The 55,643-nt window shown below is 72.6% G+C and carries 53 protein-coding genes and 3 pseudogenes (2 of these 56 cut by a window edge); 27 read left to right on the forward strand and 29 right to left on the reverse strand.

Features of this window, described 5'->3' with window-relative positions; genetic code table 11:
* On the forward strand, positions 1-549 hold the 3' portion of the coding sequence (locus tag ABZ565_RS15850) for a condensation domain-containing protein (protein WP_361026046.1). 870 nt of this gene lie to the left of the window's left edge; 549 of the gene's 1,419 nt are visible here — the last part of the coding sequence; the start codon falls outside the window, past its left edge; it ends in the stop codon at positions 547-549.
* A gap of 15 nt (positions 550-564) precedes the next feature.
* Here the strand turns inward: ABZ565_RS15850 and ABZ565_RS15855 are convergent, their stop codons facing one another.
* On the reverse strand, positions 565-1,377 hold the full coding sequence (locus ABZ565_RS15855; protein ID WP_361026049.1) for a methyltransferase domain-containing protein: 813 nt from the start codon (positions 1,375-1,377) through the stop codon (positions 565-567).
* A 92-nt stretch (positions 1,378-1,469) separates the two neighbouring features.
* Between ABZ565_RS15855 and ABZ565_RS15860 the strand changes: the two genes are divergently transcribed.
* From ABZ565_RS15860 to ABZ565_RS15870, 3 genes are all read left to right on the forward strand, one after another.
* On the forward strand, positions 1,470-2,408 hold the full coding sequence (locus tag ABZ565_RS15860; RefSeq protein WP_361026052.1) for an aminoglycoside phosphotransferase family protein: 939 nt from the start codon (positions 1,470-1,472) through the stop codon (positions 2,406-2,408).
* A 77-nt stretch (positions 2,409-2,485) separates the two neighbouring features.
* Positions 2,486-3,811, forward strand: a complete 1,326-nt coding sequence (locus ABZ565_RS15865; RefSeq protein ID WP_361026054.1) for a VWA domain-containing protein — start codon at positions 2,486-2,488, stop codon at positions 3,809-3,811.
* A gap of 107 nt (positions 3,812-3,918) precedes the next feature.
* Complete coding sequence (locus ABZ565_RS15870; protein ID WP_361026056.1) at positions 3,919-4,659, forward strand: SDR family oxidoreductase; 741 nt, start codon at positions 3,919-3,921, stop codon at positions 4,657-4,659.
* Between the two features lie 70 nt (positions 4,660-4,729).
* Here ABZ565_RS15870 and ABZ565_RS15875 read toward each other — a convergent pair whose 3' ends face one another.
* The 4 genes from ABZ565_RS15875 to ABZ565_RS15890 all read right to left on the reverse strand — a co-directional run bounded on the left by ABZ565_RS15875 (position 4,730) and on the right by ABZ565_RS15890 (position 9,440).
* Positions 4,730-5,620, reverse strand: a complete 891-nt coding sequence (locus tag ABZ565_RS15875) for a GH25 family lysozyme (RefSeq protein ID WP_361026059.1) — start codon at positions 5,618-5,620, stop codon at positions 4,730-4,732.
* 380 nt (positions 5,621-6,000) lie between these two features.
* The gene (locus ABZ565_RS15880) at positions 6,001-6,771 is read right to left on the reverse strand and encodes a phosphatase PAP2 family protein (protein WP_361026062.1); all 771 of its coding nucleotides are present in this window, start codon (positions 6,769-6,771) and stop codon (positions 6,001-6,003) included.
* Entirely contained in the window at positions 6,772-7,725 is a 954-nt protein-coding gene (locus ABZ565_RS15885; RefSeq protein ID WP_361026065.1) for a YihY/virulence factor BrkB family protein, read from the reverse strand. It abuts the gene before it with no gap.
* Positions 7,725-9,440, reverse strand: a complete 1,716-nt coding sequence (locus tag ABZ565_RS15890) for a diacylglycerol kinase family protein (protein WP_361026068.1) — start codon at positions 9,438-9,440, stop codon at positions 7,725-7,727. The genes ABZ565_RS15885 and ABZ565_RS15890 overlap by 1 nt, the downstream gene beginning before the upstream one ends.
* Before the next feature lie 191 nt (positions 9,441-9,631).
* Between ABZ565_RS15890 and ABZ565_RS15895 the strand changes: the two genes are divergently transcribed.
* Both ABZ565_RS15895 and ABZ565_RS15900 read left to right on the forward strand, forming a co-directional pair.
* On the forward strand, positions 9,632-10,012 hold the full coding sequence (locus ABZ565_RS15895; protein WP_361026071.1) for a VOC family protein: 381 nt from the start codon (positions 9,632-9,634) through the stop codon (positions 10,010-10,012).
* Positions 10,013-10,060: 48 nt separating this feature from the next.
* Positions 10,061-10,492: an SRPBCC family protein gene (locus tag ABZ565_RS15900; RefSeq protein ID WP_361026073.1), complete on the forward strand. Its 432-nt coding sequence runs from the start codon at positions 10,061-10,063 to the stop codon at positions 10,490-10,492.
* Between the two features lie 11 nt (positions 10,493-10,503).
* Here ABZ565_RS15900 and ABZ565_RS15905 read toward each other — a convergent pair whose 3' ends face one another.
* From ABZ565_RS15905 to ABZ565_RS15915, 3 genes are all read right to left on the reverse strand, one after another.
* A complete protein-coding gene (locus ABZ565_RS15905) occupies positions 10,504-10,992 on the reverse strand; it encodes a flavin reductase family protein (RefSeq protein WP_361026076.1) in 489 nt (162 codons plus the stop codon).
* A 111-nt stretch (positions 10,993-11,103) separates the two neighbouring features.
* A complete protein-coding gene (locus ABZ565_RS15910) occupies positions 11,104-12,387 on the reverse strand; it encodes a DUF5933 domain-containing protein (RefSeq protein ID WP_361026470.1) in 1,284 nt (427 codons plus the stop codon).
* A gap of 312 nt (positions 12,388-12,699) precedes the next feature.
* Positions 12,700-14,496, reverse strand: coding sequence for a cellulase family glycosylhydrolase (locus tag ABZ565_RS15915; protein ID WP_361026079.1), 1,797 nt, complete (start codon positions 14,494-14,496; stop codon positions 12,700-12,702).
* Positions 14,497-15,218: 722 nt separating this feature from the next.
* Here ABZ565_RS15915 and argJ point away from each other — a divergent pair.
* A complete protein-coding gene (gene argJ / locus ABZ565_RS15920) occupies positions 15,219-16,388 on the forward strand; it encodes a bifunctional glutamate N-acetyltransferase/amino-acid acetyltransferase ArgJ (RefSeq protein ID WP_361026083.1) in 1,170 nt (389 codons plus the stop codon).
* 51 nt (positions 16,389-16,439) lie between these two features.
* Here the strand turns inward: argJ and ABZ565_RS15925 are convergent, their stop codons facing one another.
* The 3 genes from ABZ565_RS15925 to ABZ565_RS15935 all read right to left on the reverse strand — a co-directional run bounded on the left by ABZ565_RS15925 (position 16,440) and on the right by ABZ565_RS15935 (position 18,382).
* Positions 16,440-16,808 (reverse strand): DoxX family protein, encoded by a 369-nt coding sequence (locus tag ABZ565_RS15925; RefSeq protein ID WP_361026086.1) that lies wholly within the window; start codon positions 16,806-16,808, stop codon positions 16,440-16,442.
* 3 nt (positions 16,809-16,811) lie between these two features.
* On the reverse strand, positions 16,812-17,411 hold the full coding sequence (locus ABZ565_RS15930) for a TetR/AcrR family transcriptional regulator (RefSeq protein ID WP_361026089.1): 600 nt from the start codon (positions 17,409-17,411) through the stop codon (positions 16,812-16,814).
* A gap of 80 nt (positions 17,412-17,491) precedes the next feature.
* Positions 17,492-18,382, reverse strand: a complete 891-nt coding sequence (locus ABZ565_RS15935) for an LLM class F420-dependent oxidoreductase (protein ID WP_361026092.1) — start codon at positions 18,380-18,382, stop codon at positions 17,492-17,494.
* Between the two features lie 205 nt (positions 18,383-18,587).
* Here ABZ565_RS15935 and ABZ565_RS15940 point away from each other — a divergent pair, with 205 nt between their 5' ends.
* A complete protein-coding gene (locus tag ABZ565_RS15940) occupies positions 18,588-20,132 on the forward strand; it encodes an MFS transporter (protein WP_361026095.1) in 1,545 nt (514 codons plus the stop codon).
* 18 nt (positions 20,133-20,150) lie between these two features.
* Here ABZ565_RS15940 and ABZ565_RS15945 read toward each other — a convergent pair whose 3' ends face one another.
* Positions 20,151-20,294 carry a hypothetical protein gene (locus tag ABZ565_RS15945; protein ID WP_361026098.1) on the reverse strand — a complete coding sequence of 48 codons (144 nt, stop codon included), beginning with the start codon at positions 20,292-20,294 and terminating at the stop codon, positions 20,151-20,153.
* 75 nt (positions 20,295-20,369) lie between these two features.
* Here ABZ565_RS15945 and ABZ565_RS15950 point away from each other — a divergent pair, with 75 nt between their 5' ends.
* The 4 genes from ABZ565_RS15950 (at position 20,370) to ABZ565_RS15965 (ending at position 23,701) form a co-directional block, all read left to right on the forward strand.
* Positions 20,370-20,951: a hypothetical protein gene (locus ABZ565_RS15950; RefSeq protein ID WP_361026101.1), complete on the forward strand. Its 582-nt coding sequence runs from the start codon at positions 20,370-20,372 to the stop codon at positions 20,949-20,951.
* 62 nt (positions 20,952-21,013) lie between these two features.
* A complete protein-coding gene (locus ABZ565_RS15955) occupies positions 21,014-21,880 on the forward strand; it encodes a GNAT family N-acetyltransferase (RefSeq protein ID WP_361026104.1) in 867 nt (288 codons plus the stop codon).
* An 87-nt stretch (positions 21,881-21,967) separates the two neighbouring features.
* Complete coding sequence (locus tag ABZ565_RS15960; RefSeq protein WP_361026107.1) at positions 21,968-22,738, forward strand: restriction endonuclease; 771 nt, start codon at positions 21,968-21,970, stop codon at positions 22,736-22,738.
* Positions 22,739-22,882: 144 nt separating this feature from the next.
* Positions 22,883-23,701, forward strand: coding sequence for a class I SAM-dependent methyltransferase (locus ABZ565_RS15965; RefSeq protein ID WP_361026110.1), 819 nt, complete (start codon positions 22,883-22,885; stop codon positions 23,699-23,701).
* Between the two features lie 6 nt (positions 23,702-23,707).
* Here ABZ565_RS15965 and ABZ565_RS15970 read toward each other — a convergent pair whose 3' ends face one another.
* Together ABZ565_RS15970 and ABZ565_RS15975 are read right to left on the reverse strand one after the other, a co-directional pair.
* A complete protein-coding gene (locus ABZ565_RS15970) occupies positions 23,708-24,403 on the reverse strand; it encodes a response regulator transcription factor (RefSeq protein WP_361026113.1) in 696 nt (231 codons plus the stop codon).
* Entirely contained in the window at positions 24,400-25,635 is a 1,236-nt protein-coding gene (locus tag ABZ565_RS15975; RefSeq protein ID WP_361026473.1) for a histidine kinase, read from the reverse strand. Before ABZ565_RS15975 ends, ABZ565_RS15970 begins: the two co-directional genes overlap by 4 nt.
* A 245-nt stretch (positions 25,636-25,880) precedes the next feature.
* Between ABZ565_RS15975 and ABZ565_RS15980 the strand changes: the two genes are divergently transcribed.
* Together ABZ565_RS15980 and ABZ565_RS15985 are read left to right on the forward strand one after the other, a co-directional pair.
* On the forward strand, positions 25,881-26,588 hold the full coding sequence (locus tag ABZ565_RS15980) for an ABC transporter ATP-binding protein (RefSeq protein ID WP_361026116.1): 708 nt from the start codon (positions 25,881-25,883) through the stop codon (positions 26,586-26,588).
* On the forward strand, positions 26,585-28,936 hold the full coding sequence (locus ABZ565_RS15985; protein ID WP_361026119.1) for an FtsX-like permease family protein: 2,352 nt from the start codon (positions 26,585-26,587) through the stop codon (positions 28,934-28,936). Before ABZ565_RS15980 ends, ABZ565_RS15985 begins: the two co-directional genes overlap by 4 nt.
* Positions 28,937-29,120: 184 nt before the next feature.
* On the opposite strand, the gene ABZ565_RS15990 is transcribed toward ABZ565_RS15985, so the two are convergent.
* Positions 29,121-30,389, reverse strand: coding sequence for a cation:proton antiporter (locus ABZ565_RS15990; RefSeq protein WP_361026122.1), 1,269 nt, complete (start codon positions 30,387-30,389; stop codon positions 29,121-29,123).
* 140 nt (positions 30,390-30,529) lie between these two features.
* On the opposite strand from ABZ565_RS15990, the gene ABZ565_RS15995 reads away from it, so the two are divergent.
* A complete protein-coding gene (locus ABZ565_RS15995) occupies positions 30,530-30,904 on the forward strand; it encodes a VOC family protein (protein ID WP_361026125.1) in 375 nt (124 codons plus the stop codon).
* Between the two features lie 92 nt (positions 30,905-30,996).
* Here the strand turns inward: ABZ565_RS15995 and ABZ565_RS16000 are convergent, their stop codons facing one another.
* Positions 30,997-31,245 (reverse strand): DUF5133 domain-containing protein, encoded by a 249-nt coding sequence (locus ABZ565_RS16000; RefSeq protein WP_361026128.1) that lies wholly within the window; start codon positions 31,243-31,245, stop codon positions 30,997-30,999.
* 237 nt (positions 31,246-31,482) lie between these two features.
* Positions 31,483-32,385 carry a DUF3626 domain-containing protein gene (locus ABZ565_RS16005; protein ID WP_361026131.1) on the reverse strand — a complete coding sequence of 301 codons (903 nt, stop codon included), beginning with the start codon at positions 32,383-32,385 and terminating at the stop codon, positions 31,483-31,485.
* A 120-nt stretch (positions 32,386-32,505) separates the two neighbouring features.
* Here ABZ565_RS16005 and ABZ565_RS16010 point away from each other — a divergent pair, with 120 nt between their 5' ends.
* The 3 genes from ABZ565_RS16010 to ABZ565_RS16020 are packed head-to-tail and all read left to right on the forward strand — an operon-like array spanning position 32,506 to position 33,906.
* Entirely contained in the window at positions 32,506-33,054 is a 549-nt protein-coding gene (locus tag ABZ565_RS16010) for a hypothetical protein (protein WP_361026134.1), read from the forward strand.
* A 37-nt stretch (positions 33,055-33,091) separates the two neighbouring features.
* Complete coding sequence (locus tag ABZ565_RS16015; RefSeq protein WP_361026137.1) at positions 33,092-33,433, forward strand: hypothetical protein; 342 nt, start codon at positions 33,092-33,094, stop codon at positions 33,431-33,433.
* Positions 33,434-33,444: 11 nt separating this feature from the next.
* Positions 33,445-33,906, forward strand: coding sequence for a glutaredoxin domain-containing protein (locus ABZ565_RS16020; protein WP_361026140.1), 462 nt, complete (start codon positions 33,445-33,447; stop codon positions 33,904-33,906).
* Here ABZ565_RS16020 and ABZ565_RS16025 read toward each other — a convergent pair.
* From ABZ565_RS16025 to ABZ565_RS16045, 5 genes are all read right to left on the reverse strand, one after another.
* Entirely contained in the window at positions 33,903-34,790 is an 888-nt protein-coding gene (locus ABZ565_RS16025; RefSeq protein ID WP_361026143.1) for an NAD-dependent protein deacetylase, read from the reverse strand. The genes ABZ565_RS16020 and ABZ565_RS16025 overlap by 4 nt on opposite strands.
* Before the next feature lie 39 nt (positions 34,791-34,829).
* Positions 34,830-37,430 (reverse strand): rifamycin-inactivating phosphotransferase, encoded by a 2,601-nt coding sequence (rph, locus tag ABZ565_RS16030; RefSeq protein WP_361026145.1) that lies wholly within the window; start codon positions 37,428-37,430, stop codon positions 34,830-34,832.
* Between the two features lie 195 nt (positions 37,431-37,625).
* On the reverse strand, positions 37,626-38,633 hold the full coding sequence (locus ABZ565_RS16035; RefSeq protein ID WP_361026148.1) for an adenylate cyclase regulatory domain-containing protein: 1,008 nt from the start codon (positions 38,631-38,633) through the stop codon (positions 37,626-37,628).
* Positions 38,630-39,079, reverse strand: a complete 450-nt coding sequence (locus ABZ565_RS16040) for a universal stress protein (RefSeq protein ID WP_361026151.1) — start codon at positions 39,077-39,079, stop codon at positions 38,630-38,632. The genes ABZ565_RS16035 and ABZ565_RS16040 overlap by 4 nt, the downstream gene beginning before the upstream one ends.
* A gap of 122 nt (positions 39,080-39,201) precedes the next feature.
* Entirely contained in the window at positions 39,202-39,798 is a 597-nt protein-coding gene (locus ABZ565_RS16045; protein ID WP_361026154.1) for an SUKH-4 family immunity protein, read from the reverse strand.
* Positions 39,799-39,916: 118 nt separating this feature from the next.
* Here ABZ565_RS16045 and ABZ565_RS16050 point away from each other — a divergent pair, with 118 nt between their 5' ends.
* On the forward strand, positions 39,917-40,456 hold the full coding sequence (locus ABZ565_RS16050) for a GNAT family N-acetyltransferase (RefSeq protein ID WP_361026157.1): 540 nt from the start codon (positions 39,917-39,919) through the stop codon (positions 40,454-40,456).
* Positions 40,457-40,474: 18 nt separating this feature from the next.
* Here the strand turns inward: ABZ565_RS16050 and ABZ565_RS16055 are convergent, their stop codons facing one another.
* Positions 40,475-40,885: a Rid family hydrolase gene (locus ABZ565_RS16055; protein WP_361026160.1), complete on the reverse strand. Its 411-nt coding sequence runs from the start codon at positions 40,883-40,885 to the stop codon at positions 40,475-40,477.
* A gap of 120 nt (positions 40,886-41,005) precedes the next feature.
* Between ABZ565_RS16055 and ABZ565_RS16060 the strand changes: the two are divergent.
* Positions 41,006-41,749: pseudogene (locus ABZ565_RS16060) on the forward strand (DUF4253 domain-containing protein); the annotation flags it as partial.
* Positions 41,750-41,771: 22 nt separating this feature from the next.
* On the opposite strand, the gene ABZ565_RS16065 reads toward ABZ565_RS16060, so the two are convergent.
* On the reverse strand, positions 41,772-42,446 hold the full coding sequence (locus ABZ565_RS16065; RefSeq protein WP_361026163.1) for a ThuA domain-containing protein: 675 nt from the start codon (positions 42,444-42,446) through the stop codon (positions 41,772-41,774).
* Between the two features lie 150 nt (positions 42,447-42,596).
* Here ABZ565_RS16065 and ABZ565_RS16070 point away from each other — a divergent pair, with 150 nt between their 5' ends.
* From ABZ565_RS16070 to ABZ565_RS16090, 5 genes and pseudogenes are all read left to right on the forward strand, one after another.
* Positions 42,597-42,821, forward strand: a complete 225-nt coding sequence (locus ABZ565_RS16070) for a hypothetical protein (RefSeq protein WP_164404171.1) — start codon at positions 42,597-42,599, stop codon at positions 42,819-42,821.
* A 68-nt stretch (positions 42,822-42,889) separates the two neighbouring features.
* Complete coding sequence (locus tag ABZ565_RS16075) at positions 42,890-43,585, forward strand: response regulator transcription factor (protein WP_361026167.1); 696 nt, start codon at positions 42,890-42,892, stop codon at positions 43,583-43,585.
* The gene (locus tag ABZ565_RS16080; RefSeq protein WP_361026170.1) at positions 43,578-44,657 is read left to right on the forward strand and encodes a HAMP domain-containing sensor histidine kinase; all 1,080 of its coding nucleotides are present in this window, start codon (positions 43,578-43,580) and stop codon (positions 44,655-44,657) included. The genes ABZ565_RS16075 and ABZ565_RS16080 overlap by 8 nt, the downstream gene beginning before the upstream one ends.
* A gap of 70 nt (positions 44,658-44,727) precedes the next feature.
* Entirely contained in the window at positions 44,728-45,414 is a 687-nt protein-coding gene (locus ABZ565_RS16085; RefSeq protein WP_361026173.1) for a VanZ family protein, read from the forward strand.
* 95 nt (positions 45,415-45,509) lie between these two features.
* A pseudogene (locus ABZ565_RS16090) lies at positions 45,510-45,995 on the forward strand (DUF3152 domain-containing protein); the annotation flags it as partial.
* Positions 45,996-46,209: 214 nt separating this feature from the next.
* Here ABZ565_RS16090 and ABZ565_RS16095 read toward each other — a convergent pair.
* Entirely contained in the window at positions 46,210-46,836 is a 627-nt protein-coding gene (locus tag ABZ565_RS16095) for a TetR/AcrR family transcriptional regulator (RefSeq protein ID WP_361026176.1), read from the reverse strand.
* A gap of 131 nt (positions 46,837-46,967) precedes the next feature.
* Between ABZ565_RS16095 and ABZ565_RS16100 the strand changes: the two genes are divergently transcribed.
* The gene (locus ABZ565_RS16100) at positions 46,968-47,786 is read left to right on the forward strand and encodes an alpha/beta hydrolase (RefSeq protein WP_361026179.1); all 819 of its coding nucleotides are present in this window, start codon (positions 46,968-46,970) and stop codon (positions 47,784-47,786) included.
* A gap of 42 nt (positions 47,787-47,828) precedes the next feature.
* The gene (locus ABZ565_RS16105) at positions 47,829-48,038 is read left to right on the forward strand and encodes a DUF4287 domain-containing protein (protein ID WP_361026182.1); all 210 of its coding nucleotides are present in this window, start codon (positions 47,829-47,831) and stop codon (positions 48,036-48,038) included.
* A 58-nt stretch (positions 48,039-48,096) separates the two neighbouring features.
* Here ABZ565_RS16105 and ABZ565_RS16110 read toward each other — a convergent pair whose 3' ends face one another.
* From ABZ565_RS16110 to ABZ565_RS16125, 4 genes and pseudogenes are all read right to left on the reverse strand, one after another.
* Positions 48,097-49,368, reverse strand: coding sequence for an MFS transporter (locus ABZ565_RS16110; protein ID WP_361026185.1), 1,272 nt, complete (start codon positions 49,366-49,368; stop codon positions 48,097-48,099).
* Positions 49,365-49,904 carry a helix-turn-helix domain-containing protein gene (locus ABZ565_RS16115; RefSeq protein ID WP_361026188.1) on the reverse strand — a complete coding sequence of 180 codons (540 nt, stop codon included), beginning with the start codon at positions 49,902-49,904 and terminating at the stop codon, positions 49,365-49,367. Before ABZ565_RS16115 ends, ABZ565_RS16110 begins: the two co-directional genes overlap by 4 nt.
* 128 nt (positions 49,905-50,032) lie before the next feature.
* Positions 50,033-50,836, reverse strand: a pseudogene (locus tag ABZ565_RS16120) (NAD(P)H-binding protein).
* A 65-nt stretch (positions 50,837-50,901) separates the two neighbouring features.
* Positions 50,902-55,643, reverse strand: the 3' portion of a protein-coding gene (locus ABZ565_RS16125; RefSeq protein ID WP_361026191.1) for a beta-ketoacyl synthase N-terminal-like domain-containing protein. 1,825 nt of this gene lie beyond the right edge of the window; 4,742 of the gene's 6,567 nt are visible here — the last part of the coding sequence; its start codon lies beyond the right edge, outside the window — the gene reads right to left on this strand; the stop codon is at positions 50,902-50,904.

Here is a 55,643-nt window from a genome sequence, read left to right on the forward strand (position 1 = left end):
AACCGGGCCGCGGAGGACCGGCGGGACCTGGTCGCGATGCTCTCCCAGGACGCGCCGTTCCTGCTCGACACGACCGGAGCCGAGCGGTTCACGGACCTCCTCCCCGTGGCGTGGCGCGCGGCCCTGGCGGGCTACCGGGCCGCGTCCTACGACCCGGTCGCCTGGGAGGCCCTGCGCGAACGCGTCGGCCGGGAGCGCGGCACCGCCGTACACCCGTACTGCTGCTACAACGACCAGCGGTTCCACGTACGCCCACCGGACGAAGGGCCGCCGCCGAGTGCCGCGGATCTGCGCGCGGCGCGGTCCCGTACCGAGTTCGGCTTTCCGGCCACCGAGGAAAAACTGGGCTGCCGGTACTGCGTCCACGTCACCGAGGAGGAGGGCGTCCTCGCCGTCATGCTCACGGCCGACACCGCCTACCTGCCGCCGCCCAGGATCAGGGCGCACCTGTGGGCGCTGGAGGAGATCGTCGTCGCGTCGGCGTGCGGCGAGGCCCCGCTCCTCTCCGGCCTCCCGGCTCTCCTGGCGCGGGCGGAGGCGGCCGCCTGACGGGCCGCAGCCGGGTCACGGCCGGTGCGGGCGGCGCCCCCACGCGGAGATCATCGGCGCGGTCGCGAGGTCGAGGCGGCCGGTCCCGACGTTCGCCAGATGACGGTCGATCTCCTCGTCGGTGGCCAGCCCCGCAGCCACCAGACGGCCCCGGATCTGCCGCACCGTAGCCGCCTCCAGGACGGTGCACGCCGGCGAGGTGACCGGGAAGTACGCGTCGGCCCGGACGTCTTCGAGACCCGACTCGCGCAGCAGCCGGGGCAGGGTCCTGCCGTACTCCAGGTCCGCGCCGCGCCCGGCCATCAGCGACCGGAAGCCCGAGCGCAGCCGGTTGGCGAGCCGCTGCTCGGGCCCCGACTCGTCCGGGCACAACAGCGGCTGGAGCCCCGGGTCCGCGTCCTCCAGGAGCAGCACGCCACCCGGGCGCAGCGCCCGCACCATCCGGCGCAGCGCCTCCGCGCGGTCGGTCACGTGCACCAGGACCAGCCGCGCGTGCACCAGGTCGAAACCGCCCTCCGGCGGCGGGTCGGCGGCCACATCGTGCTCCCGCACCTCGATCACCCCGCCGGCGATCCCCTCGGTCCAGGACACATCGATGTCGGTAGCGACCACCGCCCCGTCCGGGCCGACCCGCTCGGCCAGACCCAGCGGCACCGACGGCCCGCCCGCACCGACCTCCCAGCACCGCATGCCGGGCCCGATCCCCAGCCGGTCGACATGGCGGAACGTCACCGGGTCGAAGAGTTCGGAGAGCGCGCCGAAGCGGATGCCCGCCTCCGACTGCTGGTTGTCCAGGAGATAGCCGTGATCCGATTCGTGCTGAGCCATGGCGTGATTCTTACATCTGGCCGGAAATGGCTGCTCAAGCCCGGGCCCCGGCCCGGAAAACGGCTCGACAGCCGGACGCGCAACGCCGTGTCATGGTCCGGACCGCCCGCCGCACGCAGTGGGCCGAGGACAGGGAACCGCCGTTGGCATCCACGAGTGACCGCCCCACGATCGACACCCCACTGGTCAGGCGGCTGGTCGACAGCCAGTTCCCGCAGTGGGCCGGACTGCCGCTGGAACGGCTCGCCCCGGCCGGCGCGGACCATGTCATCCACCGGCTCGGCCCCGAACTCTCCGTGCGGCTGCCGCGCTACTCCGGTGCGACCGGGCAGGCCCGCAAGGAGCTCACCTGGCTGCCCCGGCTCGCCCCGCACCTCCCGCTGGCCGTCCCCGCGCCGGTCGCGGTGGGGGAGCCGGGCCTCGGATACCCGTGGCCGTGGGCGGTGACCCGCTGGCTGGACGGCGAGCCCGCCACCGTCGAGGCCCTGGGCGACTCCCACGACGCCGCCGTGGCGCTCGCCGGATTCCTGACGGCCCTGCGCCGCTTCGAGTCCGGCGGCCTCCCGCTCACCCCCGACATCGACCGCACCACGGATTCCCTGCACGACCGGGACCCCGCCACGCGTGCGGCGATCACCGCGCTGGACGGCGTGTTCGACGCCGGGGCCATGACGAAGGTGTGGGACGCGGCACTGGACGCGCCCGCCTGGGACCGGCCCCCGGTCTGGGTGCACGGCGACTTCCACACCGGCAACCTGCTGATGCGCGGCGGCCGCCTCAGCGCGGTCATCGACTTCGGCGGGCTCGGCCTCGGCGACCCGGCCTGCGACATGATGATCGCCTACACCCTGCTGTCGAGGGGTAGCCGGGCCGCCTTCCGCGCCGCTCTCGGCCCGGACGACGCCACCTGGACGCGGGGGCGCGGCTGGGCCCTGGCCACCGGGCTCAACGCCTACACCTTCCACGCCGCCACCGACCCGCGCGTGGCCGCGCAGACGACCCGCCAGATCCGCGCGGCCCTCGCCGGCTGAACGCCCCGTACCCGCTCCGACGCGGCCGTCGCGGCCCCGGTCGACCGCGCGGCTCACCGGCAGGCAGACTGGGTGTCGTGACGACACTGAGCAAGGGCGCCAACATGCCGGTGGCTGCCTCCGCCGTCCGAGCCGTACTGAGCTGGACGGCCGGGCCCGGCGTGCCCGACGTCGACGCCTCCGCGCTGGTGCTGGGCGCGGACGGGCGGGTCCGCTCGGACGGCGACTTCGTCTTCTACAACCAGCCCCGGCACGCCTCCGGGACCGTCCGCCACCTCGGCAAGGGGGCCGGCTCCGACGCGCTGGAGGCGGATCTCGCCGCGGTGGGGATCGACGTGGAGCGGATCGCCCTGTGCGCCTCGGCGGACGGCGGCACATTCGGCCAGGTGCCCGGTCTCCATCTGCGGCTGCTGGACGCCGTGTCCGGTACGGAGCTGGCCCGCTTCGACATGGCGGCCGGCCCGGAGACCGCCTATGTGTGCGGGGAGCTCTACCGGCGGGCCGGCGGATGGAAGTTCCGGGCCGTGGGCCAGGGGTACGCGAGCGGGCTCGCCGGCCTGGCGACGGACTTCGGCATCAGCGTGGACGAACCCGGTACGCCACCGGCGCCCGCTGCTGCCGGCGGGGGAGCGCCGCGCCTCACCAAGGGCGAGGAGCACCTGCCGGTCGACATGCGCAAGCGGCTGTCGCTGCGCAAGCAGCAGGTGGCCGTCAGCCTCAGCAAGCACGGCCTGGACCGGCTGACCGCCCGGGTGATCCTCGTCCTCGACGCCTCCGGCTCGATGAGCGGCCTCTACACGCGGGGCACCGTCGCGGGTGTCACCGAACGCATGGCGGCGGTCGCCGCACAGCTGGACGACGACGGCGAGATGCAGGCGTGGACCTTCGCCTCGAACCCGGCCCGGCTGCCCGACCTGACCATCGGCGCACTGCCCGAGTGGCTGCGGCTGCACGTGCGGGTCGGCCAGGTCAGCCTCTTCGGGCGGAAGAAGCCCCAGAAGGGACTGGTGCCCGGGCAGGTCGACATGCGCGCCGTTGGCATCCAGAACGAGGAGCAGAAGGTCATCGCCGAGGTCCGGGACTTCGTGCGCGCCCACCCGGTGCCCGCACCGACGCTCGTCCTGTTCTTCTCCGACGGCGGTGTGTACCGCAACGAAGAGATCGAGCGCGAACTGCGCGCGGCGGTCGAGGAACCCGTCTTCTGGCAGTTCATCGGCCTCGGCCAGGCGCAGTACGGCGTGCTGGAGCGGTTCGACACCATGCCCGGCCGCCGGGTGGACAACGTCGGTTTCTTCGCGGTGGACGACATCGAGCAGGTCTCCGACCAGGAGCTGTACGACCGCCTCTTGTCCGAGTTCCCGTCCTGGCTGCGGGCGGCCCGGCAGGCCGGCATCCTGCGCTGAGCCGTACGGGTCATGAGCTGCCGGACGGCCGGGTCACGGCACGTGCGGCCGGGATCCCGGGGCTTACGGTGGCGGCCGGCCGCACCCGGCGCACGGAAGGCTCGTCCATGAAGATCACGGTCATCGGCGGTACCGGACTGATCGGCTCCCAGCTCGTGTCGAAGCTGCGCGGGGCCGGACACAGGGCGGAACCCGCCTCCCTGTCGACCGGCGTCGACCTGCTCACCGGGAAGGGCCTCGGTGAGGCGCTCGCCGGCGCGGAGACGGTCGTCAACGTCACCAACTCGCCCACGTTCGACGCGGCGTCCCCCGACTTCTTCCGCACGACCATGGGGAACCTGCTGACGGCCGGTGAGCAGGCCGGTGTACGGCACCAGGTCGTGCTGTCGATCGTCGGTGTCGACCGGGTGCCCCAACTGGACTACTACCGGGCGAAGACGCTCCAGGAGGAGCTGCTGCGCAACGGGCCCACCGCGTACTCCATCGTGCGTGCCACGCAGTTCTTCGAGTTCATGGACGCCGTCATGTCGTGGACCTCCGACGAGGACACCGTCCGGCTCCCCGCCACGCGCGTCCAGCCCATCGCGACGGCCGACGTCGTCGCCGCCCTCGCGGACACCGCCACCGGCGCGCCGCTGAACGGGACGGCCGACGTGGCGGGGCCCGACGTCTACCCCCTCGACGAGCTCGGGCGCCTCACCCTGGCAGCCCGGGGCGACCGCCGCACCGTCGTCACGGACGACCGGGCGGGGATGTTCGCGGCCGTGGAGGGCGACGTGCTGATCGCGGGGCCCGGGGCGCACATCGCCCCCACCTCGTACGAGGACTGGCTCGCCGGGACCCGCTGAGACGGGAGGGCGGCCACACGGTGCGGGCCGGAAGCCCGCACCGTGTGGCCGCCCTCATTCGGCCGGTGCCTCAGGTGTTGTTGGCCAGAGCCAGCAGCCGGGTGGCGTCACCGTTGAACCGGTCGCGGTCCACGGCTCCCGAAATGCCGCCCACCGAACCGGAGTCGGTGTACTGCCAGAAAGTCCAGTACGGGAAGCCCTTCGGGATGGTCGGGCTCGCCGCGCTCGTCCAGTGCGCGGTGAACAGCGGGCTGCGCGCCGACATGCCGCTCCAGCCGCCCGTGCACGAGTTCCACCAGTTCGCGCTGGTGTAGATGACGACGTCGCGGCCCGTCTTGGCCTTGTACGTGTTGTAGAAGTCGAGGATCCACGACTGCATGGCGGAAGCCGACTTGCCGTAGCAGCCGCCTTCCAGGTCGAGCATCCCCGGAAGCGTCAGGTTGTCCCGCGACCACGCGCCACCGTGGCCGGCGAAGTAGGTGGCCTGGGCCGCTCCGCTGGACAGGTTGGGACGCGCGAAGTGGTACGCGCCCCGGATCACCTTCGCGTTGTAGGCGTTGAGGTAGTTGGTGTTGAAATTGGGGTCCTTGTACGTGGTGGACTCGGTGGCCTTGATGTAGGCGAACTTGATGCCCGCCGACTTCACCGATGACCAGTTGATCGAGCCCTGGTAGTGCGAGACGTCGATGCCGGGAAGCGTCGTCGCCTGGAGGGAGGCGCTGCTCTCCGGGGTGAGATCGACGTGCCGGTTGTCCGGGGCGAACGTGTCGCCGTCGGCGAGGTAGCCGGCACCCATGTACCCGTCACCGAGCGGGATGGACCCGCTGGACGAGGTGGGCGGCTGCGGCGACGCCGAGGCCGGCACGGCGGTCACGGTGGGCACCGCCACCATGCCGAGGCCGACGGCTCCGAGGGCCACCAGCTTGCGGAGTGCGGATCTGCGGCCGCGGATCGATAACACGGGAGCCTCCTGGGGGGAGCGGCGCGAAGGGGGGTCTACTCGCGTAGCATGTGAAGCGTTTCCGAGCGTAGCGGCGGGTCTGGGGGATGGCCTGTCACAGAGGGCGGGGAGACCACTCTCTTGATGAGGGCATGCCACGAGTGACGCATGAACACCGCTGTGCCGTAAAGGGTGTTGGTTCGGTCTCTGTGGTCCAGTCCAGTGAAGAGTCCACCGAGCTGGGGTGACACCGCCAACCGGGTGAGAACTTTCACTCCGCTGAAACCCCGGCGCGCGCCCGGCGGCCCGGGAGGCGGACACCGTGACGCCCGGCCGCCGGCGGCGGGACCGCGTGGACCGCCTGCTCCGGGCGCGCAGCCCGGAGCACTGAGGTCCGGCCCTCAGCGTTCCGGGGACGGGCCCGTCAGCTCGGGCTCCAGGCCCTCCGCCATCTCACTGCGCCCCAGGCCGGATTCGGCCCGCCACGCCTCGAAGGCCCAGGCGGTCCACGCCACCACGGCGAGCCCGAGCAGCCAGCCGCCGACCACATCGCTGAACCAGTGGACACCCAGCGCGACCCTGGTGAAGCCGACACCGAGCACCGACAGCACCGCCACCGCCCAGCACACCACCCGGCCGCGCCGGGGCACCAGCGGCAGCAGGACCAGCAGCAGCACCGCGAACGTCGTCGTAGCAGTCATCGCGTGCCCCGACGGGAACGAGAAGCCGGGCGCCCGCGCCACCGGATCCTCCAGCGAGGGCCTGGCCCGCTCGACCACCACCTTGACCAGAAGGCCCGTCAGACCTCCGGCCACCGCCGTGACGGCGGACCAGGCCGCCAGCCGCCAGGCCCGCCGGTACAGCAGCCAGCCGGTCAGCAACGCGACCACGCAGCGCAGGGTCAGCGGGTCCCAGACCCAGTCCGACAGGAACCGCAGCGCACTCGTCCAAGCCGGGTGGTCGATGGCCGTGCGGTGCAGCCGGCCGGCCGCGTCCGAGTCCAACGCCCGCAACGGCCGCCAGTGCCCCTCCACGAGGACCAGTACCAGTGCGAACGGCACCGCGGACACCGCGGCCACGGCAGCGGCCCCGAGCAGGCGCACGCCGAACGCGCGGTCAGCGGCCCGCCGGCGGTGCTCCCGCAGCAGACGTGTGGTGGCTCGTACAACCATTCATGCTCCCGGATCGGCTTGTATCGGACCGGGCCGGCGGGCGCGGGCAGCCTCCAGCTGCGCCGCGAAGGACAGCCCGAGGAACAGGGCTATGGAGGTCAGATAGGCCCACAGCAGCAACGACATGAAAGCGCTCAGCGGGCCGTAGACCGTGTCGAAGGAGCCGCTGAGGGAGAGGTACTGGCTCAGGAGATAGGTCAGCGCCGTCCACAGCACCAGGTACAGGGCCGCGCCGAACGCGAGCCAGGTGTATCCGGGCTGATTGCGGCGCGGGGAGCGCCGGAAGATCGCGCTCGCCGACAGGAGCGCGAGGAGCAGCCCGCACGGCCAGCGCAGCAGGTCCCAGGCGGTCCGCGCCGTGTCACTGAGGTGGTACACCGTCGCGGCGGCCGTGACGAGGTCGCCGCCGACGACCATCAGGATGAACCCGAGCCCCAGCGGGATGCCGGCGGTCAGCGACATCACCAGGCCCCGGAAGTACTTCTGGTGGAAGGGGCGGTCGCGCTCGACCCCGTAGATGCGATTGGCCCCTCGCTCTATCTGGCACATCGCCGTCGTCACGTTGACCAGCGAGAACAGCAGCCCGAACCAGAGCGTGAGCTGAGACCCCTCACCGGCACGCCGGCGGCTGCGGTCGAGCGCGTCGTCCACCACATCGGCGCTCGGCCCCGCCGCGATCCGATGGATCGTCAACTCCGCCAGACGGCCCACGTTCTCGGTGTGCAGAGAGGCCGAGAGCCCGACAAACGCGATCACCAGCGGTATGACCGCGAGCACCGTCTGGAGCGCCAGCGCCCGCGAGTGGCTGAACCCGTCCGCGTAACGGAAGCGGACGAACGAGTCACGCACCAGCGGCCAGCGCCCGTAGCGGCGCAGTGAGGCGAGCGCCTCGTCGGCGGTCAGCTCGTCGCCCGCCATGTCACGGGTCTGCGGGACCCGGGTCGCGGTACCCATCACTGACCGCCCGACGGCAGCAGGACGGTGAGCGCCCCCGGACGCACCTCGGCCACGAGCCGGCGGCCCTTGCCCACCGGGTCGCCGTCCAGCTCCCTCGACTGCGGTGAGGCGAACCGGAGTTCGGCGCGGCGGAAGGTGAAGTACTCCACCGGCGTGTCGGCCCGGCCGCCCGGCTCCGGACGCCCGCGCAGCACCGTCCCGACGGCGCGCAGCCAGCCGCCGGGCCCGTGCGGGTCGAACACCGCCAGGTCCAGGAGCCCGTCGTCGGGCTCGGCGGACGGGACGAGCGTGGCCCCGCCCTGTACGTCCCCGATGTTGGCGAGCAGCACCATCCGCGCCGTACGACGCAGCACCGGCCCGTCGTCCAGCCGGACGGACACCGACATGCGCGGCGCCCGGAGCCCGCGCAGCCCGGCGACCACGTACGCGGGCCAGCCGATCGCGGCCTTCGCCGCACTGCCGGTGTTCTCCAGCATGGCGGCGTCCAGGCCCGCCCCGGACATCGCGGTGAAGTGGGTGACGGGCAGGCCGTCGCCCTCGATCCGGCCGAGGTCGATCCGGCGCTCGGTGCCCGACAGCGCGGCGGCCAGCGCTTCGGCGGGCGCTACCGGCAGGCCCAGGTTCCGGGCGAGGAGGTTGCCCGTGCCGCACGGGACCACGGCCAGCGGAACCCCCGTACCGGCCAGCCGGTCGGCCGCCGCCCGGATCGTCCCGTCGCCGCCGCACACCACGACGAGCGACGCGCCCGCGCGTACCGCTGCCGCCGCCTGCCCGCCGCCCGGATCGTCGGCGGTCGTGTCGACGAACTCCGCCGCATGATGCCCGTGCTGCTCCAGGACCAGCCGCAGCGTCTCGCGCTGCACCTCGTCGGTCACCGTCGGATTGACCACGACCACCGTGCGGCCCGCGATCTGCTCGGCACGCTCGGCGGCCGCTTCCTGGGCGATCTCCATCGCGTTCTTCGGGACCGGCGCCGGGCTCGTGCCCTCGGCCAGCAGCGCCCGGCCCGCCACCAGGAGGGACAGGGCTCCGTTCAGCATGCCGCCGAGCACGTCGGTGGGGTGGTGCATCCCCCGGTAGAGCCTGGCAAGGCCCACGAGCAGCGGGATGAGCAACAGCAGCCCGGCGAGCACCTTGCGGCGTCGGCCGCGCCCGCCGGGAAGGAGGGCCAGCACGGCGAGGCCCGCGTAGAGGGCCGTCGCGGCCCCGGTGTGTCCGGAGGTGTAGCTCGCCGTCGGCGGTGACGCGTCGAGCCGGTCCACATCGGGCCGGTCGCGGTCCACGCAGATGGTGATGACCAGGAACACCAGGGACTGGAGCGAGACGCCGACGGCGAGGAAGACGGCCTGCCGCCACCTCGGGAGCCGGGGGAGCACCACCAGCCCCAGGCAGACCAGGACGGTGATCACGATGATCGTGAGGGTGTTGCCGGCCTCCGACGCGACGAACGACATATCGGTCAGGGGGCCGGTCCGCAGGTGCTCGAACCCCTCGTTGACCTCGTCCTCGACGCTCAGCGGCCAGATCGTTTGCGCGGGCCCGGTGATCAGGAGTCCGAGCCCCACCATCAGCGCCGCCTGCCCGACGGTGAGAGCGGCGAGGCGCAGGGCCGCCGTGCGGAGGCCGGTCGTCAGGGCGGGGGAGCGGCCCGGGCCGACGGGAGCGCGGGATCCCGCCGGCTGGACGGGTCTCTCGGGCTGAGTGGCAGACATGGGTTCCCCCTGTTCGGTGGTGGGGAAGGTCGAGGCCCTTCCGGTGCACCGCCGTCTGCCCCGTAATCCGTCCGGCAGGCATGCCATCGGCATCGGCCGTGGATCCGCCGGTGACCGGGTGTGACCGGGAACAGTGCGGGTACGCGGAGCTGCGTCCGGAGGAACGAGGAGCCGCGAACAGGAGGACGGTCATGGCGGTGCCGAAAACGGGTCTGCTGGTGCTGGACTGCGCCGAACCGCAGGAACTGGCGGACTTCTACGCCGCCTTGCTGGGCGCCGAGGTCCGCCCCGGGTACGACCTCGACGTCATCGAGGTGGCCGGCGCGGCCGGAGTCCACCTCGCCATACGCATGGACCACGGCTACGCACCGCCGAGCTGGCCGAGGCCCGACGACTCGCAACAGGCCCACCTGCGCATCCTGGTGGCCCGGGAGGACATGGACGAGGCCGAACGGGAGGCGGTCGGCCTCGGCGCACGTCCCCTGGACACGAAGAACAACGGCGGCGCACGCGACGCCCGCCTCTACTCCGACCCCGCCGGACACCCCTTCACGCTGGCCACACGCCCCTGAGACGTGCCCGGCAGCGCTACTCACCCCTGTCTACGACTAGGAGTTCCCATGTCTTCCTCGATCGTCGAAACCGTCGATATCAAGGCCCCGATCGCCGTGAGCTGGGCCCTGTGGAGCGATGTCGCCCGCTGGCCCGCCTTCCTGAGCCACGTCCGTCGCGTGGACCCGCTGGACGCGCGCCGGTTCGCCTGGCAGCTCTCCCTCCCCGGTGCGGAGAAGGAGTTCGTCGCCGAACTCACCGAGGTGATCCCGGAGAACCGGATCGCCTGGAAGACCATCGAAGGGGTCCAGCACGCGGGGGTCGTCACCTTCCACCGGCTGGACGACGAGACGAGCCGGGTGGCCCTCCAGATCGAGTACGACCCGCAAGGGTTCGTGGAGTATCTGGGCGCCCTCACCAACCTGGACTCGGTGCTCGCCAATTACGACCTCGGCGAGTTCCAGAAGCTGGCCGAGCGGACCGCGCGCGGCGACTTCTGACCGCCCGGCGCTCAGTCCACGGGGTGGCCCGGCGGGATGTCGATGGCCCCGGTGACCGACAGGAACGGGAAATTCCTGTCCGCCGGGTGGTGCACCTCCTCCGGGGCCAGCAGATGCCCGATGTGGTCCCCGCCGTCGACGCGCTGCACGACACGGCCGACGAACCACGCGGGCGCCTCGTCCAGCACCGGCACCCCGGCCGGTCCGGGGTGCCAGGCGGCCCGCGCGAACTTGTCCGTGTGGTCTCCCGTCTCACCGCCGAAGAGCCGGGCCAGGGCCATCTGGTCGCGGCGGAGCAGATGGACGGCGAGCCGGTCGGCGCGGGCGGCGACCCGGCAGGTCCGGTTCAGCTCCGACAGCCACACCATGAACCGGGGTGGCCGCATCGAGCACTGCGATCCGAAGCCGACCAGACAGCCGGCCCGCTCACCGTCCGCCTCGGCGGTCACGACATACATCGGATAGTCCAGCGCGTCGGTGAACCGGTCGAATGCGTTCACGGCGGGTCGCTCCTTGCCGGGGCCTCGGGTCTCTGACGGCACCACCCCGCCGGTTCGCGAACCGGCGGGGTGGTGCGGCGTCATACGTTACCCAGGGACGCGGACGGCGGCTCAGGCCATCTCTGGCTGCGGCTCCAGCGTCGGAACGGCCGCCGCCTTCGGCTCCCAGTGCCGGATGGTCCGTACGTAGCCGTAGATCACCGAACCCATGGCCAGGATGAGCAGCGGTCCGAACAGCCACGGGTGGTGGGCCATCTCCAGCGACAGATAGCGGTACGACACCAGGAGCGCGGCGAAGACGACGGTGCCGTAGGCGACCAGGCCGACGGCCGGCCGGTCCCAGCCGCGTTCCAGCGCGCGCATACCCGTCTCGATCGTCAGCGTGAACACCACACCGGCGACGAGGTCCGCGCCGTAGTGGTAGCCGAAGCCCAGGGTCGCGGCGAGCGTGGCGACGAGCCAGAAGGCGCCGGCGTACCGGAGGAACTTCGGTCCCTTGCGGGAGTGGATGAAGATCGCGGTGGCCCACGCGGTGTGCAGGCTGGGCATGCAGTTGCGCGGGGTGATCTCGTCGAACGGCATGTGGTGCGGGGTGCCGATCGGCACGGTGGTGTCGGGCCACAGGTCGCCCACGGCCCAGTGGCCGCCGTCGGAGCCGAACGCGAAGATCGGGCCGACCACCGGGAAGATCATGTAGATGGCCGGGCCGAGCAGGCCGATCACCAGGAAGGTGCGCACCAGGTGGTGTCCGGGGAAGCGGCGGTCCGTCGCCACGTTGCGCAGCTGGTACAGAGCGACGCACACCGCGGCGACCGCGAGCTGTGTGTAGACGGCGTCGAGGAAGTGGGCACCGGCCGAGCCGGTCGCCTCGATGAGCCGGCCCACCACCCAGGACGGGTTGCCGAGCGCGTGGTCGGCGTTGGCCATGTACTGGTCGAGCACCTCGGGGCGGGTCTTGGACGTGATGACCAGCCAGGTGTCACCGGTCTTCCGCCCGGCCACCAGCAGCAGACCCAGACCGACACCCTTGAGGAGCAGCATGCGCTCCTGCCCCGTGCGACGGGTGAGGGCGATGACCGTGACCCCCACGATCACCCACAGCGCACCGTTTCCGAACGGGTGCCCCTCCTTGACCGGGGCGTCGGCCACCCACCTGATCAACGCGATGACGATGTCGATACCCGCCGCCACACCGACCGCGATGAACCGCTGCCGCCAGGTGAGGACCACCATCATCAGCCCCATGCTGGCGTACAGCAGGAAGCCCGATTTGGGAGCGACCACCACTTCTTGCACCTGAGTGGTGACCGGCCCCGGCAGACTGTAGTGGCGCGCGGCGATCTCCAGCGCGACAAGGAACGCGAGTGTCACCACCGCCGCCGCAGTCCATAGGATCGCTCGTGGCCGGCGCCACGCGGCGAAGGGTATTCGGCGGTTTATTCGCGAAAACACCCGCGATGCTATAGATATCAATTCTCTGGCCGATGTCCTGGGTTTTGGTCAAATAGGTCGCTTTTCATGCCACATGGCATGGTGTGCGGGCGATGAGGGTGGTCGCCGGGGTGGGATCATGCTAGCCGAGGGGTTTCGGCGGTTATTTCGGTGGTCGTGCCCGCGTTCGATAGAGGTGTCCCGAATGCGGTGTAGCCCGCCACGAGGGGCGGGCTACAGTGCTCCCTTCCGGAGCGGATGGGTCGGACGGGACGGTCAGGAGAGCGTGCAGCTCACGGTCGGCACGGCTCCGGCGGCCGGTGTGCCCTGGAAGCCGAAGCCGGTGTGCGCACCGGCCGCGAGCGCGCCGTTGTAGCCGGTGCTGGTGACGGTGACGGCGGCGCCGGTCTGCGTGTAGGCGGCGTTCCACATGTTGGTGATCTTCTGGTTGCCGCCGTAGGTCCAGGTCAGCTTCCACGAGGTGGCCGGCGCCGTACCCGTGTTGGTCACGGTGACGTCCACCCCGAAGCCGCTGCCCCAGTCCCCGTTCACCGTGTAGACCGCCTTGCAGCCGGTGTTGCCGCCGGAGCCCGCGGTGGTGGCGGTGACGGACGCGGAGGGGGCGGAGATGTTGCCCGCTGCGTCGCGGGCCCGGACGGTGTACGTGTGCGAGGTGCCGGACGTCACACCGGTGTCGGTGAACGTGGTGCCGGTGGCGGTGCCGGCCTTGGTGGAGCCCCGGTAGACGTCGTAGCCGGTGACTCCGGTGTCGTCGGACGCGGCCTTCCACGACAGGGAGACGGAGGTGCCGGTGGTGCCGGTGACGGCGAGGCCCGTCGGGGCCGTGGGCGCCTGGGTGTCGTCATCGCCGCCGCTGCCACCGCCGCTGCCGAAGTCGGGCGCCTTGATGCTCGCGAGGTAGCCGTCCTTCACGGTGTCGACCGAGGTCCAGTCGTCCTTGAGGATGCCACCGGTGTCGCCGGAGTTCGGGTTCCAGGACCAGAAGGTCCAGGAGAAGCTGTCGGCCCCGTACTGGCTGGTGGGCCGCAGATAGTCGGCCAGGGCCTTCAGCCACTTCTGGTCGGTGGTGGACTGGAGCGTCGTACCGAACTCGCCGACCCACACCGGGGCGATGTTCTGCTTGAAGATGTAGCCCCAGTACTTGTCCCAGACGCCGGGCATGTTGTCCGGGAACGAGGAGTCGGTGAACCACGGCTGCTGGGCGACGCTGGTGGCGTAGTCGTGCGCCGAGTACACCACCTTGTGCGGCACGCTCAGCTCCACCGGATACTGCCCGACGCCCATGAGGTTGCCGCCCCACCAGCCGGACACCCCGTCGAAGGTCTGCACGCCCTCCACGAAGATCAGCAGATCCGGGTTGGCCGACAGCACCGCGTCTCCGCCGCGCTCCGCCGCGAGCCGCCAGTCCTTCGTGGTGTCGCCGCAGCCCCAGCAGGCGGGGTCGTGGGGTTCGTTGTGCAGGTCGATGCCGACCACCGCGTCGTTGCCCGCGTACCGGGCGGCCAGCGACTTGAGGTTGGCGAGCCACGTGGACTCGGGGACGGCCGAGGTGTACCAGAGCGGCGACTGGCCCGCCGAATCGGGGCGGTGCCGGTCCAGGATGACCTTCATGCCGATGCTGCCCGCGTGGTCCACGATGCGGTCCATCACCTGGAGCGAGTCGAGGCCCGCCAGGTCGGTGTTCATGCCGGCGGAGAAGTTGATGCTCGCCGGTTCGGTGCCGGCGAAGATGTCGTCGCTGTAGGGCAGCCGGATGGTGTTGTAACCCAGCGACTTCATCTGGTCGATCATGCTCTTGTAGTCGCGGGACCAGAGTCCGTGGGGCACGTAGTTGGCGGTCTCGAAGCCGAACCAGTTGATGCCGGCGATGCGGACCGGGTGGTTGCCCGCGTCCAGGATCTGCCGCCCGCTGGTGTGCCAGTAGCCGGAGCCGGCGGCGGTGGCCTCGCCGGCCGATGCCGTGTGGGCGCCGGCGAGGGGCAGGAGCAGAGCCGCCGCGGCGACGGCGACGGTCCTGGCGGCTCTTCGGAAGGTGCGGAGAGGGTGAAGCATGGTGCTGGTTCCTCTCTCGGGGGCGCGGGGCACGGCACGAGAGAGGAGTGGGAGCGCTCCCATCTCGCGCCGCGCGCCGCCCCGCCTGTGACATGGGGGACGAGGGTGCGGAGGTCGCCGCTCCCGCTCGCTCGCCCGAAGCCGGGCGGGGGCGCGACCCGGCGCAATAAAAGCGATAAAGCAATGAGCATGTCAATGGACGCGCGGCGTTCATGTCTTGAACGCGGGTGGCGGGCCGGTTCCAGCAGTTGCACCCCGTCGCGTAGAAGGCGAGGAAGAGGGTCACCCCGGAGGTGAGCACGAGGAAGCTCGTCGTGACGGCGGCGACGCCTTGCCGCGGGGCACCTTTCGGCCGGGTGCGAAGTGCCGCCCAGGCGCCGTGGGTGAGGGCGACGCCGGCGAGTGCCTCACCTGCCACGGTCAGGCGGGGGTTGGCCGCCCAGCTCAGGTGGGCCACCCAGAGGAGGGTGCCGAGCAGTATGCAGGCGAGGACGGTCAGCGCGGCTTCGCCGACCGCCTCCACGATGAACTCCCGCAGGTGCTCCCCGGCGGTGCTCATGACTCTTCTCGCGCCCATGACGGCTCCCTCTCCTGCGAGTTGTCCGGCCCGCATGGGAGGACTCGCGAGACGTCGCCAAGGTTGTCCGGCTGTGAAATGGGGTGGACGCACAGACCTCCGTGCTGCAAAGATATGTGACATGACGCATGATCATGCATTCCCAATGAATGACAAACTGGCCTGGCCCACCGGCTTTCGCGGGTACACCGGTCACGGCGGGTTGCGCGAGCACGGCGACGACATCTCGATCGTCGCCTCGGACCGGCCGGCGACCAGCGCCGCAGTGTTCACCCAGAGCCTCTTCGCGGGCCCGGCCGTGCTGCTCAGCCGCGGGCACGCCGCAGGGCGCAGTCTCCGCGCCGTGACCACTCTGGCGCAGAACGCCAACGTCGCGACCGGCCGCCAGGGCGAGGAGAACGCCGCCGAGGTCGTCCGGCGCGTCGCCGGAATCCTCGGCGTCCCCGAAGGCGAAGTGCTCATCGGCTCCACGGGTGTCATCGGCCGACCCCTGCCGATGTCCACCATCCTTCCGCACTTCGAGAGGACCGCGGAGCGGGGCATCGCCGCGTTCACGGCCGCTCCCCAGGACGTGGCCCGCGCGATGATGACCACCGACACCCGCCCCAAGACCGCCTCCCGCACCGTCGGGCAGGCGCGCATCGTGGCCGTGGCGAAGGGCGTCGGCATGCTGGAGCCCAACATGGCCACGATGCTGGCCTACGTGTTCACGGACGCCGAAGTGCCGGCGGCCGACCTGGACGCCGCGCTGCGCGGGGCCGTGGACCGTACGTTCAACTGTCTGAGCGTCGACACCGACACCTCCACATCCGACACCGTGGCCGTCATCGCCAACGGAGCCGCCGGGCCGGTCGACACCGTGCGCTTCGCCGACGCGCTGGCCGATCTCTGCCTGGACCTCACCCTGCAACTCGCGAGCGACGGCGAAGGGGCCACCAAGCTCCTGCGCGTCACCGTGAGCGGCGCCCGCGACCACGCGCAGGCCAAGCGCGTCGCCAAGAGTGTGGTCAACTCGCCCCTGGTCAAGACCGCCGTCCACGGGGCGGATCCCAACTGGGGGCGCGTGCTCATGGCCATCGGCAAGAACACCGACGACACCGACATCGTCCCGGCCCGCGTCACCGTGAAGTTCGGTGACGTCGAGGTGTATCCCGACGAGCCCGAGGCGGACACCTTGGGCAAGCTCGCGGACCTCATGCGGCGGGACGAGGTGGACATCGCCGTCACGCTCGGCATCGGTGAGGGTGAAGCGACCGTGTACGGCTGCGACCTGTCGGCCGACTACATCCGGGTCAACGCCGACTACACCACCTGACCGACGGCTCCGTCGCCGCGGTGCACGCGTACACCGCGGCGACCGGCCGGGTCACACCCGTACGAAGGACCCCACCAGCACCGCCAGTGAGACCACCAGCATGCCCAGGCAGTTCACCCAGAAGGTCACGTTCAGGGCCCGCGCGCGGAGGTGTGCGGCGGCGGCCGCGAGGAAGTAGACCACGATCGCCGCGGTCGTCGTCATGGCCACACCGGGCACCCGGAAGCCGACGACGAGACCCACGACCGAGGCGGTCTTGGCTGTGGTCAGCACCCACCACCACTCGCGCGGCAGCAGTACGCCCTCCAGGCAGTCCACGATGAACTTCGGCGGGCGCAGCATCATCGCCGCGTCACCGGCCTGGATGACGAGCAGAACCACCACCGGCCATACGGGGGAGGGGAGTTCGAGGAGTGACATGGGTCAGTTCCCTTCCTGCGCGGTGACGAAGGCGGCGATGGTCCTGAGCCTCGCCGCCGTCTGCCGGGGTTGGGTGGTTCCGCCGGCGAGCAGCATCAGTTCCCCCAGATAACCGGCGAACATCACCTGTGCGCCGAGCCGGGCGCGCGCCTCGTCCATCCCGTCGTCGACCATCGCGGCCGCCAGGTTGTCCTCGGAGAGCGCCCGGAGCGAGCCCAGGGCGGCGTTCTCCGGCCTGCCCCGGGCCAAGGTCCGGAAGTAGGCGCGGGCCAGGTCGTCGTTCTCGGCGAACAGGGCCAGGAACGGGTCGAAGTAGTGCGCCAGGTAGTCGACGGCGGGCGGTGCGGCCCCGGCCTTCGAGGGGCTGGGCGGGGCGGGAATCCGGTCCGCGATGGCCTGGTCGTACACCAGGCTCAGCAGGGACTCCTTGTCCCCGACCGCCATGACCGCGCCCACCGAAACCCCGGCCCGGCCAGCGATCTGACGCACCGTCGTGCTCTGGAATCCCCGCTCGCGGAAGAGCTGTGCGGCGGCCTGGACGACGCGGGCGGCGGTCCGCCGCTTCTGCTCCGCACGGGTTGAGTGAACGTGTTCACCGAACATGTTCACAATGTACGAGGGCGGCTCCGCCCATGCAAGAGCCCCGGCCCACGGGGTCGCGGACCGGGGCTCGGATGTTTCGGTTACAGCTCGTCGCCGAACGCGTCGGCGAGCTCGCGGTACTCGGCCAGCGGCAGCCCCGTCCTGCCCCCGTCCGCGGTGACCACCTGGAGCGCCACGTGGTCCGCGCCCGCGTCCACGTACTCGCGCGTCCGCGCCTTCACCCGCTCGGCGTCGCCCAGCGCGAAGAGGTCGTCCAGCAGGCGCGCGCTGCCGCCGCCGTCGAAGTCGTCCTCCGTGAAGCCGAGGCGCAGCAGGTTCCCGGTGTAGTTGGGCAGCTTGAGGTACATCGCCAGCATCCCGCGCGCCGTGTCGCGGGCCCGGTCGAGATCGGTGTCGAGCACGACGGACAGCTCGGGCGCCAGCAGCGCGTCCGGGCCGAGGGCCTGCCGCGCCTCCGCCGTGTGCGCGGCGCTGACCAAATAGGGGTGCGCGCCCAGTGCCCGGTCGGACGCCAGCTTCAGCATCTTCGGGCCGAGCGCCGCCAGCACCCGGTGCCGGGCGCCCACGGCCGGGTCTGCGGTGTCCAGGGCGTCGAGGTAGTCCACCATCGCGCTGTACGGCTTCGCGTACTGGGGGACCAGCGCGTCGTGGCTGACACCCAGCCCGAGGACGAAGCGTCCCCGGGCACTCGCGTCGATGGCGGCGATGCGGGCGGCCACCTCCTCGGCGGTGTGGCTCCAGATGCTCAGGATGCCGGTCGCGACAGTGACGGTCCGGGTGGCGTCGACGATCGCGGCCGCGTCGTCGGGCGAGGGGCTGCCGCCGAGCCACAGCGTCCCGTATCCCAGCGCCTCGATCTCGGCCACCGCCTCGGCGATCGCCTTCTTCCCGTCGGCGTCCACCCGCGAGCTGTGCAGGGCGCCGCTCCAGATGCCGATCCGGCCGAACGTCTCACGCTTCTCAGAAGTCATGCCGGGGACAACAGCGCCGGGCCCGCTCTATTCCCGTGGCTGCTGCGAACGGGTGGTCCGCAGTCCGGCGCACCGTCGGTGGACCGTGTGCGCGACCCATCTGGCGGAGTCGCCGCGTGTGCGGGGGCGGCGCCGGGGCAACTGGCGGATATTGGATGCTCTGCGGCTCCGCAGGACGCACCGGCCCGACGAGGAGGTAGCAGCCGTGACGACCCCCGCCGCATCGGAGACACCTGGTGACAGGGAACAACGCTCACCTGGGGGAGGGGGCCGGGGGCGCGATACGCGCGACCAGGCGGCGGCGCCCGGGGACTCCGGACGCGGTACCGTCACCACCGCCGTCCCGGCCAGACTCGACCGGCTGCCGTGGTCGCGCTGGCACTGGATGATCGTCATCGGCCTCGGCACGGTGTGGATTCTCGACGGCCTCGAAGTCACGACGGTCGGTAACATCGCGGGCCGGCTGTCGGAGGACGGTTCCGGCCTCGACATCACGTCCGCCCAGGTCACCGGGCTCGCCGCCGCGCTCTATGTGGCGGGTGCCTGTACGGGGGCGCTGTTCTTCGGCTGGCTCACCGACCGCTACGGCCGCAAGAAGCTGTTCATGGTGACGCTCGCGGTCTACCTCGCGGCGACCGCCATGACCGGTCTGTCCTTCAGCGCCTGGTGGTTCTTCCTCTTCCGCTTCCTCACCGGCTTCGGCATCGGCGGCGAGTACGCGGCGATCAACTCGGCCATCGACGAACTCATCCCCTCGAAGTACCGGGGCCGGGTCGACCTCATCATCAACGGCAGCTACTGGCTGGGCGCGGTCGGCGGCGCACTCCTGTCGATCGTCATGCTGAACACGGACATCTTCCCCAAGGACCTCGGCTGGCGCCTCACCTTCGCGCTCGGCGTCGTCCTGGGCCTGGTGATCCTCCTCGTACGCCGGCACGTCCCGGAGAGCCCGCGCTGGCAGTTCATCCACGGGCACGGCGAGCAGGCCGACAAGCTCGTCGATTCGGTCGAGCGGGAGGTCGAGGAGGAGAAGCACGAGAAGCTGCCGCCCCCGGCCGGCGAGATCACGATCCACCAGCGCAAGAGCATCGGATTCGGACTCATCGCCAAGACCGTCTTCCGCAGTTACCCGAAGCGCGCGGTGCTCGGCCTCTCCCTCTTCATCGGCCAGGCGTTCCTCTACAACGCGATCACCTTCGGCTTCGGTGCGATCCTCACCAAGTTCTACGACGTGCAGAGCGGCCACACCGGCTACTACTTCGCGGTGATCGCGGCGGGCAACTTCGTCGGCCCGCTCGTGCTGGGCAAGCTGTTCGACACCATTGGCCGGCGCGTCATGATCGCCACCACGTACATCCTGCCGGGCATCCTGCTCTTCGTCACGGCCTGGCTGTTCGACCGGGGCTCGCTGACCGCCAACACCCTCACCGCGTGCTGGTGTGTGGTGCTGTTCTTCGCCTCGGCCGGCGCGAGCAGCGCGTACCTCACGGTCTCCGAGGTCTTCCCCATGGAGACCAGGGCGATGGCCATCGCCTTCTTCTACGCGATCGGTACCGCGGCCGGCGGGATCAGCGGCCCCCTGATCTTCGCCGACCTCACCGAGTCGGGCGTCCCGGGCGACACCGCCCTCGCGTTCTCCATCGGCGCGGCCCTGATGTGCGCGGCGGGCCTGGTCGCCGCCTTCCTCGCGGTCGACGCGGAGCAGCGCTCCCTCGAGGACATCGCCAAGCCGCTGTCCCAGGCGACGTAACGCCCCCGGACGCACCCCTCAGGCCGGACCCGGCGTCGCGGACGCGGGTCCGGCCAGTCCGTGCAGCAGCAGCCGGGTCAGCGTGTCGATGATCTCCTCGTCGGAGACCTCCGGCCGTCCGGGCCCCGCCGTCGTCACCGCGAAAGCGAGCTGCGAGACCATCGCCCCCATGGCGGCGTACGCCGAACGGCGGGCCGGGTCGGCTCCTTCCTGAGCCTCGCGTCCAACGGGCTACGGGTGCTGCGTGCCCTCGGCGTCCTGGAACAGGTACGGCGCGCGGGTGTCGACGTACCGCGTCAGCGCATGTGGGCCGGGTCCGGCAAGCTGCTCGGAGACGTACCGCGGGGCCGGCTCGGCGGCGACGACCTCTACCGGCACGAACGGATGCCGTCCGCCGTTCTCGCCGCCACCACCGCACTGCACCGCCCCACCCTGACGCACACCCTCGACGCGGTGACGGTCCGGCACAACGACCGCATCGTCCTGCTCGGCGACGCCGACCACCCCGTGGGCGCCGGGCAGGGCGCGTCGATGGCGCTGGAGGACGCCCTCGTGCTCGCGCGATCCCTCGGCACGGAGACCTCCGTACCGGCTGCCCTCTCGGCGTACGACGCGGCGCGCTCGGACCGGCTCGCCCGGATGGCCAAAGCGGCGGCGGGCAACGGCGACTCCAAGACGGCGGGTCCGCTCGGCCGTTGGGCGCGGGACCTGATGATGCCGGCCGGCATCCGCCTCTTCTACGAGAAGGCCATGGCCTGGCTCTACACGTACGACTGCGGCGAACTCCCCGCCGCACCGGCCGGCATGCTCCGGGACTGACGTACGGGAACAGCCCCGGAAACCGGATGCGGCCCGGCCGCGCGGTGGTGTGGGATCGGGGCATGACGATCGCACTCGGCACAACGGACACCGGGGGACCGACCGCGGCGGCGGACGCGCTGCGGGGCTGGCAGACCGAGGGCGCCCCGATGCAACTGCACCCGGGCGACCTCGGCTGGTACGGGCGCAACGGCCCCCGGGCCGCCGCCGAAGCGGTCAGGACGTGGAGCCGGGCCGGGCGGATCCTCGCCGTCGGACTGCTCGACGGCCCCGGCCTGGTCCGGCTGACGACCGCGCCCGACGCCCGCCGGGACGAAGAGCTCGCGCGACGGCTGGCCGACGACCTGTCCCGCCCCGCGCACGGGGTGCTGCCGACGGGCAGGGCGGCCGTCGAGGCGCCGCAGGACGCGCTGGTCCGGGAGGTGCTGGGGGAGCGGGGCTGGGGCATCGACGAGCCGTGGACGCCGCTGCGCCGCGACCTGACGGGGCCGGTGCCCGCACCGGATCTGGCGGTCGAGGTCGCCGGTCCCGACCGGGCCCACCAGGTGGCGGCCGTCCACCGCTCCGCGTTCCCGGGCTCGCGGTTCACGGAGGCGCGGTGGCACGCCATGGCCGCGGGAGCGCTGTTCACCGACGCCCGCTGCCTGCTCGGGCGCGACGAGCGGGGCCACCCGGTGGCGACGGTGACGGTGTGGTCCGCCGGCCCGGGACGGCCGGGGTTCCTCGAACCGATGGGCGTGCACCGGGACCACCGCCGCCGGGGCCACGGCCGGGCGATCACCCTGGCCGCGGCGGCGGCGCTCCGGGAACTCGGCGCGTCGAGTGCGCTCGTGTGCACCCCCGGCTCCAACACCGGTGGCGTCGCTGCGTATGTGTCGGCGGGCTTCGAGCGGCGCCCCGAGATCCACGACCGGTACCGGGCCGCCTGAACGCGGACGCCGCTCGCTGATCATGGAAGGCGCGGCTCGGGGCACATGGCGGACGACGACATACGCGACCCGCCGAAGGAGACGCCGGTGCCGATACGCAGAACGAGAGGCGTCACGCCCCACCCCCGGGGCACGGACGCACTGCGGAGCCCCCTGCTCACCCTCGCCCTCGCCGGTGCCCTGATCGGCGCCGCGGCGCTGCTGTTCCTCCGCTTCGCGCACTGGGCCGGCGCCCACCCGGTCACCGCCGTGCTGCTGGCGCTGCTCGCCCTGCCCGTGCTCTACGTCCTGTTCCGGGCCATGCCCCGCGCCCGTGAGCTGCGCCGGGCGGCCCGCGCGGGCATGGTCCCGCCGGCCGGGGAGGAGGCCGTCCCCGAACCGGCTCCCGCCCCGGAGGTCCTGCCCGCCCCCGCCGGGGCCCACGACGGGCTCACCGCCGTACTCCCGCCCCCCGCACCCGACTTCACCGCCCTCGATCCGGACGGCTTCGAGGCGGCGGTGGCCGCGCTGTGCGAGCGGGACGGCTGCCAGGAGGTCGAAGTGGTCGGCGGAGCAGGCGACTTGGGTGCCGACGTCCTCGCCACCGCCCCGGACGGCCGCCGCGTCGTCGTGCAGTGCAAGCAGTACGGCCCCGAGCACAAGGTGGGCTCCCAGGACCTCCAGCGTTTCGGCGGCACCTGCTGGACGGTCCACGGCGCGCAACTGGCCGCCGTGGTCACGACCAGCGAGTTCACCGCACCCGCCCTGGAGTACGCGGAGGCGTGCGGCATCCGCTGCGTGGACGGCACCGCACTCGCGGCCTGGGCGGAGGGCTCGGGCGCGGCCCCCTGGGGCCCGGCGATGCTGGACACGGCCTGAGGGGCCGCACGGCGGGGCGGGTGGGTCGGCCCTGAGGGGAAGGACACGTCAACTGTCCTTTGCCAGAGCTTAGTTGTATGTGGAGGCGGTGTGAACTTCGATCGCGGGGGACAAGGCCCTCCGTGACCCCGGGAGTACACAGCCATGCACAGTGGAGTCGAGGCGACCGCCTACCTCGTCAACGAGTCCCGGGCCCGGCGGCCCGATCTCTCCCAGGACCCCTTCGCGGGTGCCTGGATACCCGACCAGGAGCGGCCCGCCGTACGCGGGCTGTGGAACAAGTACGCCGAAGTGACCTACGAACACGACGACCTGGTCGTCTCTCTGCGTGGCAGATACATCGCGGACACCCTGGCCGCCCAGGTGCGCAAGGACCCCGACACGGTCCTCGTGAACTGCGGCGCCGGATTCTCCTCGTACCCCTGGCTCCTCCCCTTCGCGGGGGCGCTGGAGGTCGACCTCCCCGGCATGGCCGAGGCCAAGCGGGAGCGTGTGGCGGAGCTGACGGCGGCGGGCGTGCTGCCGGAGCGCGACGTACGGCACCTGCCGATGGACCTCAACAACGCGGCGGCACGTGCGGAGCTCTCCTCCCTGGTACGCGAGTGGGCCGACGGGCGGCCTGTGGCCTACGTGGCCGAGGGTGTGGTCTTCTATCTGCCCGCGCACACCGCGCGTGCGGTGGCCGGCCTCGGTGCGAGTTTCGGTACGTGCGCCGTCAGCGCGGTCAGCTACTGGCCGGCCGCGTCCGCCGGCAGCCAGGTGCTGGCCGATCAGCGCGACTGGTTCCGCAGCCGGTCGGTCCCCGAAGAGGCGTCCTTCCTGACCCACGACGAGCTGGTCACGCTGTTCGGCATGGAGATCGAGGACCGCGGCCCCGAGGACCTGCAACGTCTCTACCTCGACCGCGTGATCGTGTCCGAAGCCGGACTGATCCCTGAGTACGTCGCCGTCGCCTGGACCTAGGGCCCGTCAGCCGTCTTCCTCTGCTCCGTCCCCGTCCTGTTCTCCGACGCTGATCAGCCCCGTCTCGTACGCGACGATGACGGCCTGAACCCGGTCGCGGAGGCCCAGCTTGGCCAGGATGCGGGCGACGTGCGTCTTCACGGTCGCCTCGGCCAGCTGCAGGCGCGCCGCGAGTTCCGCGTTGCTCAGTCCCCGGGCGAGCAGGCCCAGGACCTCCAGTTCGCGCGGGGTGAGCGCGGCGAGGTCGCGGTGCGGGGCGTCGGCGTCGCCGCCCCGCCGGGTGAACCGCTGCACGAGGCGTCGGGTGATGGCGGGTGCCAGGAGTGCGTCACCGGTGCGGACGGTGCGCACCGCGGCCGTCAGCTGCTCGGGTGTGACGTCCTTGAGCAGGAAGCCGCTGGCCCCGGCCGACAGGGCCGCGTACACATAACGGTCGAGGTCGAAGGTGGTCAGGATGATGACGCGGGGCTGCTCGGCGGCCCCGGTGAGGATGCGGCGGGTGGCCTCCAGACCGTCCATCTCGGGCATCCGGACATCCATCAGCACCACGTCCGGCCGGGTGCGGCGCACCGCGTCGACCGCCTCCGCCCCATTCGTGGCCTCGGCGACGACATCGATGCCGTCCGCGCCGAGGATCAGCCGGAAGCCCGTGCGTACCAGGGTCTGGTCGTCGGCGATGAGTACACGCGGCGGCTCGGTCACAGCGCCTCCAGGGGGATCAGGGCCTCCACACGGTAACCGCCGCCCGGCAGCGGCCCCGCGCTCAGGGTTCCGTCGTGCACGGCCAGCCGCTCACGCAGTCCGATCAGGCCCCGGCCGCTCCCGGCCCCGGCGCCCGGTCGCCCGCCGGTGTCGGTGACCTCCACCCGCAGCCTGCGGGACCCGTACGCGACGGACACCGCCGCCGACGCGCCGGAGGCGTGCTTCACCGTGTTCGTCAGGGCCTCCTGGACGACCCGGTACGCGGCGAGTTCGATGCCGGGTGGCAGCGGGCGGGCCCGTCCCGTCACCGCCAGCCCGACCGGAAGCCCCGCGTCCCGGACGCGCCCCACGAGCACATCCAGCTGGTCGAGCCCCGGCTGCGGAGCCGGCACCACCGCATCGGGACCCGTCTCTCCGTCCTCGGTGGTCGTGGTCAACAGGCCCACCACATGGCGCAGTTCGGTCATCGCCGCCCGGCCGCCCGCCTCCACCGCGAGCAGCGCCTCGCCGGCCAGTTCGGGTGAGGACTTCATGATCGTGCGGGCGGCACCCGCCTGGATGATCATCACGCTGACGTTGTGCGTGACGACGTCGTGCAACTCGCGGGCGATTCTGGCCCGTTCCTGCTCCACGGCGCGGCGCAGCGCCTCCTCCTGCTCCCGCTCCAGGACGGACAGCCGTGTCCGCCCCTCGTCGGACCGCAGCTTCCACGTCCGCAGGCCAACGGCGGCCACGGCCATCGGAATCAGGATCAGCAGCGCGATGTACTCGTTGGGGACGATCGGCGTCACCGAGTTCCCGGAGGTCCCGACCAGCGCCACCGACAGCGGCAGCGCCGCGAGCGTCACCACCCGGTGCGGGCTGTACACGGCGGCGCCGTACACCGCGATCACGAATGCGTAGAACGTCAGGCGCATCACGCTCTGCGGGGTCGCCAGCGTCGCGGCCGTCACCACGCACAGTACGGCCAGGGGGTAGCGGCGGCGCAGCACCAAGGCCCCCGAAGCGACGGCCGCGAGCATCACCATGAAGGCCATCCCGCCGGTCCCGGACGGGCGCTCCAGGGCATAGGCGGTGCCGCCCACCACCCGCACCACCACGTTGTCCGCGTTGTCCACGCCGTAGTACACGGTGGCGGCGCCCAGGACCAGCGCCACCAGCGCGTCGAACCGCCAGGCGCGCGCGGTGGGACGGGGCGGCGGGCCGTCTGCCCGGACCGTGTCCTCCCACAGCCGGCCCAGCTTCGTACGTACGTCCGTCACCGTTGCATTGTCCCGGCGGCGCGGATGCCGGGGAATCCGCCCCCGTACCCATTCCGGCGACGGCGCGTACATCGCCCGCCTACATCGCAGGGACGACGAGCGCGCCGCTCATCCCCGCGCCGGACCGGGAAGGGGGCCGGGCGGCCGACGCGCCCGGGCCCGGTTCGCTCCTAGCGTTCACGACACCGGACCGCACATCACCGAGGAGCCCCGCCATGACCACCCCGCTGATCGAACTGCGCGAGGTGAGCCGTCGCTACGACGACGGCCCGCCCGCCCTGCACGAGGCATCGCTGACCGTGCTGCCGGGGGAGGCCGTCGCGATCCTCGGCCCCTCCGGCAGCGGCAAGTCGACGCTTCTCAACCTCCTCGCCGGTCTCGACCGCCCCGACACCGGCACGGTCACCGTCGACGGCGTGCGCGTCGACCGGCTCGGCGAGGCCGCGTCTGCGCTGTACCGGCGCGCCCGGATCGGCATGGTCTTCCAGTTCTTCAACCTGCTGGACGACCTGACCGTCGCCGAGAACGTCGCCCTGCCCGCCCGCCTCGCGGGGATGTCGCGGGGCGAGGCGGCTCGCCGGGCGGCCGAACTCCTCCAACGGCTGGGCATCGACCGGCACGCCCGCGCCCACCCCGGCCGGCTCTCCGGCGGCCAGCGCCAGCGCGTCGCCGTGGCCCGGGCGCTGATGAACCGCCCGGCGCTGCTCCTGGCCGACGAGCCGACCGGGGCTCTCGACTCCGCCGCCGGACAGGACGTCAGCCGGCTGCTCACCGAACTCAACGCCGAGGGTCAGACCGTCGTCCTCGTGACCCACGACCTCGCGCTCGCCCGCTCCTGCACCCACCGCACGATCGGCCTCGCCGACGGCCGCATCACCCACGACCTGCCCTCGGGATCCGTCGCCCCGGAGGCCGTCCGATGAGCGCGCTCGGCCGGGTGGTTCGCTCCGGAGCGGGGCGGCGCCGCGTGCAGACGCTGGTCATCGGACTCGCCGCGATGATGGCCGTGGCCGCGTCCGTACTCGCCGGATCGCTGCTGGTGGTCTCCGGCGCCCCCTTCGACGACGCGTTCGCCCGGCAGCACGGCGCCCACCTGTCCGTGCGGTTCGACGCGGACAAGGCGAGCGCCGCGCGGTTGGCGGGGAGCGCGCACGCCGGCGGTGTACGCGCGGCGGCGGGCCCCTTCCGCACCGCGACGGTCACCCCGCGCGCCGACGCGACCGGTCCCGGCTGGCCCATGACCGTGACGGGCCGGGCGGACCCGGGCGGCGACGTGGACCGGGTGACCCTGACGGAGGGCCGCTGGGCCGCGCGCCCCGGCGAGATCGTCCTCTCCGCCGGCTCCTCCCTCTTCCCCGTCCTGGGCAAGGAGGTCCGTTTCACCGGACCGACCGGCGACCGCGCGCTGACCGTCGTCGGCGTCGCCCGCTCGGTCACCGGGACCTCCGACGCCTGGGTGGTCCCCGCCCAGATGCCGGCCCTGACGCCGCACGGCGACGGTGGGTACCAGATGCTCTACAGGTTCACCGAGGCGGACACCGCCGCGCGGATCTCCGCCGGCGGCAGGAGCGTCAAGGCATCCCTGCCCACCACAGCCGCCACCGGTGAGCAGTCCTGGCTGACCGTCAGGAAGAACGCCGAGCAGGACACCGCCCTGTATGTTCCCTTCCTCTTCGCGTTCGGCGCCCTGGGCCTGGTGATGTCGGTCCTCACCGTCGGAAACGTCGTCGCCTCCGCCGTCGGTACGGGGACGCGTCGCATCGGCATCCTCAAGGCCGTCGGCTTCGCCCCCGCCCAGGTCGTACGGGCGTACGTCGGCCAGGCGCTGATCCCCGCGTCCGCCGGCACCGTCCTCGGTATCGTCGTGGGACACCTGCTCGCCGTCCCCGTGATGGCCGAGACCGAAGAGGCGTACGGCACCGCGTCCCTGGCCGTCGCCCCCTGGGTTGACGCGGTGGTGATCGCCGGGGCGCTCGGCCTCGTGTCGGCGACCGCGTGGGCCGCCGCCTGGAGGGCGGGCCGGCTGCGTACGGTCGACGCGCTCGCCGTGGGGCGCACGGCGTCGGTGGCGCGCGGCCGGTGGGCGGCCCGCCTCGCCGGACGCCTGCCGCTGCCGCAGCCCGTCGCGCTCGGCCTGGTCCGGCCTTTCGCCCGGCCCGCCCGCGCGCTGGCCATGGGCACCGCGATCCTGTTCGGCACCGTCGCCGTCACGTTCACCGTGGGGATGGCCGCCTCCCTCGGCGAGGTGATGCACGCCAAGGCGCACGACGCCGCCGACGTCGTCGTGCCCGCGCCCCTGCCGGACTTCGGGCCCCCGGGCGCCGAACGGCCCGCGCGGCGCGAAGCGGCCGACGCGGTGGCCGTGACGGCGGCCATCGAGGCGGCGCCGGGCACGGGGAAGTACTACAGCGCCTCCACGGTCCGCGCCACGGTGGACGGGCTCACCGGCACCACGGACGTCGTAGCCTTCACCGGCGACGCGTCCTGGGGCGGCTACACCATGGTCGCCGGCCGCTGGATCGCCCGGCCCGGTGAGGCCGCCGTCCCGTCCCCGTTCCTCACCGCCACAGGCACCCGCATCGGCGACACCCTCACCCTGGGCGGCCTGGGCGCGCCCGTCACCGTACGGATCGTCGGCGAGGTCCTGGACCCGCGCAACGACGGCATGCAGGTCTTTACCGACGCCGTGACCCTGGAGGCGGCCCACCCGGATCTGACGGAGACCAGCCACCACATCGCGGTCGCACCGGGTACCGACGTGCGCGCCTACGCCGACGCGCTCGACCAGACCCTCCGACCCCTGGGTGCCACGGCCAGGGCCGGCGGGCGGGGCGCAGGGGGCGACATGGTCGCGACGCTCAACGCCCTGTCCGCGATCCTCACGCTGATGCTCGTCGCCGTCGCCGCGCTCGGCGTGCTCAACGGAGTGCTCCTCGACACCCGCGAGCGCGTCCGGGAGATCGGCATCCACAAGGCCCTCGGTATGACGCCCCGCCAGACCGTCACCATGGTCCTCACCTCGGTGGCCGTCACGGGCCTTGCCGCAGGCGGTCTGGGCGTCCCGCTCGGCATCGCCCTGCACCGCCGCGTACTCCCCGCGATGGGGGAGAGCGTGGGGCTGCGCCTCCCCGACTCCGTCCTCGCGGTCTATCCACCGGCCGGGCTGCTCCCGCTCGTACTCGGCGGCCTCGTCATCGCCACCCTGGGCGCGCTGCTCCCCGCGGGCTGGGCCGCCAGGGCCCGCACCGCGGTGGCCCTGCGGACCGAGTAGACGGCATGCCGGTCCCTACGGAAGGCCCGGGGGTGATCGAGCGGGTAGCGGCGGTGCGCCGAAAATGAGGACCTGTCGCCCGCGGCGGCCATCGCGTACGTGCGCGCCCCGCTGGACGGCCGGCCGCCCGCGTACCTGGTGGCCGTCGCGACGGCGGAGCTGGTGGAGCCCCTGAACCCGGTGCTCAGTGTGGAGACCGTCCGCCCCGGGCGGCCTCCCGCCGGTCCAGGCGCCGGATGACCGGGGTCGCCGTCGCCCCGTGCAGGAGCACGGAGACCAGGACCGTGAACCCCGCGACCGCCCACAGCTCGTCCGCGTACGGCGTGAAGGGCCCCTCGCCGAGCGCGTACGCCAGGTAGAAGAGCGAGCCGATGCCCCGGATGCCGAACAGGGCCGTGACCGCCCGCTCGCGCCGCCCGGCCGGGAATCCCAGCTGGGCGGCGGCACCGGCGGCCGGGCGGATCACCAGGATGAGGGCGAGGCCGAGGAGCGCCCCCTGCCACGGGAGGTCCGCCAGCCCGCCGGCGACCAGATATCCGCCCAGCAGGAACAGCAGCACGGCGGTCAGCAGCCGCTCGATCTGTTCGCTGAAACCGTGCAGCACCTGGTGGTAGCCGTGACTGCGTTCGGCGGCCCGGATGGTGCACGCCGCGACGAACACCGCGAGGAATCCGTACCCGTGGAGCAGCTCGGTCAGCCCGTAGGCGGTGAACGTGGCACCGAGCGCGGTGAAGCCCTCCATCTGCTGCGAGAGGCGCACGTGCCGGGAGCGGAAGAACAGCCGGCCGAGCAGCCGCCCCACCGCCACCCCCGCGACCAGTCCGACCGCCGCCCGCACCAGCACGTCGGCCAGCAGCCAGTGGCCGATCCATCCCGCCGACCAGCCGTCGCCCGCCGTCGCCGCCAGCGCCACGGCGGCCAGCACGAACGGCATCGCGAGCCCGTCGTTGAGACCGGCCTCCGAGGTCAGCGTGAACCGCACCTCCTCCTCGTCCTCCTCGTCGTCCCCGCTGGTCGGCTCCCCGACCCGCACCTCCGCCGCCAGCACCGGATCGGTCGGCGCCAGCGCGCCTGCCAGCAGCAGGGCCACCGCCGGCGGCCAGCCCATGAGCCACACGCCGAGCAGCGCCACACCGGCGACGGTGAGCGGCAGGGCAAGTCCCAGGAAGCGCCAGGCCCCCGCCCAGGTACGCCATCCGAAGGGCCGGTCGATCGCGAGCCCGGCCCCCATCAGCGAGACGATCACGCAGACTTCCGTCACGTGCTCGACCCATGCCCGGTCCCGTACGGGGTCCACGACGGGCACATCGAGCGGCAGCAGGGCGATCGCCGCACCCGCTACGAGGAACACCATGGGTATCGAGAAGGGACGCCGCCGGACGAGCGGGGGAAGGACGGCGGCCATCAGGATGCCGATCCCCGCGGCCGCGTATATGCCGTGCACCAACGTCATCCGGTACCGAGTCCTCCATCGGGTCGGCCGCGGCCGGCCACACTGGCCTCGTACGCGGCGGGAGGAACCACGGGTACCCGGCGGCCCGGCTCCCATACCCCCGGATGCATGGGTGCGGGCACCGCGGCAACGTGAGGGACATGACGACGAACCTCGGTGCATTTGTTCTCGGCACGCCCGATCCCGCCGCCCTGGCTGATTTCTACCGCGCCCTGCTCGGCTGGGAGGAGGTCGAACGGGACCCCGAATGGGTCCGGCTGCGGGCTCCCGAACAAGAGCGCCCCAGCCTCAGCTTCCAGCTCGAAGCGGACCACACGCCTCCGGTGTGGCCGCAACTGCCGGGGACCCAGCAGATGCAGGCGCACCTGGACCTGGAGGTGGACGACCTGGAGGCGGAGACGCAGCGGGCCTGCGCCCTGGGGGCGAAGCTGGAGGAGCTCCAGCCCCAGAAGGACGTACGGGTCCTCCGCGATCCCCACGGCCACCCGTTCTGCCTTTTCCTCCCTGGGGCCTGACGCTCCGGCGGCCCCGTGCCGTCACACGTCCGGCCGTCGGCACCCCGGATCACCCGGGGCGCCGACGGCCGGATCCACGCGCTGCGCGTACCTCAGACGGGGACGGCCCCCGAGTGGTCGGGCCGGCCGGCCTCCACGGCGAGGGCGCCGCGGCTCAGAAGGGCGTCGGCGGTGCTCAGGGCCTCGCGCACGTCACTGACACCCGTCATGACACACAGGGTGTACGCGGTGTCCTCCCGTTGCCGGAGGCTCTCCGGGGTGGAACGGCGCTCGTCCTCGATCACCGCGTCGGCATAACGGGACAGCGCGGCACGCAGGTCTGCGGGCGTGGGAAGCAGCACAGCCAACTCCTCCTCAACTGAACTGACCCTCCCGGGCCGATGGGGCGGCCGGGGCAGGGGCGTCGCTCACGACGATCATCGGATTCCCCGTCACACGCAGACCATTCCCACCGTTTTCAGCCGAAGAAGAAATCCCGCGCCACCGTTGGCCGCGACCCCACGGGGTACACGTGCTCCATGGCCGGGGCGGCCGCCCTGCGGATGTGGACACCCAGCCCCGCACGGCAGGCCGCCCGGTCATCCGTCCTTCCCGGCCGGCACGGGCTCCGCCGACGACCCGGTGACGGCCGCGGCCGGGCCCTCGTGCGGGAAGCCGAAGCGTGCCAGGCAGTGCCACACCTTCTTGACCGCCTGCGGGTCGAAGCGCCCCGTGCGCGCCGCGTCCCCGACGATACGGGGGTCGAGGACGCCGCCCTCGGCGATGGCCGCGCCCAGGTCGACATACTCCTGCCCCCGGTAGCCCGGGTGCCGGCACAGCTCATCCACCGTGAGGCGGAACCCGGGGTGCCACTCCACCGGACAGCCCAGGAGCCCGGCGGCCGCCTCCACACCCGTGCCCCGGTAGCAGGGGTCCAGGACCAGCGCCTCCACATGGCGGTCCGGGCGGACCGGCCCGTGCACCTGCGCCTCGATGTAGTCGTCGAGGACATCCTGCTCATCGGCCAGGGCGAGGGCGATCAGGTTCATGCGCGCGACGACGCCGAAGTCCGTGGGTTCGACGGAGCTGTCCGGATAGCAGAAGGTCGTACGCTCCAGCGCCCCGATGCCCAGCCGGAAGTGCGCCGAGCCGAACCTCGGCGCCCCGCCGACCGCGTACCGGCGGAAGTTCAACGCCCCGTACACGGGCCGCTCCGCGGCCGGTGCGCCGTCGTACGCGCCGCCGAACATCCTGCTCTCCCAGCGCCACCGGTCACCGCCCGGACGGGCCGTCAGGCCGCCGTTGCTCGTGCCGGTGACGAACTGCGAGGCGTAGACACCGGTCGCTGCCATCGCCTCCAGCAGCGGCGTGCCGTCCAGCATCCGGTCCGGGTGGAAGTTGAGGGTCACGCGCAGGTCCGGATCCGCCGCCGGACCCGACGCCAGCTCCGCGACATGGGCGAGGGCACGCCGCTGGGGAGGGGAGAGGGAAGGTGCGCTCATCGGCACAGTGTTCCCGTAGGCGGCCGGAGACCGCAGGGAATTATCCACCGTACGGCGACCGGTGCCGCGCCGGCCCGTTATGGTCTTTCCGCCGTGCACAGGACCGATCGGGGGGCCTTCGTGAGTCTGACCGCACAGATACTGCCGCTCGCGGGTGTCGCCCTGGGGGCCGTCACCTCGTTCCTGGTGACCGGCGCCAACGAGCGTACGAGATGGCGCAGGCAGCAGTCCGTCCGGTGGGACGAACGCCGCCTCACCGCCTACGCCGACTACGCCCACGCGGTCAAGGAGCTGGCGGCGCGCTACCAGATGCTGGCCGCCGGGCGGGGACTCACGACCGGCCCCATCCCCGTGGAGGCGACGCCCGAGGTCCTGGCCGAGGTGGGCCAGCTGGAGTCGCGGCGCTCCGCGCTCTCGGAGACGCTCGGCCTGCTCGGCGACACGGAGGCGAACACCGCGTCCAAGTCCGTGGACCACTGTCTGTGGCGGCTGGAGTCCCTGGCCCGGGGCGTCGAGACCGCGGTCGAGCAGGACTGGGACCAGGCGTACCTGCAGTTCCGGCGGGCCCGCGACCGTTATGTCGACCGTGCACGGGCCAGTCTCGGCGTGCCGGGGGCCGCCGCCCGCGCCGTGCCCTGGCCGGACGACTGGCGGCCCGCCGCCGGCTGAGCGGTGCCGACGCGTCGTGCGCTACCTTCCTGGGGCTATGGACGACGACGCCGAGGCACCCTTCATCGACCCGGAGCCGGACTACCCGTGCTGCTGGTTCTGCCCCGCGCTGCGGCTGCCCCGCACCGGCTTCCTCGTCGCGGACCGGCCCAGCCGGGACTGGCCGTTCGACGCGGCTGACGGCTTCCGGTACACCGTGGAGACCCGCACCCCGGTCTGCGTGCACCCCGGCCGCGTCGGCCTGGCGGCGGAGCTCACCGCGCGGACCTATGCGGACCCGCCGCCGCCGGACCCCGAGGGGGAGGTCCCGCATGGGCGTCCGCGCCGGTGGTGGCGGCTGCGGCGGCCCGGGTTCCGGCCCGTACCGGCGCGTCGGTAGCCTGGGGCGCCATGATGCGTGCCTGGTTGCTGCCGATCGTCTTCCTCGCCGTCGGAGCGGCCGCCGGGGCCGGGTCGATCGTCCGGGGGAGCACCCCCGAAGGCGTCGTCTTCCTGGTGGCCTTCGCGCTGCTCGGGGGGCTGAACTCGCCCCTGGTCTTCCCCAGGTCGGTCAGCGCGGCGGAGGCCCGGCGCCGCAGCGCGGCCGACGGCCGGCCGGTCGTCTTCTGGCGGCCGGGCTGCACGTACTGCCTGCGGCTGCGGTTCCGGCTGCGCCGGCAGGCCCGTCGGCTGCACTGGGTCGACATCTGGCGCGACCCCGAGGCCGCCGCCGCGGTGCGGGCGGTCAACGACGGCAACGAGACCGTGCCGACCGTCTTCGTGGCCGGTCGGCCCCACACCAACCCGGACCCGGCGTGGGTACGCGCCCAGCTCGCCTCCACGGACCGGCCCGGACCGCATGGGAGGCCCTAGCCCTCGACCCGCAGCCCCAGCCGGTCCGCCACCGTGCCCAGGGCCGCCCCGAGCGGGAGCCCGATCCGTGTGACGGCCTGGCCGTCGCCCCGGGTCGGCTCGCGGTTGACGATGAGCACCGGCTTCCCGGCCTGCGCCGCCTGCCGGACGAAGCGCAGCCCGGACATCACCGTCAGCGAGGACCCCAGAACGAGCAGCGAGGTAGCCGTACGGACCAGCTCGCGGCAGTGCTCGACCCGCGCCGGGGGCACCGACTCGCCGAAGAACACCACGTCCGGCTTGAGGATGCCGCCGCAGACCTCGCACGGCACCACCCGGAAGTCCCCGACCTGCTCGTCGGTGAGGTCGGCGTCGCCGTCCGGATTGACCCCGGCCGCCACCGGCTGGAACCCGGGGTTCGCCTCCTCAAGGCGCCGGGCGACCTCGCGGCGGGCGACCAACGTCCCGCAGGTCAGGCAGACGACCCGGTCCAGGCCCCCGTGGAGCTCCACCACGTCCTCGCTGCCGGCGGCCTGGTGCAGGCCGTCGACGTTCTGGGTGATCACCCCGGCGAGCGAGCCACCGCGCCCGAACGCGGCGACCGCCCGGTGACCGGCGTTCGGGAGCGCGCGCCGGAACGTCTTCCAGCCGAGGTGGCTGCGCGCCCAGTACCGCCGCCGGGCCTGGGCGCCGGACGTGAAGTCCTGATACGTCATCGGCGTGTGCCGGCTCAGGCTTCCGCCCTCGCCCCGGTAGTCCGGGATGCCGGACTCCGTCGAGATACCGGCTCCGCTCAGCACCAGCACACCGCCCCGGCCGAGCGCATCGACAACGGGTTCCAGGTCGGTGGTGGCCGGGGGCAGCCCTGTGGTGGGAGTCCAGCTGAGAGTGGGACGCATGCGCATCCCTCCAGGGTACGGAACCGGCCCCCCACCGCCCCGCCGTCAGGACAGCAGCTCGATGTACCCGTCGGTGCCGTGGACGCGGATGCGCTGCCCGTCCCGGATGCGCCGCGTGGCGTGTTCCACGCCCACGACGGCCGGCAGCCCGTACTCCCGGGCGATCACCGCGCCATGGGTCATCAGCCCGCCCACCTCGGTCACGAGCCCCGCGATCCCGACGAACAGCGGTGACCAGCTGGGATCCGTGAAGGTGGTGACCAGGATGTCGCCCGCTTCGAGATCCGCCTCGCTCACGTCCAGAATGACCCGGGCCCTTCCCTCGACGGTTCCGGCGGAAACCGGCAGGCCGTTCAGCGCGCCCTCCGGCACGTCGTCCCGCCGGTACGCCCCGTTCACCGCCTCGCCGTCCGAGGTGAGCACCCGGGGCGGGGTGAGCGCGCTGTACGCCCGGAACTCCTCCCTGCGCCGCCGGATGAGATCCCGGTCCACCGCGCCGGAGCGCACGGCGTCACCGAGCTCCTCCAGCGTGAGGTGGAAGGCGTCGTCCCGGTCGGCCAGCACCCCGGCGTCGACCAGGCGGTCGGCCTCCCGCACGAGGGCCTGCTTGTACAGGAAGTAGCGGCAGACGATCGCGTACTTCGGGTACTCGCGGTACCCGATGAACGTGCGGACCCGGTCGATCATCCGCTTGGTCTCCTCCGCCTTCCGGTCGCCGTCCGGAAGGGCCCGCAGCCGTGCGAGCACGTCCCGCTCCTTCGCCAGGGCCTTCCGGCGGCCCTCCTCGAAGCGCCGCGCGGCCGCGCCCGGCCCGAAGAGCCGTACGTTGTCGAGGATCACCGGCACGAGCGCGGTGGGGCGCTCGCTCCAGCGCGGCCGGGTGATGTCGATCTCGCCGACGCACCGCATGCCGTACCGGTCGAGATACGCCTCGATGGCCTGGCGGGCCTCGGCCCCGCCGGCGACCTTCGCCAGGCCGTCCAGGAAACCGTCGTCGTCCCCCACGCCCCGCAGATACGCCACCGCCTCCGGATGCGGGCGGATCGCGTCGGCGACATCGAGGAGCGCGAGGCCCATCTCCGAGGTCACGTTGTCGGGGGCGGACAGGGTGAGCGTGTCGGCCGCGTTCTTCTCGCCGAGCCATTCCAGCAGCGTGTCGTTGAGCCACCAGGTGGACTCCATGCCCGCCATGATCGCCTGCATGCTCACGGGGTCGCCGAGCACCCGCTTGTGCTCCTCGAAGGCCCTCGGCAGGAAGTCGAACAGCGCCGGCCCTGTGTGCGTCCGGATGTCCCGCGCCAGGGCGGCGACGGACGCCTCGCTGCGCGCGATCAGCTCGGCGACGACGGCCGGGTCGGTCGCGATCGGGGCGGGCGCGCCACCGGCGGGTGGCGCGGCGGGCGCCGGGTCCGGGAGCTCCGGGACGAAGCCGGGGTGCGCGAGCACGGTCTCCAGGGCGTCCCTGACCAGCGGATCGCCCTTGCCCATCATGTCCAGGAGCCCGGCCCGGACCGAGGGCGCCGCGAGGCGCCGGGTGACGTCCACGAACAGCCGCCCGCCGGCCTCCAGCATCGGAGCCATCGCCGTCAGCCGCCACATCGACAGGCCCAGGGGCTTCATCGCGTCGGTCATCATCTGCTGGTGCCCCACGGAGACGTAGACGTGGTTCCCGTCGTCCGCCACCTCGGGGACGGGGAACAGCGTCGTGATCGGCCGGCTCTGGACGATCCGGAATCCGTCGTCGGACAGACACCACTCGATGTCCTGCGGCCGGCCGAAGTGCGCCTCGATCCGCCGCCCGAGCTCCACGAGTCCGAGGACCTGCTCGTCCGTCAGCGCCGGTTCCTCCCGCCGCCGTGCGTCGACCGCCACCTCCCGGGTGCCACCGCCCTCCAGGGCCTCGACGGCGCGCTCCTTGGCGGCGATCGACCTGGCGGTGATTTCGCCGTCGCGCACGGTGAAGACGTCCGGGTTGACCAGGCCGGAGACCAGGGCCTCGCCCAGCCCGAAGCCGGCGTCCACCGTGGCGTCCTTGCGGTTGCCCGTCACCGGGTCGGCCGTGAAGAGGATGCCCGACGCCCGTGGGAACACCATCCGCTGCACGACGACGGCCATGTGCACGGCACGGTGGTCGATGCCGCCCCGCCGGCGGTATGTCACGGCCCGCTCGGTGAACAGCGACGCCCAGCACCGGCTGAGGTGACGGAGCACCGCCTCCGGACCCACGACGTTCAGATACGAGTCCTGCTGGCCGGCGAAGGAGGCCGTCGGCAGGTCCTCCGCTGTCGCGCTGGACCGTACGGCGTACGCGGTGTGCACGCCCTGCCGGGCGAGTGCGCCGGTGACCGCCGCCACCATGTCCTCCGGCAGGGCAAGGCCCTCGATGGTCCGCCGGATCTCCGCGCTCAGGGTGCGCACGGCCTCCCGGTCGTCCGGGTCCACGACCGCCAGCCGGCCGAGCTGTTCGGCGACCGCCGGTTCCGAGGCCACGACGCGCCGGAAGGCGTCCGTGGTCACGCAGAAACCGCCCGGCACCCGGACGCCCTCGATCCGCGACAGCGTGGCCAGGTGTGCGCCCTTGCCGCCGACGGCCGCGACCGGCGCCCCATCGGCCTCGTTCAGATCCCACACGTAGCGCTCGCGCACGCAGCGTCCTCATTTCCGCAGGTCGGGGTGGTCAGGCCGATGATTCTGCGGCACCCCCCGGCCCTTGCCGCAAGCCCCCCGGTGCGCTATATGTTGGTTACGGCAGGGAGAGGGTTCTCCCTGCTTCTTGTTTTTTGTACGCCGTGCCGGGCGGTCCGTCCGCCATCGGCACGCGCCCCCGGCCACCTCATCGGGTCACGAACCGGACCTGCCCCTCCGCAGGAGGACCGGCCGCAGCCGGTTGTAGCCGCGCACCGACACCGGACGCAGCGGCCTCAGCGTGTACGCCGCCACCCCCGCGAGCTCCCCGGCGAGCGCGGTGTTGACCAGGACGGACGCGGGGCGGGCCACCGCCGTGAGCCGGGCCGCGATGTTGACCGCCGCCCCGTAGACGTCACCGAAGCGGCCGATCACGGGGCCGTGGGCCAGCCCGGTCCGCACCTGCGGCAGCTTCGGGTCGGCCTGGGCCCGGGCCGTCAGCTCCAGGCCGATCCCGGCGGCGTCGGCCGCCGACTCGCAGACGAAGAGCACCTCGTCACCGATGGTTTTCACCACCTGACCCCGGCCCTCGGCCACCACATCGCCGGTCATGGTCTCGAACCGGTCGAGCACGCCCACCAGTTCGGCGCCGTCCAGACCGCGGGTCATCCGGGTGTAGCCCACCATGTCGGTGAACCCGACCGCGCGTTCCCGGACATGCGCGCCGTCACCGGCCACGGCGCCGTCCTCCCGCTCCTCGGTGAGCAAGTGCCCGGCGTGCGCGACGAGATGGCGGCGCCAGACGTACCGCTGGACGCGCTCGATCTCCGGCAGCAGCGCCGCCATGTGCTCCAGGAGGGCTTCCCGGCCGGGCGAGGGTTCTCCGCCGCGCCCCATCCAGTCCCGCAAGGTGTCCACCTGCCAGTCGGCGAGCCGGGAGAGGTGGTGGCCCAGGGCCCGGGCCATCATGGTCTCGCTGTGCTCGGTGATCAGCCCGGCCGCGATGAGGCGTTCCCCCGCGCGCAGGGCCTCGACGTCGGCATCGGTGAACACCTCGGCCTCGTCGTCCACCGCCGGGAACCCGAGCGCGCGCCACACCCTTACGGCACGCTCGAACTCCACCCCGGCGCGCGCGGCCACGTCCCGCCGCGTCCAGACCCGGCCCCCACCGAGCAGCACCTCCTCGACGGATCCCGGGCCCGCGCCGTCCGGCCGCCCGCTCACGTGGTGTGCACGATCAGGACGTCGAGGCCGGCCTTCCTGGCGACGTCCGCCGGCACGGAGCCGAGGAGCCGCCCCGCCAGCGACCGCAGCCCCCGGTTGCCGACCACCAGGAGGTCGGCCGAGCACTTCCGGGCCGTCCGCACGAGCGAGGGGACCGGCTCGCCCTCCACGGCGACCGTGCGTACCTCGGCCGCGCCCTGGAGGCGGGCGCGGTCCTTCGCGGTTCTCAGGGTCTCCTCGGCCGGCGCCGAGCCCACCACCTGGTACGCCTCCGCGCCCAACTGATCCTGCGCAGCCGCGAGTTCGGGACCGCGCATGGGTGCGTACGCGCAAGTGATGACGAGCTCGGCACCGCACACGGCGGCGAGGCGTGCGGCGGCCTCGACGGCCGCGTACGACGATTCGGATCCGTCCGTGCCGACCAGCAGGGTCCGATAGGCGGTCAAGGCAAACTCCTTACTCCGAAGTAAACTTACTTCTGGGTAAGGTACGGGCCGTGGCGAACCCGGGCAAGAGTGCGGTGGGCCCGCCCGGGACAGCTAGCTCGCGAAGTCCTTGCCGCGATGGATCAGCCGTACAGCGTCGCCGCCCCCGGGCTGCCGGCCGCGAAGCGCTGACCCGCGGCGATCTCGTCGGCGACCACCGACCACACGGACTCCTCGTCCCCGAAGGGCAGCGGGTCCACCTCGCTCGTCGTCCGCCGGATGTGCTCCACCTCGCGGTCCAGACGCTCGAAGTCGGCATCCTCGTCGGCGCCTGCACGGCCGAAGGCGAACTCCTCCAGCAGCCGCTGGAGCCGCAGGGTCACGTGGACGAGGGAGGAGACATCCGTGTGCAGCGCCCGCACGGTCTCCTCGTCCGGGTCGACGGCGTACACCGTGCCGGAGTCCGGATCGAGTGCGAGGTGCGCGTTCAGCAGCCAGCCGATCACCGGCCACTCGCCCGCGCCCTCGGCGTCGGCCACCTCCCGTACGAGGGGGAGGCGGCCCGACTCCGGACCGGGGGCCCGGAGCGAGAGCGTCCCGGTGGGCACGCCCACGGTCCGCAGAAGCCGGGCGCCCTCGGTGCGGGCGGCATGGGGCGGGAAGCCGGCGGCGGGCAGGGTGGCGATCCTGTCCTCGCCGAAGAGGGCGACGAGTTCGGTACGGGTGATGGCGAACAGCACGAGTGGGGCTCCGGGAATCGGCGGCAGGCGGACGAAGGGCCGGGGGACAGCATCACCCACAACGGTAGGTGCGGCGCCACCCCGGGCTCGCGACGGCCGTGGGGGTAGGTTCCCGGCCATGGTTGAACCGAGCTTTCTGCCCTGGCCGCCCCCGCCGATCCATACCGCACGGCTCGTGTTGCGCGAATCCGAGAGCCGGGACCGCCCGGCGTTCATCGAGCTGTTCGCCTCACCGGAGGTGAACAGCTACCTGGGCGGCCCCCGCCCGCGCGTCGAGCTCGACCACGAAGTGCCCGAGACACCGGGGAGGCGCCCGGGGCACTTCGTGGTCGAGCTGGACGGAGCGATGATCGGCACCGTCGAGCTCAAGCGCCGCGACCTGGAACGTCCGGACGCGGTCCGCCCGGACGCCGGGAGGGCCGAACTGGGCTACCTGCTGCTGCCGGAGGCATGGGGCCAGGGGTACGCCGCGGAGGCGTGTGCGGCGGTCCTCGGCCGGTTCTCCGATACGTGCCCAGGCGAACCCGTGGTGCTCTTCACCCAGACCGCCAACACCCCCTCCATGCGCCTCGCCGAGAAGCTCGGCTTCACCGAGGTCCACCGCTTCGAGGCGTGGGGTGCCGAACAGTGGATGGGCGTACGGCCCCCGGCCGCGTAACCGCTCACCCCACCGGTGTCAGGCGTCGAGCACCGCGGCGACCGCCTCGATCTCGACCAGCTGGTCCTTGTAGCCCAGCACGGTGACGCCCATCAGCGTGCTGGGCACGTCATGCTCGCCGAAGGCGTCCCGGACCACCTGCCAGGCCGTCACCAGGTCCTCCTGGCGGCTCGACGCCACGAGCACCCGGGTGCTGATGACGTCCTGGACCGACGCACCGGCGGCACGGAGGGCGACCTCCATGTTCTCGACGGCCTTGAGCGCCTGGCCCGCGTAGTCCCCGACCGCCGCCGTCGAACCGTCGTCGTTCAACGGGCACGCCCCGGCGAGGAAGATCAGCCGCGATTCGGCGGGCGCGGTGGCCGCATACGCGTACTCGGCGACATCGGAGAGGGCGGCCGAGCGGATCAGGGTGACGGCGCGGGGCATGATGCGGGTCCAATCGCGTAGAGAGCCGAACCCGGACATCCTGCCAACGAACCACGGATCGGTCCTCTTCTTTTTCGCCACCGCACCGGACTGTCGGAGGCAGGCCCTACGGTGCCGCCCATGTCGTTCACCCTGCCCGACGGTCTGCCCCACGGCCGTTTCCATCGCTCCGGCAGGGCGGAAGTGTGGATCTCGGACGCGTTCCCCCACGATGTCGCCCAGCTGTGGCCCAGCCTCGTGGACCGGACGGCGGCCCCCGGCCTGGTTCCGCTTCTCTGTTGGCCCGCAGTCATCGGGGCCCCGCTCGGCCTCAAGCACGTCGACGCCGTCCGCCTGGAGGAAACGCTGGCCGAGGACTTCAACGCGTACCGGCGTGAGCGGCTGCGCCGGTGGACCGACACCACACCCGCCCCGGTGCCCGAAGGCATCGAACCGTGGCCCCACGACCCGGGTCCGCCCTTCGAAAGGTGGCCGGGCCCGGCGCCCGGGGCACCGCCCTCGGCCGCGCATCCGGAGCCGGAGCAAGCCGCGGCGGGGCACTCCGGGCTGGGGGAGTGCCGGCTCGTGCTCGTCCCCGCCCGCCGCGGCAGCGACGCCCTCGCGTCGATCGGCTGGACGGCCGACGCACCGCTCCCGCTCCTGTGCGCGCTCCTGCGCAGCTGGGAGGAACGCTTCGGCGCCCAGGTCGTGGCCGTGTTCGGCGGCGAGCTGCACGTCGCCGTCGCCCGGCCGCCGGCCGATGCGGACCACGCCGACCTCCTCGCCCTGGAGCACGTGCTGACGCGGGCCGCCAGCATCGTGGACGACCCGCCCACCCCGTTCCCCGAATACGCCACGGACCTCGTGGGGCGGACGGCTTGGGCGTTCTGGTGGGACTGGCGGGGCCTCAGCCCGCCGCCCACCGCAGCCCGCCCAGCAGGTGGGCACGGAAGGCGGGGTCGGTGTAGGCGGCCTCCGCGTGTCCCAGGGACGTGTAGAACGAGCGGCCCGCGTCCGACTCCCGGCACCACACCAAGGGGTGATCGGCCCCCATGCCCCCGCCCTCGTAACCGGTCTCGGCGATCGTCGCGAGGACCCGTACACCGGGGAGGTGGCGCGGGTTGCTCCGGAAGTCGTACCACTCGTCGTCCCAGTCCCAGCGCGGCGGCAGATGGCGTGTCGCCGGATGCTCCCGGTCCTCGATCAGCAAGGTGCCGGGCTGGAAGGGGGGATGCCCGGCGAAGCGTGTGCCGATCAGCTCCCCGTAGTACGGCCAGTCGTACTCGGTGCACGCGGCGGAGTGGACGCCCATGAAACCGCAGCCGTCGGAGAGCCGGCGCCGGAGCGCGGCCCGCCCCTCCGGTGTGAGCACGTCCCCGCTGGTGGACAGGAAGACCACCGCACCGCGTCCCGCCAGGGACGCGTCGGTGAAGACCGAGGGGTCCTCGGAGCACTCCACCCCGAACCCGTGCTCCTCGCCCAGCTCGCGCAGGGCCGCCCGCCCGGCGGGGATCGAGTCGTGGCGGTAGTCCGTGGTGCGGGTGAAGACGAGAACGTCCGACAGGCGGCCGGTACTAGGCATGCTGCGACTCCGGGTCCAGGGGTGTGCGCGGTGGTGACGGTCAACGGCAGTGTGCCCCGGAGGCCGGGCATCCGGCGCGTACGTACCGGTTGGGCAACCGTTCACCACCGGGGGGCCACCCCGGCAGGGGGCGGTCCCTAGACTCGCCGTATGAACAACCTCACGTGCACCCACTGCGGAACCGTCGGCCTGGAGGACGGCTTCATCGAGGACGCCGGCGAGCACTCGCGCGGGTACGCCCGCTGGATCGAGGGCGCGCTGGAGCGCGGTGTATTCGGCGGCGCCAAGCGCATGGGCCGGCCGCGCCGGCAGATCGAGGCGTTCCGCTGCCCCAAGTGCGGCCACCTCGACCTGTTCGCCACCGGCCAGGTGTAGGGCCGGTCCGGCGGACGCCCGCCGTTTCGGATACGCCCACGATATGCGGCGGCTCGTAGCATGGCCGCATGCGTGTGCTGATCGTCGAGGACGAACCGTATATGGCGGAAGCCATCCGCGATGGTCTGCGCCTGGAGGCCATCGCGGCCGACATCGCGGGCGACGGCGACACCGCGCTCGAACTGCTGAGCATCAACAGCTACGACATCGCCGTCCTCGACCGGGACATCCCCGGGCCCTCCGGCGACGAGATCGCCAAGCGCATCGTCGCCTCCGGGAGCGGCACGCCGATCCTGATGCTCACCGCGGCCGACCGTCTGGACGACAAGGCGTCCGGCTTCGGACTCGGCGCCGACGACTACCTCACCAAGCCCTTCGCCATGCGGGAGCTGGTGCTCAGGCTCCGGGCCCTCGACCGCAGACGCGCGCACAGCCGGCCACCCGTGCAGGAGGTCGCGGGCCTGCGCCTGGACCCCTTCCGCCGTGAGACCTACCGCGACGGCCGCTACGTGGCGCTGACCCGCAAGCAGTTCGCGGTGCTCGAAGTCCTCGTCGCCGCGGAAGGCGGCGTCGTCAGCGCCGAGGAACTTCTGCGACGGGCGTGGGACGAGAACGCCGACCCGTTCACCAACGCCGTACGCATCACCGTCTCCGCCCTGCGCAAGCGACTCGGCGAGCCGTGGATCATCGCCACCGTGCCGGGCGTCGGCTACCGCATCGACACCGCGCCGGGGCCGGGCGACGGGGCGACCGACCGTGGCTAGACAGCCCGGTCTGAGCATTCGCCTCAAGCTCACCCTCAGCTACACCGGGTTCGTCCTGCTGGCCGGCATCCTGATGCTCGTCACCGGGTGGCTGTTCCTGACGCGCGTCCCGCACATCGGGCTGGTCTTCGTGCCCGACTACCAGCTCGCCGTCGCACGCGACTTCGCCCCGCTGGCCGCCATGACGCTGGCGTTCCTGCTGGTGTTCGGACTCGGCGGCGGATGGTTCCTCGCCGGCCGCATGCTCGCCCCGCTCAACAGCATCACGCAGGCCACCCGCACGGCCGCCACGGGCTCGCTGTCCCACCGCATCCGGCTCCCCGGACGCCAGGACGAGTTCCGCGAACTCGCCGACGCCTTCGATACCATGCTCGCCCAACTCGAGGCCCACGTCGGCGAACAGCAGAGGTTCGCCGCCAACGCCTCGCACGAACTGCGCACCCCGCTCGCCGTGACGAAGGCACTGCTCGACGTGGCCCGCGCCGACCCGGACCGCGGCACCGACCCGCTCATCGACCGCCTCCACACCGTCAACACCCGGGCCATCGACCTCACCGAGGCGCTGCTCCTGCTCAGCCGGGCCGACCGGCAGACCTTCACACGCGAGGACGTCGACCTCTCCCTCGTGGCGGAGGAAGCGACCGAAACACTTCTGCCGCTCGCCGAGAAGCACGGGGTCACCCTGGAGACCGACGGTGACATCGCGCCCACGACCGGCTCGCCGGCCCTCCTGCTCCAGCTGACCACCAACCTCGTGCACAACGCGATCGTCCACAACCGGCCCGAGCACGGCAGCGTACGGGTCACCACCGAGGTCCGCCCCCGCACCGTGGTGCTCACCGTCGAGAACACCGGTGACCCGGTCCCACCGGACCTCGTCCCCCGCCTCACCGAACCGTTCCAGCGCGGCACCGAACGCGTGCACACCGACCATCCCGGCGCAGGGCTCGGCCTGGCCATCGTCAGGTCCATCACCCATGCCCACCACGGCACGCTCACCCTCACCCCGGGTCCCACCGGCGGACTCCGCGTCACGGTCGAACTGCCCGCCGCCTCCGCGCCGCGATCCTGACCGCACATATCGTCCGCGTATCGGAATGCGCATACGCCCCCGCAACCGCCCCGCGTGTGGAGTAAGGGGCATGGACCAGAACACCGCACTGCCCACCTCGCCCCGCCGCGCCCGAAGAGTCGTCCGCCTGGTCGTGCTCACCGTCCTCGGCATCGTCGCGGCGGCCGTCGCCCCATTCGTGCTGCGCATGTTCGTGGTGTCCGTGCCCATGGTCGTGCACGGTGGCTGGTACGCCTGGTTCGGGACGTTCAACGGCGTCATGCTGACCATGGTGGCCGCGCTGCCGCTGTCCGCGCTGATCGTGTGGTTTCTGACGCGCAGGCGCAGGGCGGCGGGCGTGGAGCGGGCCCGGGCGCGGCGCGCGTCGTTGGCCGAGGTGGGCATGGTGCACGGAACGGTGCCGTGGGTGTGGCTCATCCTGATGCCGGGCGCGCACGCCGGTGAGGTCCCCGGCCGTGTCAGCCTGGTCCCGCTGGTGGACCTGGTCACGATGGGAACGCTCGGGCTGCTCGGCAATCTGCTGGTGTTCGCCGCGCTCGGCTTCTTCGCCCCGATGCGGTACGCCGCGCTGGCGTCGCTGCCGCGCGTCCTGGCGCTCGGGGCGGGCCTGTCCGTCCTGCTGGAAACCCTGCAGTACGTGCTCCGGCTCGACAGGGTCTCCTCGGTGGACGACGTCCTGGTCAACGCGACCGGCGCCACCCTGGCCGCCCTCGCGTCCACCCGGTGGTGGCTGCCGCGCGAGGAGGCCGCGAAGTGACCGGCCGCTCGGATACCGTGCGCACCCACCGGGCTTCGGTCCGACGGCGCCCCCGGGCAGTGGTCACCGCGCTGCTCCTGGCCCTCGCGGCGGCCGTGGCCTGGCTGTGCGCCGGCCACGGACTCCCGGGCAGGTCCGGCCCGGGTGCGACGCCCGCCGCCGCTGGGGAAACCCGCCGGGGGGAGCGCACACCCGAAGCGACCGCCCACGGCACCGCCTCCGTACCGGAGTCCGGACCTGGCACCTTCACCGTCGCGGCCGCCGACGCGCACCGCACCGGCGCGGGCCGGCCGTACCGGGTGGAGGTCGAGGACGGCATCGGTGTCGGCCCGGACGCGGCCGCCGAGCAGATCACCGCGATCCTCGACGACGAACGGGGCTGGGCGCACGGGGCCGGCGTCGCCTTCCGGCAGGTGGCCGACGACAGTGCCACGCTCGTCATCCGCATCGCCACACCGGACACGGCCGACGCCATCTGCGCCACCGGCGGCCTGGACACCGAGGGCGAACTCAACTGCCGGGTGGGGCGGACGGTGGCCGTCAACCTCAAGCGATGGCAGCTGGGTTCACCCCAGTTCGCCGGGCCGCCCGAGGAGTACCGCGCACTGATCATCAACCACGAGGTCGGGCCACTGGCTGGGCTACGACCACCGCGAATGCCCCGGTCCCGGCCGGCCCGCCCCGGTGATGATGCAGCAGATCAAGGGCCTGCACGGCTGTGTCTCGAACGCCTGGCCCTACGCGGCGGACGGCGGCTTCATCGACGGCCCCAAGGCGCCCTGAGCCGACAGGAGTTCACGCATAGGCGGCCAGGAAGGCGCGGACACCGCCGTCCGCGAAGCGGTCCAGCTCGGCTTCGGTGTGCTGGGCGCTGCCGTGGAACATGGCCTGGTTCACCGGGATCCACAGCAGCAGCCCGGAGAAGTGGTGGGCGGCCAGAAGCGGGTCGGGGGTCTTGAGGAGCCCCTCGTCGGTCAGACGTCGGAAGGTGTCCGCCAGCGTGGCGAGGACCCGCTCGAACCCTTGCTCGTACCAGGCCGCGCCGAGCTCCGGGAAGGCGTCGGCGTTGGCGATGATCAGGCGCCGCAGCTGGATCACCTGGGGCTGGGTGAGGCCCGTGAGGAACTGCCGGGCGAGCCGGGTCAGGTTCTCGTCGAGCGTTTCCGCGTGGGCGGGGATGTCGGCCACCAGGTTGACCAGGGCGTCGATGCGGTCCGTGGTGGCCAGCACGATGTCGGCGAACAGCTTCTCCTTGTCCGCGAAGTGCTTGTAGACGGTCTGCTTGGAGACCGCGGCCAGCTTCGCGATGTCGTCCATGCTCGTGCCCGCGTATCCCTTGTTCAGGAACACCTCGGTCGCGGCCTCCAGGATCGCCTGGTGCTTCCGCGTCGACCGGCTGTCCATCATCGGCTCCCTCTCCACGTCCGCTTCTGCGTAGCCGAAGAGTACTGGACTGATCAGTACTCAGGTGAGTACTGTACCGTCCAGTACCAGATCGCGGCCCGCTGCGGTCCGGAAACCATGTCAACCATGCATCTATGGGGGTATTTCGCATGAGCAGGACCGTGGACAAGGTCGTCTCCGCCGACGGCACGGCCATCGCTTTCGAGAAGCAGGGGACGGGTCCCGCTGTGGTGCTCGTCGGCGGCGCCCTGATGACCCGGGGCGCCTCGGCCGAACTCGCCGCGCTGCTGGCCGGTGAGTTCACGGTGATCACGTACGACCGCCGGGGCCGGGGTGACAGCGGGGACGGCCCCGCGTACGACGTGCGCCGCGAGATCGAGGACATCGACGCGCTCATCGAGGGCCCGGGAGGCGGCTCCGCCATGCTCTTCGGGATGTCCTCGGGCGCCGTGCTTGCCCTGGAGGCGACGGCCCGGGGGAGTGCCGTCCCGCGGCTCGCGCTGTACGAGCCGCCGTTCATCACGGACGACAGCCGACCGCCGCTGCCCGCCGATTACGTGGCACACCTGATGGAGCTGACCGGCCGCGAGGCTTTCGGGGACGCCGTCGCGTACTTCATGACGGCGGCGGTCGGTGTGCCCGGCGAGGTGGTCGCGGGCATGCGGCAGGCCCCGTTCTGGGCGGAGATGGAAGCTGTCGCCCACACCCTTTCGTACGACGGCCGGATCATGGGCGACACCATGTCCGGCCGACCGCTGCCGGTCGAGCGCTGGGCTTCGGTGACCGTGCCGGTGCTCGTCGGCAGCGGAGACCTGGGCGATCCGCACATGCTGACCGGCGCCCGCGAACTCGCGGCGACGGGCGACAACTTCACCCTCCGGGTTTTCCCGGGGGAGGAGCACGACATCGCGGCGCAGACCCTGGCGCCGGCCCTCACCGACTTCTTCGGCGGCACACAGGCGCGCTGATCAGCACGGCCACCATTCACCCACACCAGAAGGAGGCACCGCATGACCGCACAGGTCAAGGGACCCGCCGGCTACTTCCCCTCCATCGAGAAGAAGTACGGCCGCCCCGTCGACGAGTGGAAGGACATGATCCGCGCGTCCGACCTGACCAGGCACATGGAGGTCGTCGCCTGGCTCAAGACCGAACACGGCCTGGGCCACGGCCACGCCAACGCCCTGGTCGCCCACACGCTGGCGGAACAGAGCAAGTGAACGCGGCCCGCCCGCTCCGTGGTCCACGGAGCGGGCGGGCCGGCGCCGGGGGAGGCGTTCACGCCGGGTCGAGCGCACCGCCCTGGGTGGTCTCCTCGGCCGGGGCGGCCGCCCGCAGCGCCGCCTCGACGCGGCGGTTGTTCGTCATGGACGCGGTGACGGCCGTCATCGTCAGGAGCAGCGCCGCGGCCGTGTAGAGCGGGGTGCGGATGTCGTACGCGGTCGCCAGCCAGCCGCCGGCGAAGGCCCCGAGGGGCGCGGCGCACATCGCGAGCATCCGTGAGGTGGACGCGACCCGGCCCATGAGGTGGCCCGGAACGATCGCCTGGCGCAGGGAGGGCCCGAGCACCATCGTGGCGCCCATGGCCCCCCCGCAGACGGCGAGGGCCAGCCCGGCCACGTACGGGTTCGAGGCGGAGGCCAGACCCAGGATCGCCAGCCCTTCGATCGCGGCCGTGCAGGTCAGCGCGGTTCCGGTGCCGAGGCGCCGGCCCAGCTGGGAGGCTATGGCCGCGCCGAGCAGGCCGCCGGTGGCCTCGGCGGTCAGCAACAGACCGAAGCCGTACGTGCCGATTCCGAGGCGCTCGTGGGCGAAGAGGACGAGGACCGTCTCCACGGCGAGGAAGGCGATGTTCCCGACCGCCGGGCGCAGTGCCAGGCCGAGCAGCAACGGGTTGCGGAAGACGTAGGACGCGCCGGCCCGGGCCTGCTTGAGCAGAGACTCCCGGGCCTCCGGAACGGGCCGGGGCATGGCGGGCAGCGTACGCACGAGGAGAGCGGAGAGCGCGAAGGACACGGCGTCGGCGACCAGCGGAACCGCCCGTCCGAGTGCGAGCAGTGCGCTGCCCGCGGGTGGCCCCGCGAAGCCGGACATCGCGGTCTGGGCGCCGCGCAGGCGGGAGTTGGCGCGCTCCAGCTGCGCGGGATCGCGGCTGAGCAGGTCCGGCAGATAGGCCGTGGCCGCGGTGTCGAAGAAGAGCCCGCCGAGGCCGAGCAGGAACGCGACGGCCGCCAGCAGCGGAATGCTCAGCATGTCGAGCCCGGCCGCCACCGCGGGTATCGCCAGCAGCACCGCACGTCCCGTGTCGGCCACCCACATGGTGCGCCGACGGTCCCAGCGGTCCACGAGCGCGCCGCCGAGGACCCCGAAGAGCAGCCATGGCAGGGTACCCGCGGCCGTGACGACGGCGAGTGCCAGCGGGTCCCGCGTCAGCGTGAACGCGATCAGCGGCAGTGCGGCGTGCGTGATCCCGTCGCCGAGCGAGGAGATCGTCTGGGCGGTCCACAGCCGGCCGAATCCGGTCGGCAACTTCGGTATGCCGTTCTTCACTTGGCGTCCTCCTCGGTCTGCCGGACCGGTGCGGGACGGAAGAGTGCGAACACGAGCGAGGTGTCCGGCAGCGACGGATCGGACAGCTTCCGGTACTCGTCCGCCAGGGCCTGCAACCGTGCCCCCAGCTCCGCGAACTGCTCGTCGGTGAGCCGCAGATGCGCCATCCGCACATGCCGTTCGCCCTCCGCCGGGGATGCCTCCAGATCCGCCACCGCGTGCCGCATCAGCACATCCGGTCCTCCGTCGCCCGGATCCGGCAGCTCGATCGACCGCGCGGCCATCGCGTAATACCGCTCCATGACACCCCGCACCTTGCGCGTCCGCACCACCTTCACCAGGCCGGCCCGCTCCAGGAGTCGCACGTGATAGCTGGAACTCCCCTTCGCGAGACCGACCCGCTCGGCGATCTGGGTGATCGTCGCCGGCTCGAAGCGGAGCACGGCCATGATCCGGTGGCGCGTCAGATTGGAGACCGCGCGCAGCTGCTCGTCGGTGGTCACATGAAACGTCTCGGGGACGTCGTCGGTTGGCATGCCCACAATGGTCAACGATTCTTGACCATTGCGCAAGAGATTTACGCGTCGAGGCGTCAAAAGACGTGCAGAGGACGGGATTCCGCACGTCCCGTGCCTCAGCGGAAGGCGTCGGCGTGCTCCGCGGCCTACCGCCGGAACGTCCTGGCCGGTGTGCCGGTGACGTGCTGGACGGTGTCGCGCACGGCGAGCAGTTCCTCATTGGCGTCTCCGCCCATGACATCGAGCACCGCGTCCGCGTCCTCCTCCCCGACGACGCCGGCCATCCACCGGCGGGCCTCCGGCCTGCCGATCTCCGTGAACGGAACCGGGCGCCCGATCGCGGACGCGACGGCCTCCACCTGCTGCCGGGCCGGCATCGGCTCCGGGCCGGTCAAGGCGTACGTCCGCCCGCGATGGCCGGGCTCGGTCAGTGCGACCCGGGCCACCGACGCGATGTCCGCGGGATGGATCGTGGGCAGCCCCAGGTCCGCGAACGGCGTGCGGACCGCTTCCCCCGCGCGGATCGAGGTGGCCCATAGCAGTGCGTTCGAGGCGAACTGGGTCGGCCGCAGGACGGTCCAGTCCATGCCGCTGTCCTTCAGCAACCGCTCAACCGCCAGATTCTGGGTGGCGGGGCCGAGATGCGGATGGGTCAGGACGGTAATGGACGACACCAGCACCACGTGCTCCACGCCGGCCCGCCGCGCCGCCGCGATGATGCCCGCGTCCGGCCCGACGCGCGAGGGCAGGAACAGCGACCGCGCCCCGGTCAGCGCGGCCTCCAGGGACTCCGGCACCGCGAGGTCGCCCTAGACGGCCTCGACCCCGGCGGGGAACGCCGCCCGTGAGACGTCACGGGTCAACGCTCTCAGCGGGCCCGCCCCCTGGGCGTACAACTCCCTCAGTAAGACGCCTCCGATGTTTCCGGTGGCTCCGGTCACGAGGATCATGGCGTGTTCTCCCGTCGTCGGGCGATTGACTTGCGAACACGCTAGGGACTCAAGCGCACTTCAGGTCAAGGAGACGCCGGTCCGCCCGTGCGGCCCCCGGCGGATCCGGTGTCGACCGGCACCACGCGCATGCCCAGACCCCGTACGCGGTAGATGCAGATGTCGTCGCCCCACAGCGTCGCGTCCGCCACCGCGTAGGGGCCCCGGCCGTCCCGGCCCGCCTCCACGATGTCCATGTCCACCCGGATCAGCCGGTGGGCCGGGGTGATCTGGCCGCGATACGTCCACGCCGTCTCCCGGCCGGGCAGCACCGGCTCGAACCTGGGGTCGGGGATGCCCTCGGCCGCGTCGCGTTCCAGCAGGTAGTACTGGAGGAGCTGGCCCATCGCCTCGACGCCGAGGGAGCCGGGCTGCACCGGGTCCTGGAAGAAGTGGGCCCGGAAGAACCAGGCGTCCGCGCGGACGTCCTTCTCCGAACGCAGCCGGCCCAGTCCCGCGCAGCCTCCCTGAGGCCAGTAACCGGTGACGCGGTCCACCATCAGCAGCATGGGCCCCGGCAGCCGCAGCCGCCCGTCGCAGAAGCGGCCGGGCCGGGTGGTCAGGTCGACCGTGCGGCCGCAGGGCTCGGCGAGACGGGCGCGCTCGTCCGCCGACACCGGCACGCCCTGCTGGTCGGCGAAGGCGGACCGGGGGAAGAATCCGAAGACCGTGTCGAGCGCGAACACCGGCACGCCGTCCGCCGTGCACGACACCCGGAACGATTCGATGACCAGGTCCCCGCTGTGGGAGAGCCGTGTCAGCTCGGCCCGGGTCCGGACGGTGCGCGTCGCCGGAGTCACCTCGCCGGTGACCGTCCCCGTTCCGTCGAGGTTGCGGAACAGCAGGTCCGCGTCCGAGGCCAGCGCGCTGCCCACGTACGAGGCGAGCCAGCCGCACGGTTGCAGCACGGTCTCCATCAGCACCGCGAACGGCATGGTGCGGCCGCCGCTCTGCTCGAAGAACCAGGCCCGGTCCGGTACGTCGTACTCCGCGACGACCGCGCTCCCTTCCCGCATCCCGCCCTGCGGCCCGTCCACCGACACGATCCGGCTCATGAAGTGGTACGGGGGACCGGGCAGCCGTGCCACGCCCCGGGTGCCGTCGAAACGCTCGTACATCGCGCCGAACGCCTCGCTCGGCCTGCCCCAGGCGCATGCGAGCAGCGAGGGGTAGTCGAACCGGAAGCCGTCGGCCGCGGTCGCCACGGGCCGCTCCTCGCGGTGGCCGGCCAGCCCGCCCAGCCGCTGCGGCGGCACCGGGGCCGCGTCCGTCTGCACGGCGGGCGGCCCCGCGTGCCGCCACTGCGTGAGCGGCCAGTCGGGCACCAGGCGCAGGGCCATCCCGCGGCCCAGGAACGCCTTCATCCCGTCCACGGAGCCCAGCACATCGGCGTGGAGCGTCGGCACGGGGCCGGTCGACACGCCCCGTACGAACACCTCGTAGACGACCCGCCGGCCCTCCGGGGTCGCCTGGCCCCGGCACATGGCCGTGTAGGGCCGCCCGGTCACGGGTTCGAAGCGCCAGCCGTCCCGGGAGACGGTGCAGCCCATGGCCGTCAGATAGAAGGCCATGGCCTGGAGGCCGCCCTGGAACATCAGCGTCCCCGGCATGCACGGGTCGTTGTGGAAGTGCCCGGAGAAGAACCAGTCGTCCGGCGACAGCGAGGTCTCGGCGCGCAGATACCCGCGGCCCCACGGCCCGCCCGCCGGGTCGAACACGCTCACCTCGTCCAGCAGCCGCAGCCTCTCCCCGTCGAGCCTCGGCGTGCGGACATGGGCTGCCGTCGCCTCCCAGCCGGGGCCGAAACAGTCCACCGGCCGCCCCTCCGCCAGGGCCCGCAGCTCATCCGTGCCGAACCGGCTCCGGACGCAGGGGACAGCCGGCGGGTCGAGCGGCAGACCTTCGGCGTCACCGGGCGGATGGCCGGCCGGGTCCCACCGGACACCCCCGCCGCCCGCGAGTTCCGCGGGGGTGAAGAAGCCGGCCCGGCCCTCGCGGACACTGAGCCGGAGTTCGCCGTCGACATGGCAGTCGTAGTGGAAGAAGGCCAGGCGCACACCGTCGGCCTCCGCGTGGCCGTCGACGTGGATCTCGAAGCGCAGCGTGTCCCCGGCTCGCGGCGGCGCCCCGTGGAAGGTGACCTCGCAGCCGAGCAGCCGGTAGGCGCGTTCACCCCGGTTGAGGAGGTCGGCGCCCAGCCAGCTGAGCAGCAGCAGGTCCGCCTGGCCGGCCTCGATCAGGACTCCGGACGGCATGTGGCCGGTGGAGTCCAGATACCAGCTGTCCGGCCGGATGTCGGTCTCCGTCCAGATCCTGCCGTCGGTGCGCACCGGCCCCGGCAGGGCGAGCGCCGCGGGCACCGCGTCGATTCCGGTGACCCGGTCGGCGAACAGCATCGGCGGCGCGGGCATACGGGTCTGCACCGCGTATCCGTCCTGCTCGGCGAATCGCTCCCCGAACAGGGCGGAGATCTTCTGCGTCGCGAGGTACTCCAGCTGGGCACGGTCGAACGTGGGCCCCGGCTTCGGTTCGGACGGCTCCGGCACCCGTGGCTCCGGCGCGCCCGCCGGCGGTGCGAGCGGTACGGCCGGGCGTCGCGCGGTGGGTCCGGGCGGCGGTACGGGGCCCGGCGCGCGGGCCGGTGCACCGGCCCGCGCCAACGCCTCGACGGCCAGCGCCGACATGCCGAGGAAGCGCCGATGGCTCTCCGTGTGGCGGGCCATCACCTCTTGGTGCAGCGCGGCGGCCCGTACCCCCAGCCCGGCGACGGCGGCCCGCGGACCCTCGGCCACGGGGGCACCGACGGCCCCGGAGCCGGTACCGCCCGGTTCCCGCGCCGCCGGTACGAGGGCAGCCGCCGACCATCCCGGAGCGTGATCCGGGACCGGCGCCAGGCGCGGGGCCCGGGGGAGCGTCGGCACGGAGGGCTCCGGGCGGGGCAGACGCGGGGGCGGGACGGGCGACAGGGTGACCGAGGGCCCGGGGGCGGGGAGTTCCGTGGCGGCGTCCGCGAGCCGGCCGAGCAGTTCATCGGCGCGCACCGGCACCCCGGCGACGACGAGTTCGGCAACCGCGAGGCACAGCTGCCGCAGCCCGGTGTCCTGGGGGGCGTCCAGCGCCACGGCGACGTGCTCCCGGTCGCCCAGCACCCGCTTGATCCACCCGGTGCACAGCTTCTGCGGCCCGTGCTCCACGAAGACGCGGACGCCGTCCGCCCACGCCTGCTCCACCATCGCCGCGAAGTCGATCGTGCCCATGCCCTGGGCGGTGACCGCGTCGGCCGCCCCTTCGGCCGTCAGCGGATACGCCTGCCCGGTGGCTCCGCTGTAGAACCGCACGCCCGGCACCTCCACGGTGGGCCGGTGATGGGCCGCGCGCCACACCTCGCGGACCTCCGCCAGCTCCGGCGCGTGGGCCGCCATGTCGTAGTCCAGCTCGACGGCGAACTCGGCGCCCAGCCCGCCCACGACGGCCGCGCACGCCTCGGACTCGCCGCCGACGACACAGACCCCCGGCGCGTTCACCGCCATCAGATGGACGGCGGGCTCCCCGGCGAGCGCCGCACGGAGGGCATCCGCGCCCGCACCGACCAGATAGCTCGACCACCGGGAGCCCTGGATGCCGTGCCGCCGCCAGTGGCGCCGCACCGCCCGCAGCTCGCCGGTGAGTTCGGTCGTGAACAGGCCGCTGTCCCGGGTCGCCTCGTACAGCCCCGAGGCGTCCGGCCAGGCGCCCAGCGCGACCAGAGCGGTCGACTCACCGGAGGAGTACCCGAGCGCCGCGTCCGGCCGGAGCCCGAGCACGTCCCGGCTGAACACCGTGTGGGAGACCGCCAGTTCGGCCGCGCGCCAGATCTGCCGCAGCACGCCGTGGCGCGGCCCGGACCGCAGCCGCGTACCGAGCGCGTGGTGCGCGTCCCGTACGGCCGCACCGAGCGAGGGCAGCGCGAGCAACAGCTCGTGGCCCATGCCCTCGTACGCGGCCGAGCCGTTGGTGTACACGAACGCGGTCTGCCCACTCACCGGCCGGTCCCGGAACCGCACGCCCGCCGGCCGCGCCCCGCCCTCGGTCAGCCAGCGGCGGGCCGCCTCCTTGAGCTCCGGGGACAGGCTGTCGCCGTCGGTCACGAACGCCAGCCGTGCCGGGCCCGCACCGGAGCGCACATCCGCGTCCAGCGCGGCCAGCGCCCCCCGGCGGTCCGCACCGGAGTACACACGCAGCCGCGGAGCCGGCCCCCGCAGCCACGGCCGCGCATCCCCCGTGCGAAGGCGTACGTGCACGGCGGGCCCCTCCACCGGCGTCGCCACGGCCCGCGCGGTGTGGGGGACCGCCCCGGTGTCGGCAGGGCCGTCCGGCCGGGGCACGGCACGGTGCTGGAGGGCGAGCGCGGCGACGGCGACGGAGACCAGCCCGGACGCCGCGTGCGCGCGCCCGAAGGCCGCCGAGGGATCGAACACCGCGTCGGGGCCGTCACCGACCAGCAGGTCGGGTTCGTCGTCGCACCCGTCGTCGAGCAGAGCGACGACTTCGTCACCGTCCCTGCGCGCGGCATCCAGCAGCTTGAGTACGAGGACGACGGCCGCGTCCCCCGGCTCGCTCCGGTACCCCAACTCCCGCAGCGCGGCCCGGTGCACCGCCTCGCAGGACACGTCGGCGGCCCCCACCAGCGCGGCGTCGGCCTCACCCGCACGCAGCGCCCGCGCCGCGAGCTCCAGCCCGACCGGCCCGGACGCCTCCTCCGCCGACACCGTGAACCCGGGCCCGCCCA

Source organism: Streptomyces sp. NPDC016469, from assembly GCF_040632905.1.
GTDB lineage: Bacteria > Actinomycetota > Actinomycetes > Streptomycetales > Streptomycetaceae > Streptomyces.

What these genes read in the sequence shown, in the direction of transcription:
- ABZ565_RS15885 (WP_361026065.1), bottom strand. Translation starts at nt 7,725, where the DNA reads ATGGGTACCGCGACCCGGGTCCCGCAGACCCGTGACATGGCGGGCGAC.
- ABZ565_RS16020 (WP_361026140.1), top strand. Translation starts at nt 33,445, where the DNA reads ATGATGCGTGCCTGGTTGCTGCCGATCGTCTTCCTCGCCGTCGGAGCG.
- ABZ565_RS16065 (WP_361026163.1), bottom strand. Translation starts at nt 42,446, where the DNA reads ATGCCTAGTACCGGCCGCCTGTCGGACGTTCTCGTCTTCACCCGCACC.
- ABZ565_RS15965 (WP_361026110.1), top strand. Translation starts at nt 22,883, where the DNA reads ATGCACAGTGGAGTCGAGGCGACCGCCTACCTCGTCAACGAGTCCCGG.
- ABZ565_RS15900 (WP_361026073.1), top strand. Translation starts at nt 10,061, where the DNA reads ATGTCTTCCTCGATCGTCGAAACCGTCGATATCAAGGCCCCGATCGCC.
- argJ (WP_361026083.1), top strand. Translation starts at nt 15,219, where the DNA reads ATGAATGACAAACTGGCCTGGCCCACCGGCTTTCGCGGGTACACCGGT.
- ABZ565_RS15990 (WP_361026122.1), bottom strand. Translation starts at nt 30,389, where the DNA reads ATGACGTTGGTGCACGGCATATACGCGGCCGCGGGGATCGGCATCCTG.
- ABZ565_RS15855 (WP_361026049.1), bottom strand. Translation starts at nt 1,377, where the DNA reads ATGGCTCAGCACGAATCGGATCACGGCTATCTCCTGGACAACCAGCAG.
- ABZ565_RS16100 (WP_361026179.1), top strand. Translation starts at nt 46,968, where the DNA reads ATGAGCAGGACCGTGGACAAGGTCGTCTCCGCCGACGGCACGGCCATC.
- ABZ565_RS15895 (WP_361026071.1), top strand. Translation starts at nt 9,632, where the DNA reads ATGGCGGTGCCGAAAACGGGTCTGCTGGTGCTGGACTGCGCCGAACCG.
- ABZ565_RS15880 (WP_361026062.1), bottom strand. Translation starts at nt 6,771, where the DNA reads ATGGTTGTACGAGCCACCACACGTCTGCTGCGGGAGCACCGCCGGCGG.
- ABZ565_RS15930 (WP_361026089.1), bottom strand. Translation starts at nt 17,411, where the DNA reads ATGTTCGGTGAACACGTTCACTCAACCCGTGCGGAGCAGAAGCGGCGG.
- ABZ565_RS15890 (WP_361026068.1), bottom strand. Translation starts at nt 9,440, where the DNA reads ATGTCTGCCACTCAGCCCGAGAGACCCGTCCAGCCGGCGGGATCCCGC.
- ABZ565_RS16115 (WP_361026188.1), bottom strand. Translation starts at nt 49,904, where the DNA reads ATGCCAACCGACGACGTCCCCGAGACGTTTCATGTGACCACCGACGAG.
- ABZ565_RS16070 (WP_164404171.1), top strand. Translation starts at nt 42,597, where the DNA reads ATGAACAACCTCACGTGCACCCACTGCGGAACCGTCGGCCTGGAGGAC.
- ABZ565_RS16050 (WP_361026157.1), top strand. Translation starts at nt 39,917, where the DNA reads ATGGTTGAACCGAGCTTTCTGCCCTGGCCGCCCCCGCCGATCCATACC.
- ABZ565_RS15995 (WP_361026125.1), top strand. Translation starts at nt 30,530, where the DNA reads ATGACGACGAACCTCGGTGCATTTGTTCTCGGCACGCCCGATCCCGCC.
- ABZ565_RS15925 (WP_361026086.1), bottom strand. Translation starts at nt 16,808, where the DNA reads ATGTCACTCCTCGAACTCCCCTCCCCCGTATGGCCGGTGGTGGTTCTG.
- ABZ565_RS16025 (WP_361026143.1), bottom strand. Translation starts at nt 34,790, where the DNA reads ATGCGCATGCGTCCCACTCTCAGCTGGACTCCCACCACAGGGCTGCCC.
- ABZ565_RS16015 (WP_361026137.1), top strand. Translation starts at nt 33,092, where the DNA reads ATGGACGACGACGCCGAGGCACCCTTCATCGACCCGGAGCCGGACTAC.
- ABZ565_RS16005 (WP_361026131.1), bottom strand. Translation starts at nt 32,385, where the DNA reads ATGAGCGCACCTTCCCTCTCCCCTCCCCAGCGGCGTGCCCTCGCCCAT.
- ABZ565_RS15860 (WP_361026052.1), top strand. Translation starts at nt 1,470, where the DNA reads ATGGTCCGGACCGCCCGCCGCACGCAGTGGGCCGAGGACAGGGAACCG.
- ABZ565_RS15870 (WP_361026056.1), top strand. Translation starts at nt 3,919, where the DNA reads ATGAAGATCACGGTCATCGGCGGTACCGGACTGATCGGCTCCCAGCTC.
- ABZ565_RS15945 (WP_361026098.1), bottom strand. Translation starts at nt 20,294, where the DNA reads ATGGTCTCGCAGCTCGCTTTCGCGGTGACGACGGCGGGGCCCGGACGG.
- ABZ565_RS15915 (WP_361026079.1), bottom strand. Translation starts at nt 14,496, where the DNA reads ATGCTTCACCCTCTCCGCACCTTCCGAAGAGCCGCCAGGACCGTCGCC.
- ABZ565_RS16075 (WP_361026167.1), top strand. Translation starts at nt 42,890, where the DNA reads ATGCGTGTGCTGATCGTCGAGGACGAACCGTATATGGCGGAAGCCATC.
- ABZ565_RS15980 (WP_361026116.1), top strand. Translation starts at nt 25,881, where the DNA reads ATGACCACCCCGCTGATCGAACTGCGCGAGGTGAGCCGTCGCTACGAC.
- ABZ565_RS15955 (WP_361026104.1), top strand. Translation starts at nt 21,014, where the DNA reads ATGACGATCGCACTCGGCACAACGGACACCGGGGGACCGACCGCGGCG.
- ABZ565_RS16105 (WP_361026182.1), top strand. Translation starts at nt 47,829, where the DNA reads ATGACCGCACAGGTCAAGGGACCCGCCGGCTACTTCCCCTCCATCGAG.
- ABZ565_RS15935 (WP_361026092.1), bottom strand. Translation starts at nt 18,382, where the DNA reads ATGACTTCTGAGAAGCGTGAGACGTTCGGCCGGATCGGCATCTGGAGC.
- ABZ565_RS15985 (WP_361026119.1), top strand. Translation starts at nt 26,585, where the DNA reads ATGAGCGCGCTCGGCCGGGTGGTTCGCTCCGGAGCGGGGCGGCGCCGC.
- ABZ565_RS16055 (WP_361026160.1), bottom strand. Translation starts at nt 40,885, where the DNA reads ATGCCCCGCGCCGTCACCCTGATCCGCTCGGCCGCCCTCTCCGATGTC.
- ABZ565_RS16085 (WP_361026173.1), top strand. Translation starts at nt 44,728, where the DNA reads ATGGACCAGAACACCGCACTGCCCACCTCGCCCCGCCGCGCCCGAAGA.